General features: G+C 71.1%; 50 protein-coding genes and 1 other RNA gene (2 of these 51 only partly in view). 23 read left to right on the forward strand and 28 right to left on the reverse strand.

Going from position 1 to position 56,130, the window contains the following annotated elements; translation table 11 throughout:
• A protein-coding gene (ggt, locus tag ABFX50_RS00515) for a gamma-glutamyltransferase (RefSeq protein ID WP_346142298.1) crosses the window boundary here: on the reverse strand, window positions 1-1,190 show its 5' portion. 559 nt of this gene lie to the left of the window's left edge; the window shows 1,190 of its 1,749 coding nt (coding positions 1-1,190); its start codon is at window positions 1,188-1,190; its stop codon lies beyond the left edge, outside the window.
• A 96-nt stretch (window positions 1,191-1,286) separates the two neighbouring features.
• On the opposite strand from ggt, the gene ABFX50_RS00520 reads away from it, so the two are divergent.
• The 5 genes from ABFX50_RS00520 (at window position 1,287) to ABFX50_RS00540 (ending at window position 5,689) form a co-directional block, all read left to right on the forward strand.
• Window positions 1,287-2,387: a sensor histidine kinase gene (locus ABFX50_RS00520; RefSeq protein WP_346142299.1), complete on the forward strand. Its 1,101-nt coding sequence runs from the start codon at window positions 1,287-1,289 to the stop codon at window positions 2,385-2,387.
• Window positions 2,384-3,031, forward strand: a complete 648-nt coding sequence (locus ABFX50_RS00525; RefSeq protein ID WP_346142301.1) for a response regulator — start codon at window positions 2,384-2,386, stop codon at window positions 3,029-3,031. The genes ABFX50_RS00520 and ABFX50_RS00525 overlap by 4 nt, the downstream gene beginning before the upstream one ends.
• 114 nt (window positions 3,032-3,145) lie before the next feature.
• Window positions 3,146-3,346, forward strand: coding sequence for a hypothetical protein (locus ABFX50_RS00530; protein ID WP_346142303.1), 201 nt, complete (start codon window positions 3,146-3,148; stop codon window positions 3,344-3,346).
• A 2-nt stretch (window positions 3,347-3,348) separates the two neighbouring features.
• Window positions 3,349-4,227, forward strand: coding sequence for a sulfite exporter TauE/SafE family protein (locus ABFX50_RS00535; RefSeq protein WP_346142305.1), 879 nt, complete (start codon window positions 3,349-3,351; stop codon window positions 4,225-4,227).
• A gap of 67 nt (window positions 4,228-4,294) precedes the next feature.
• The gene (locus ABFX50_RS00540; protein ID WP_346142306.1) at window positions 4,295-5,689 is read left to right on the forward strand and encodes a tetratricopeptide repeat protein; all 1,395 of its coding nucleotides are present in this window, start codon (window positions 4,295-4,297) and stop codon (window positions 5,687-5,689) included.
• A gap of 84 nt (window positions 5,690-5,773) precedes the next feature.
• Here the strand turns inward: ABFX50_RS00540 and ald are convergent, their stop codons facing one another.
• On the reverse strand, window positions 5,774-6,889 hold the full coding sequence (gene ald, locus ABFX50_RS00545; RefSeq protein WP_346142308.1) for an alanine dehydrogenase: 1,116 nt from the start codon (window positions 6,887-6,889) through the stop codon (window positions 5,774-5,776).
• A gap of 21 nt (window positions 6,890-6,910) precedes the next feature.
• Entirely contained in the window at window positions 6,911-8,293 is a 1,383-nt protein-coding gene (locus tag ABFX50_RS00550) for an aspartate aminotransferase family protein (RefSeq protein ID WP_346125953.1), read from the reverse strand.
• A gap of 220 nt (window positions 8,294-8,513) precedes the next feature.
• Here ABFX50_RS00550 and ABFX50_RS00555 point away from each other — a divergent pair, with 220 nt between their 5' ends.
• Both ABFX50_RS00555 and ABFX50_RS00560 read left to right on the forward strand, forming a co-directional pair.
• Window positions 8,514-9,869 (forward strand): M20/M25/M40 family metallo-hydrolase, encoded by a 1,356-nt coding sequence (locus ABFX50_RS00555; RefSeq protein WP_346142311.1) that lies wholly within the window; start codon window positions 8,514-8,516, stop codon window positions 9,867-9,869.
• A gap of 224 nt (window positions 9,870-10,093) precedes the next feature.
• Window positions 10,094-10,537: a GNAT family N-acetyltransferase gene (locus tag ABFX50_RS00560; RefSeq protein ID WP_346142313.1), complete on the forward strand. Its 444-nt coding sequence runs from the start codon at window positions 10,094-10,096 to the stop codon at window positions 10,535-10,537.
• On the opposite strand, the gene ABFX50_RS00565 is transcribed toward ABFX50_RS00560, so the two are convergent.
• Window positions 10,512-10,988 (reverse strand): PPOX class F420-dependent oxidoreductase, encoded by a 477-nt coding sequence (locus ABFX50_RS00565; RefSeq protein WP_346143017.1) that lies wholly within the window; start codon window positions 10,986-10,988, stop codon window positions 10,512-10,514. The genes ABFX50_RS00560 and ABFX50_RS00565 overlap by 26 nt on opposite strands.
• 118 nt (window positions 10,989-11,106) lie before the next feature.
• On the opposite strand from ABFX50_RS00565, the gene ABFX50_RS00570 reads away from it, so the two are divergent.
• The 3 genes from ABFX50_RS00570 to ABFX50_RS00580 are packed head-to-tail and all read left to right on the forward strand — an operon-like array spanning window position 11,107 to window position 14,619.
• On the forward strand, window positions 11,107-11,664 hold the full coding sequence (locus ABFX50_RS00570) for an ATP-binding cassette domain-containing protein (protein WP_346142315.1): 558 nt from the start codon (window positions 11,107-11,109) through the stop codon (window positions 11,662-11,664).
• Between the two features lies 1 nt (window position 11,665).
• Entirely contained in the window at window positions 11,666-14,056 is a 2,391-nt protein-coding gene (locus ABFX50_RS00575) for a YhgE/Pip family protein (RefSeq protein WP_346142317.1), read from the forward strand.
• The gene (locus ABFX50_RS00580; protein WP_346142319.1) at window positions 14,053-14,619 is read left to right on the forward strand and encodes a TetR/AcrR family transcriptional regulator; all 567 of its coding nucleotides are present in this window, start codon (window positions 14,053-14,055) and stop codon (window positions 14,617-14,619) included. The genes ABFX50_RS00575 and ABFX50_RS00580 overlap by 4 nt, the downstream gene beginning before the upstream one ends.
• A gap of 6 nt (window positions 14,620-14,625) precedes the next feature.
• Here ABFX50_RS00580 and ABFX50_RS00585 read toward each other — a convergent pair whose 3' ends face one another.
• Window positions 14,626-15,135, reverse strand: coding sequence for a cysteine dioxygenase family protein (locus ABFX50_RS00585; protein WP_246452013.1), 510 nt, complete (start codon window positions 15,133-15,135; stop codon window positions 14,626-14,628).
• 63 nt (window positions 15,136-15,198) lie between these two features.
• On the opposite strand from ABFX50_RS00585, the gene ABFX50_RS00590 reads away from it, so the two are divergent.
• Together ABFX50_RS00590 and ABFX50_RS00595 are read left to right on the forward strand one after the other, a co-directional pair.
• Window positions 15,199-16,062, forward strand: coding sequence for a LysR family transcriptional regulator (locus tag ABFX50_RS00590; protein WP_346142321.1), 864 nt, complete (start codon window positions 15,199-15,201; stop codon window positions 16,060-16,062).
• 43 nt (window positions 16,063-16,105) lie between these two features.
• Window positions 16,106-16,744: a LysE family translocator gene (locus tag ABFX50_RS00595; protein ID WP_346142325.1), complete on the forward strand. Its 639-nt coding sequence runs from the start codon at window positions 16,106-16,108 to the stop codon at window positions 16,742-16,744.
• Here the strand turns inward: ABFX50_RS00595 and ABFX50_RS00600 are convergent.
• Genes ABFX50_RS00600 through ABFX50_RS00620 form a run of 5 tightly spaced genes read right to left on the reverse strand, consistent with a single transcriptional unit; the run spans window position 16,741 to window position 22,921 of the window.
• Window positions 16,741-18,330: an acyl-CoA synthetase gene (locus ABFX50_RS00600; protein WP_346142327.1), complete on the reverse strand. Its 1,590-nt coding sequence runs from the start codon at window positions 18,328-18,330 to the stop codon at window positions 16,741-16,743. The two genes, ABFX50_RS00595 and ABFX50_RS00600, sit on opposite strands and share 4 nt — an antisense overlap.
• Before the next feature lie 11 nt (window positions 18,331-18,341).
• Window positions 18,342-19,490 carry a thiolase domain-containing protein gene (locus ABFX50_RS00605; RefSeq protein ID WP_346143019.1) on the reverse strand — a complete coding sequence of 383 codons (1,149 nt, stop codon included), beginning with the start codon at window positions 19,488-19,490 and terminating at the stop codon, window positions 18,342-18,344.
• Window positions 19,490-20,506 (reverse strand): lipid-transfer protein, encoded by a 1,017-nt coding sequence (locus ABFX50_RS00610; protein WP_346142329.1) that lies wholly within the window; start codon window positions 20,504-20,506, stop codon window positions 19,490-19,492. Before ABFX50_RS00610 ends, ABFX50_RS00605 begins: the two co-directional genes overlap by 1 nt.
• Complete coding sequence (locus tag ABFX50_RS00615) at window positions 20,506-21,402, reverse strand: Zn-ribbon domain-containing OB-fold protein (protein ID WP_346142331.1); 897 nt, start codon at window positions 21,400-21,402, stop codon at window positions 20,506-20,508. The genes ABFX50_RS00610 and ABFX50_RS00615 overlap by 1 nt, the downstream gene beginning before the upstream one ends.
• Window positions 21,392-22,921 carry an acyl-CoA synthetase gene (locus ABFX50_RS00620; protein WP_346142332.1) on the reverse strand — a complete coding sequence of 510 codons (1,530 nt, stop codon included), beginning with the start codon at window positions 22,919-22,921 and terminating at the stop codon, window positions 21,392-21,394. The genes ABFX50_RS00615 and ABFX50_RS00620 overlap by 11 nt, the downstream gene beginning before the upstream one ends.
• Window positions 22,922-23,215: 294 nt before the next feature.
• Between ABFX50_RS00620 and ABFX50_RS00625 the strand changes: the two genes are divergently transcribed.
• The 5 genes from ABFX50_RS00625 to ABFX50_RS00645 all read left to right on the forward strand — a co-directional run bounded on the left by ABFX50_RS00625 (window position 23,216) and on the right by ABFX50_RS00645 (window position 27,630).
• Window positions 23,216-25,105 carry a COG1361 family protein gene (locus tag ABFX50_RS00625; protein WP_346142333.1) on the forward strand — a complete coding sequence of 630 codons (1,890 nt, stop codon included), beginning with the start codon at window positions 23,216-23,218 and terminating at the stop codon, window positions 25,103-25,105.
• Between the two features lie 61 nt (window positions 25,106-25,166).
• The gene (locus ABFX50_RS00630; RefSeq protein ID WP_346142335.1) at window positions 25,167-25,820 is read left to right on the forward strand and encodes a class F sortase; all 654 of its coding nucleotides are present in this window, start codon (window positions 25,167-25,169) and stop codon (window positions 25,818-25,820) included.
• A 281-nt stretch (window positions 25,821-26,101) separates the two neighbouring features.
• Window positions 26,102-26,911, forward strand: a complete 810-nt coding sequence (locus ABFX50_RS00635) for a crotonase/enoyl-CoA hydratase family protein (RefSeq protein ID WP_346142337.1) — start codon at window positions 26,102-26,104, stop codon at window positions 26,909-26,911.
• Window positions 26,912-26,954: 43 nt separating this feature from the next.
• The gene (locus ABFX50_RS00640; protein WP_346142339.1) at window positions 26,955-27,233 is read left to right on the forward strand and encodes a type II toxin-antitoxin system Phd/YefM family antitoxin; all 279 of its coding nucleotides are present in this window, start codon (window positions 26,955-26,957) and stop codon (window positions 27,231-27,233) included.
• Window positions 27,226-27,630 (forward strand): type II toxin-antitoxin system VapC family toxin, encoded by a 405-nt coding sequence (locus tag ABFX50_RS00645; RefSeq protein WP_346142340.1) that lies wholly within the window; start codon window positions 27,226-27,228, stop codon window positions 27,628-27,630. Before ABFX50_RS00640 ends, ABFX50_RS00645 begins: the two co-directional genes overlap by 8 nt.
• 3 nt (window positions 27,631-27,633) lie before the next feature.
• On the opposite strand, the gene ABFX50_RS00650 is transcribed toward ABFX50_RS00645, so the two are convergent.
• On the reverse strand, window positions 27,634-28,740 hold the full coding sequence (locus ABFX50_RS00650; protein ID WP_346142342.1) for an NAD(P)H-dependent flavin oxidoreductase: 1,107 nt from the start codon (window positions 28,738-28,740) through the stop codon (window positions 27,634-27,636).
• 88 nt (window positions 28,741-28,828) lie between these two features.
• Here ABFX50_RS00650 and ABFX50_RS00655 point away from each other — a divergent pair, with 88 nt between their 5' ends.
• Complete coding sequence (locus tag ABFX50_RS00655; RefSeq protein WP_346142344.1) at window positions 28,829-29,398, forward strand: hypothetical protein; 570 nt, start codon at window positions 28,829-28,831, stop codon at window positions 29,396-29,398.
• Between the two features lie 7 nt (window positions 29,399-29,405).
• Here ABFX50_RS00655 and ABFX50_RS00660 read toward each other — a convergent pair whose 3' ends face one another.
• On the reverse strand, window positions 29,406-31,559 hold the full coding sequence (locus ABFX50_RS00660) for an acyl-CoA dehydrogenase family protein (RefSeq protein WP_346142346.1): 2,154 nt from the start codon (window positions 31,557-31,559) through the stop codon (window positions 29,406-29,408).
• 46 nt (window positions 31,560-31,605) lie between these two features.
• Entirely contained in the window at window positions 31,606-32,508 is a 903-nt protein-coding gene (locus ABFX50_RS00665; protein WP_346142348.1) for a hypothetical protein, read from the reverse strand.
• Window positions 32,509-32,572: 64 nt separating this feature from the next.
• Between ABFX50_RS00665 and ABFX50_RS00670 the strand changes: the two genes are divergently transcribed.
• Window positions 32,573-33,988 carry an AMP-binding protein gene (locus ABFX50_RS00670; RefSeq protein WP_346142349.1) on the forward strand — a complete coding sequence of 472 codons (1,416 nt, stop codon included), beginning with the start codon at window positions 32,573-32,575 and terminating at the stop codon, window positions 33,986-33,988.
• An 18-nt stretch (window positions 33,989-34,006) separates the two neighbouring features.
• Complete coding sequence (locus ABFX50_RS00675) at window positions 34,007-35,074, forward strand: S1C family serine protease (protein ID WP_346142350.1); 1,068 nt, start codon at window positions 34,007-34,009, stop codon at window positions 35,072-35,074.
• 149 nt (window positions 35,075-35,223) lie between these two features.
• Here ABFX50_RS00675 and ABFX50_RS00680 read toward each other — a convergent pair whose 3' ends face one another.
• The 9 genes from ABFX50_RS00680 to ABFX50_RS00720 form a co-directional block, all read right to left on the reverse strand.
• Entirely contained in the window at window positions 35,224-35,835 is a 612-nt protein-coding gene (locus tag ABFX50_RS00680; RefSeq protein WP_346142351.1) for a hypothetical protein, read from the reverse strand.
• 2 nt (window positions 35,836-35,837) lie between these two features.
• The gene (locus ABFX50_RS00685) at window positions 35,838-36,383 is read right to left on the reverse strand and encodes an OmpA family protein (protein WP_346142352.1); all 546 of its coding nucleotides are present in this window, start codon (window positions 36,381-36,383) and stop codon (window positions 35,838-35,840) included.
• Window positions 36,367-36,975, reverse strand: a complete 609-nt coding sequence (locus ABFX50_RS00690) for a hypothetical protein (RefSeq protein WP_346142353.1) — start codon at window positions 36,973-36,975, stop codon at window positions 36,367-36,369. The genes ABFX50_RS00685 and ABFX50_RS00690 overlap by 17 nt, the downstream gene beginning before the upstream one ends.
• Window positions 36,976-37,055: 80 nt before the next feature.
• Complete coding sequence (locus ABFX50_RS00695) at window positions 37,056-39,857, reverse strand: AfsR/SARP family transcriptional regulator (protein WP_346142354.1); 2,802 nt, start codon at window positions 39,855-39,857, stop codon at window positions 37,056-37,058.
• Window positions 39,854-41,422, reverse strand: coding sequence for a serine/threonine-protein kinase (locus ABFX50_RS00700; RefSeq protein WP_346142355.1), 1,569 nt, complete (start codon window positions 41,420-41,422; stop codon window positions 39,854-39,856). The genes ABFX50_RS00695 and ABFX50_RS00700 overlap by 4 nt, the downstream gene beginning before the upstream one ends.
• Window positions 41,419-44,487 carry an ATP-binding protein gene (locus tag ABFX50_RS00705; protein WP_346142357.1) on the reverse strand — a complete coding sequence of 1,023 codons (3,069 nt, stop codon included), beginning with the start codon at window positions 44,485-44,487 and terminating at the stop codon, window positions 41,419-41,421. Before ABFX50_RS00705 ends, ABFX50_RS00700 begins: the two co-directional genes overlap by 4 nt.
• Window positions 44,487-45,701 carry an FAD-binding protein gene (locus tag ABFX50_RS00710; protein WP_346142358.1) on the reverse strand — a complete coding sequence of 405 codons (1,215 nt, stop codon included), beginning with the start codon at window positions 45,699-45,701 and terminating at the stop codon, window positions 44,487-44,489. The genes ABFX50_RS00705 and ABFX50_RS00710 overlap by 1 nt, the downstream gene beginning before the upstream one ends.
• Before the next feature lie 20 nt (window positions 45,702-45,721).
• Window positions 45,722-46,414, reverse strand: coding sequence for a response regulator (locus ABFX50_RS00715; protein ID WP_379504649.1), 693 nt, complete (start codon window positions 46,412-46,414; stop codon window positions 45,722-45,724).
• 5 nt (window positions 46,415-46,419) lie between these two features.
• Window positions 46,420-47,436: a sensor histidine kinase gene (locus ABFX50_RS00720; protein WP_346143021.1), complete on the reverse strand. Its 1,017-nt coding sequence runs from the start codon at window positions 47,434-47,436 to the stop codon at window positions 46,420-46,422.
• Window positions 47,437-47,634: 198 nt separating this feature from the next.
• On the opposite strand from ABFX50_RS00720, the gene ABFX50_RS00725 reads away from it, so the two are divergent.
• Window positions 47,635-48,711: a hypothetical protein gene (locus ABFX50_RS00725; RefSeq protein ID WP_346142360.1), complete on the forward strand. Its 1,077-nt coding sequence runs from the start codon at window positions 47,635-47,637 to the stop codon at window positions 48,709-48,711.
• Window positions 48,712-48,855: 144 nt separating this feature from the next.
• On the opposite strand, the gene ssrA is transcribed toward ABFX50_RS00725, so the two are convergent.
• The 5 genes from ssrA to ftsE all read right to left on the reverse strand — a co-directional run bounded on the left by ssrA (window position 48,856) and on the right by ftsE (window position 53,526).
• Window positions 48,856-49,241, reverse strand: a transfer-messenger RNA (tmRNA) gene (gene ssrA, locus ABFX50_RS00730).
• 303 nt (window positions 49,242-49,544) lie between these two features.
• A complete protein-coding gene (locus ABFX50_RS00735) occupies window positions 49,545-51,419 on the reverse strand; it encodes a penicillin-binding transpeptidase domain-containing protein (RefSeq protein ID WP_346142362.1) in 1,875 nt (624 codons plus the stop codon).
• Window positions 51,416-51,883, reverse strand: coding sequence for an SsrA-binding protein SmpB (gene smpB, locus ABFX50_RS00740; RefSeq protein ID WP_183649834.1), 468 nt, complete (start codon window positions 51,881-51,883; stop codon window positions 51,416-51,418). The genes ABFX50_RS00735 and smpB overlap by 4 nt, the downstream gene beginning before the upstream one ends.
• A 22-nt stretch (window positions 51,884-51,905) precedes the next feature.
• Window positions 51,906-52,817 carry a permease-like cell division protein FtsX gene (ftsX, locus tag ABFX50_RS00745; RefSeq protein ID WP_346142364.1) on the reverse strand — a complete coding sequence of 304 codons (912 nt, stop codon included), beginning with the start codon at window positions 52,815-52,817 and terminating at the stop codon, window positions 51,906-51,908.
• Window positions 52,818-52,836: 19 nt separating this feature from the next.
• Window positions 52,837-53,526 carry a cell division ATP-binding protein FtsE gene (gene ftsE, locus ABFX50_RS00750; protein WP_183649839.1) on the reverse strand — a complete coding sequence of 230 codons (690 nt, stop codon included), beginning with the start codon at window positions 53,524-53,526 and terminating at the stop codon, window positions 52,837-52,839.
• Window positions 53,527-53,740: 214 nt separating this feature from the next.
• On the opposite strand from ftsE, the gene ABFX50_RS00755 reads away from it, so the two are divergent.
• Window positions 53,741-53,917 carry a hypothetical protein gene (locus tag ABFX50_RS00755; RefSeq protein WP_346125990.1) on the forward strand — a complete coding sequence of 59 codons (177 nt, stop codon included), beginning with the start codon at window positions 53,741-53,743 and terminating at the stop codon, window positions 53,915-53,917.
• Window positions 53,918-54,189: 272 nt separating this feature from the next.
• Here ABFX50_RS00755 and prfB read toward each other — a convergent pair whose 3' ends face one another.
• Window positions 54,190-55,302: a peptide chain release factor 2 gene (gene prfB, locus ABFX50_RS00760; RefSeq protein WP_183649844.1), complete on the reverse strand. Its 1,113-nt coding sequence runs from the start codon at window positions 55,300-55,302 to the stop codon at window positions 54,190-54,192.
• Window positions 55,303-55,348: 46 nt separating this feature from the next.
• Here prfB and ABFX50_RS00765 point away from each other — a divergent pair, with 46 nt between their 5' ends.
• Window positions 55,349-56,130: the 5' portion of a DUF8094 domain-containing protein gene (locus ABFX50_RS00765; protein WP_346142367.1), read on the forward strand. Its footprint extends 229 nt past the window's final position; only the first 782 of its 1,011 coding nucleotides appear in the window; the start codon lies at window positions 55,349-55,351; its stop codon lies off the right edge, out of view.

Consider the following 56,130-nt stretch of genomic DNA (forward strand, 5'->3'; position numbering starts at 1 on the left):
TCAGGGCCCTCCTCCGCGGGCGAAGGCGCGCTCTCCGACAGGGGCGGCCCGCAGTCGGTGTAGCTGCCGTCCGGCTCGCCGGGCGGGGCGGGGTGCGCCATCGCGCGCTCCCCCACCAGGCAGGCGCGCTCCTTGGCGAAGCCGTCGCTGAGCAGTTCGGCCATCGGCACGTTCGGGATGTCCCCGACGTACTTGCCCCTGTCGGCGAAGGCCAGGCGCGAGGCCTCCAGGTACTCGTGCATGCCGACGCTCGGCAGGGCCTCGAGGATGTTGAGCGCCTCGCCGACCGTGGAGCCTCCGGAGGAGGGGATCGGCATGCCGTACACCTGCATGCCCTTGTAGTCGACGCGCGTCGGCTCGCGCAGCAGCGCCCTGTAGGCGGTCAGGTCGGAGACCTCCATCAGGCCAGGACGCACGTTGCGCGTCGCGCCCGGCGTGATCGGCGGGTTCTTGACCGTCCTGACGATCTCCTGGCCGAGCCGCCCGCCGTACAGCCACTCGCCACCGCGCCTGCCCAGCTCGCGGTAGGTGTCGGCGAGCTCGGGATTCCTGAACACCGAGCCCACGGGCGGCGGCGCGCCGTTGGGCAGGTAGAGCTTGGCGGTGGAGGCGATGTCCTTGAACCTGGCGGCGTTGGCGGCGGTCTGGTCGTGGAAGGTCTGGTCGACCACGAAACCCTTGTGCGCGACCTCGATCGCCGGTTTCAGCGCCTCACGCAGGCTCGTCGTGCCGAACCTGCGCAGCGCGAGCTCCCACTGCGCGACCGCCCCCGGCACGCCCGCCGACAGGCCGCTCGTCACGGCCTCCTCGAACGGGACGCCCTCGAGCGAGGTCGGCGTCATCGCGGCGGGCGCGGTCTCGCGGCCGTCGATCGAGTGGACCTTCCCGCGCCTGGCGTCGTAGTAGACCATGAAGCCACCACCGGCCAGGCCCGCGGAGTACGGCTCGGTGACGCCCAGCACCGCGCCCGCCGCCACCGCGGCGTCCATGGCGTTGCCGCCCTTCTGGAGCACGGCGAGCGCGGCCTTGCTGGCGTCGAGGTCGACGGTGGCCACGGCGCCGCCGTACCCCTCGGCGACGGGCTGCTTCTGCGGCGTGGGCGGTGGCTTGTGCTCGGCGGCGACGGGTGCGAGGGGTGCGACCACGAGCAGCGGCGTGGCGGCGACGATGGCGAGGATGTGTCGGCGCATGAAAGCAACAATGGACCAGGTACGCCCGAGGTGGTAGGGCCCCCTGCGACATCGGTGGGATGTCGGGGCCGGGACGGCTCGTCTAGCGTGGACCCCGTGCGCAAGACCGCTTATCTCGCCCTCGTGGTCGCGGTGTTCCAGGTGATCGCCTCCCACGGGGCGCACGCCGGGCAGCTCGAACGGCTGCGTGTCGATTCTCTCGGCACCGTGCTGCTGCTCGTCGGCCCGGTGGCGATCCTGGCCACGCGGCGTTTCCCGATCACCTCGCTGGCCGCCACGCTGGTGGCGACCTGCGTCTTCATGGCCCTGGGCTACCCCTACGGGCCGGTCTTCCTGAGCCCGGTCATCCTGCTGTTCAAGACCCTCGCCGAGGGCCGCAGGAAGGTGGCGTGGATCGCCTCGGCGATCACGGCGGCGTACTTCCTCGTCTACTCCACGTGGCTGGTGGACCGACCGGCCGCCGGCGCGTGGCACGTCCTCGCCATCGTCGCCGTCATGCTGCTGATCCTGGCGGCGGGAGAGGTGGCGCGTTTCCGGCGCGAGGGGCGCGCCGAGCACGCCAGGGTGGCCGAGGAGGAGTCGCGACGGCAGGCCAGCGAGGAGCGCCTGACGATGGCGCAGGAGCTGCACGACGTGCTGGCGCACAACATCTCGCTGATCCACGTGCAGGCCTCCACGGCGCTGCACCTCTTGGACGACGACCCCTCGCAGGCCAGGCCCGCGCTCACCACGATCAAGGCGGCCTCCAAGGAGGTGCTCGGCGAGCTGCGCTCGGTGCTGAACGTCCTGCGCGACGGCGCGCCCCGCTCCCCGACCGCCGGCCTCGACCGCGTCGGCGAACTGATCGAGCGGTCGGGCATGGACGTGTCGCTCAGGCAGGTCGGCTCCAGGCCGCTGCCCTCCCAGGTGGAGCGGGCGGCCTACCGCATCGTGCAGGAGTCGCTCACCAACGCCGCCCGCCACGCCCCTGGTGCCAAGGTGAACGTGCGGCTGGAGTACCTGCCGGCCGAGCTGGTCATCACGGTCGACGACACAGGGCCCACCACGCCCGCCGTCCTGTCCGAGGAGGGCAGCGGCAACGGCATCCCGGGCATGAGGGAGCGGGCCTCCGCGCTGGGCGGCACACTGGTCGCCGGCCCCACGGGGACGGGGTTCCAGGTCGAGGCGAGGCTGCCACTACCGGAGGAGACGGAATGATCAAGGTGCTGCTGGCCGACGACCAGGCGCTGGTGCGCGCGGGCTTCAAGGCGCTGCTCGACGCGCAGCCCGACATGAGCGTGGTCGCCGAGGCCGCCGACGGGGCGCAGGCCGTACGGCTGGCCGCCTCGGCCGCGCCCGACGTCGTGCTGATGGACATCCGCATGCCGGGCACCGACGGCCTGACCGCGACCAGGCAGATGCCCGCGGGGCCGCGCATCATCATCCTGACCACCTTCGAGCTGGACGAGTACGTCTTCGAGGCGTTGCGCGGCGGCGCCAGCGGATTCCTGGTCAAGGACACCGAGCCTGCCGAGCTCATCCAGGCGGTGCGGGTGGTGGCCGCCGGCGAGGCGCTGCTGTCGCCCTCGGTGACCAGGCGGCTGATCGCGGAGTACGCCACGAGGGCCAAGGAGCCGATGTCCGCCGACGGCCTCGGACTGCTGACCGAGCGGGAGCGCGAGGTGCTGGCGCTGGTCGGGACCGGCATGACCAACGACGAGATCGCGGCCAAGCTGTTCATGTCCCCCGCCACCGCGAAGACGCACGTCAGCAGGGCGATGATGAAGCTGCACGCCCGCGACCGTGCCCAGCTCGTGGTCATCGCCTACGAGTCGGGACTGGTCAGGCCCGGCTGGCTCTGAGCATCTCGCCGGGGGCGAGGTCAACCTGCCGGCCGGTGAAAGAACTGTTACTGGCCGCTCTCGGAGCGTGAGATTACCGTGCAGGTAAAGACTACTTCGAGAGTGGGGAATCGAATGCAGCCGATCGCCCGATTCTGCGGCAACTGCAGTTGCGGCTGCCCCGAGCTGTTCGTCGACCCGTCCGCGCCCGAAGAACGTCAGGTGGTCATCACCGACGACTTCGGCCAGCGGGTCGAGATGAGCCTCGACCAGTTCGGCTCGATCGTCGAGGCCGCCAAGAACGGCTCGCTGGACAATTTGGCGCTCGTTCACTGAGCGTGGAGCCGGTCGCCCTGTTCGTCAGCGGGACCGCCGCCGGCCTGGTGGCGGGAACCGCTTCGTGTACGGCCGTGCAGGGCGGCCTGCTGTTCGGCCTGCAGGGAACGCCACGGGTGGTGGCGCGGTTCCTCGCCGGCCGCCTGGCCTCCTACGTCACGGCAGGGGCGGTGCTCGGCGCACTGGGCTCGATGGTCAGGCTCCCCCCGCCGGTCAGAGCGGGCATGCTGGTCGCGGCGGGGTTCATGGTGATCTTCTTCGCCCTGCGGATGCTCCGCCACCGGCGCTGCGAGCCGCGACCACCCGCGCGACGCCTGAAGGCTCCCCTCCTGGGCGCGGCCACCGTCCTGCTGCCCTGCGGAGTGACGCTGAGCATGGAGATGCTGGCCGTCACGTCGGCGTCGGCGGTCGGCGGAGCGGCCGTGATGGGCGGATTCGTGGTGGGCACCGCCCCGGCGTTCGCCCTCCTGGGGTTCGTCCTCCGGCGGGTTTCTCAGAGCAGGCTGGCCGCTTTCGCCGGGGTCGTGGCGGTGGCGGCGGGTCTGTGGACGATCACGTCGGGCCTCAGCCTGGGCGGCTGGCTGCCGCAGGAGGCGAGCCGTGCGGCGGCCATGGCCAAGACCGGTCCAGGAGGCGTGCAGCTGCTGACGATCTGGGCGACCGAGCGCGGCTACCGGCCCGGCGTCTCGCAGGCCAGGGCGGGGGTCCCTGTCGAAGTCGACTTCCGTGCGGGAGAGGGAGCGGCCTGCGCCACCCACCTCACCATCGACGGCAGAGACGTCGATCTCCCGGCCACTGTCCGCCTCCCCGCGCAGCCTCCCGGTCAGCTGAGGTATGTCTGCGCCATGGGGATGTTCACCGGTTTCATCACCTTCCGCTGAACCGGCCGTCCCGATTACTGCCGCGATTACGTTCCGCGATCGTCTGATCACATGTCACCCTGTCGCAATGACGTGGTGGCAGAACGAGCAGGAAGTGGCGGCGCCGGCCGTTCCCGCGCCCCGCTCAGGAGACGAGCCGGAGCTTCTCGTCGCCGCCCAGCACGGCGACGCCCAGGCCGCGCACCGGCTGGGCAAGCTCTACGCCCAGCGTGGCGACCGTTCGGCCGCCAGGCACTGGTGGGAGCGGGCCGCGTCGGGCGGCAACATCGACAGCGCCTACAACCTGGGCGTCTGGCACGAGAAGCACGGCACGCTGGAGGAGGCCGTCCGCTGGTACGAACTGGCGGCGGGCACCGGCGACGCGGAGGCCGCGGTCAACCTGGCGACCCTGCTCCTGGAGCAGCGCGGAGACATCGAGGCGGCCCGCCGGTGGTTCGAAAGCGCCGCCCACGGGGGGTCCAGGTCGGCCGCCAGGCGGCTGGCGCTGATCTGCGAGGACGCGGGCGAGCTGCCCTTCGCGCGCGAGTGGCACCGCAGGGCCGCCGCCGACGGCGACGTCGCCTCCGCCCACGATCTGGGCTTCCTGTCCTACCAGGTGGGCGAGGAGGAGGAGACGGTCCGCTGCTGGGAGTACGCCGCTCGCGGAGGCCATGCCGAGGCCGCCTACCACCTGGGCCTGTTCCTGCAGGCCACCAGGGATCCCGAGGGGGCCGAGGCCTACTACAGGCTCGCCGCCAAGAGCGAGCATCCGGGCGCGGCTTCACAGCTCGGCGGCATCGCGCTCTCCCGCAGAGACCTCCGTACGGCCCTCGCCTGGTTTGAACGGGCCGCCGTCGCGGGGCGCCTCGACGACCAGCGCATGGCGGGCTTCGTCTGCGTCGAGCTGTCCGACTCGCAGGGGGCGAGCCACTGGTTCGGCAGGGCCGCGGCCAGTGGCGACGCCGAGTCCGCTTTCAACTTCGGGCTGCTGCTCATCGCCGAGCTGGGCGACCTCCAGGGCGGCCAGCACTGGTTCAGGCAGGCGGCGCTGGCCGGCCACCGTCGGGCGGCGATGGAGCTGGGAGGGTTGCTGTCGGCCACGGGCCAGCCCCACGAGGCGGAGAAGTGGCTGGCCGATCCGCCGCCGCCCACCTGGGACCGGCTGGCCGAGCCCGAACTGTCGGCCAGGGCGGAGCTGGCCGCCGCCGCGACGGGGCGCAGGGGCGGGGTGACGCTGAAGGTGCGCGACCTCACCGAGATCCTCGGCACGTGGGACCTGCTCACCAGGCCGTTGCGCGACCACGCCGACGTGGTGGTGTGGCTGGTGGAGCGCAGCGGACTGCACGCTTCGGCGGTGGAACACCTGGCCTCGGTGCGAACGACGATCCTGCGGCCCGGTACCTCGCCGTGGCCGACCCCCTCGGAGGTCGAGCACGTGCTGGCGACGGCGCGCGATCTCCGCCTGCGCCTCGCGGCGCGTTGAGCGCGGCACGGCGGCCCGCCGGCGAGCCGCACGACAGCTGAGAGCGCCCGCCGGTGATCACCGGCGGGCGCTCTCAGCGGATCGTCAGGCGGCCAGGACCGCGGACACCGGCACGTACGGCAGGTCGAGCGCCTGCGCCACCGGCTCGTTGGTGACCTGACCGGCGTGGGTGTTGAGGCCGAGGGCGAGCGCGGCGTCCGCCTTCAGCGCCTCCTTCCACCCCAGGTTCGCCAGCTTGACCGCGTACGGCAGCGTCGCGTTGGTCAGCGCGTAGGTCGAGGTGTTGGCCACCGACCCCGGCATGTTCGCCACGCAGTAGAAGATCGAGTTGTGCACCTGGTAGGTGGGCTCGGCGTGCGTGGTCGGACGGGAGTCCTCGAAGCAGCCGCCCTGGTCGATGGCGATGTCGACGAGCACGGAGCCCGGCTTCATGCGCGAGACCAGGTCGTTGGAGATCAGCGTCGGGGCCTTGGCGCCCGGGATCAGCACCGCGCCGATGACCAGGTCGGCCTTCAGGACCTCCTGCTCGAGGGCGTAGGAGGTCGAGACGAGGGTCTTGAGGCGGCCCTGGTAGATCGCGTCGATGAAGCGCAGGCGGTCGATGTTGGTGTCGAGGACGGTGACGTCCGCGCCCATGCCGACGGCGATCTGCGCCGCGTTCAGGCCGGAGACGCCGCCGCCGATGACGACGACCTTCGCGGGGGCGACGCCGGGGACGCCGCCGGGCAGCACGCCGCGCCCGCCGTTGAAGCGCATGAGGTTGTAGGCGCCGACCTGCGGAGCCAGGCGGCCCGCGACCTCCGACATGGGGGCCAGCAGCGGCAGCGTGTTGCCGACCTGGACGGTCTCGTAGGCGATGCCGGTGGTGCCCGCCGAGAGGAGCGCGTTCGCGCACTCCTTGCCCGCGGCCAGGTGCAGGTAGGTGAAGAGCACCAGGTCCTCGCGCATGCGGTGGTACTCCTCGGCGATGGGCTCCTTGACCTTGAGCACCATCTCCGACTCGCCCCACACCGCGTCGGCGGAGTCGAGGATCTTGGCGCCCGCGGCCAGGTACTCCTCGTCAGGGATGTGGGACCCGAGACCGGCGCCCCGCTGGACGTGGACGTCATGGCCGCTTCGAACCAGCTCGTGCACGCCGGCCGGGGTGGCGGCGACGCGGTACTCGTGGTTCTTCACCTCGGCGGGAACGCCGATCTTCATGGGGGTGATCCTTTCGTGGGATTAAAGGAGGTTCAGACCTTCGACCAGGACGTTCCGGATGATCGACTCGATCTCGTCGAACTCCTTCTGCCCTGCGATGAGCGGCGGCGCCAGCTGGATGACCGGGTCGCCACGGTCGTCTGCGCGGCAGTACAGACCGTTGGAGTAGAGCGCGTTGGACAGGTAGCCGCGGATGAGCCGCTCGGACTCCTCGGCGCTGAAGGTCTCCTTCGTCGCCTTGTCCTTGACCAGCTCGATGCCCCAGAAGTAGCCGGAGCCGCGGACGTCGCCGACGATCGGCAGGTCCTTCAGCTTCTCCAGCGTGCTCTTGAAGGCGTCCTCGTTGCGGGTGACGTGGCCGAGCAGGTCCTCGCGCTCGAAGATGTCGAGGTTGGCCAGCGCCACGGCGGCGGAGACGGGGTGGCCGCCGAAGGTGTAGCCGTGGGCGAACATCTCCTCGCCGTTCTTGAACGGCTCGAACAGCCTGTCGTGCGCGATCATCGCGCCGAGCGGCGAGTAGCCGGAGGTCAGCCCCTTGGCCGAGGTGATGATGTCGGGGGTGTAGTCGAACTTCTGCCCGCCGAACATCGTGCCGAGCCTGCCGTACGCGCAGATGACCTCGTCGGAGACGAGGAGCACGTCGTATTCGTCACAGATCTCGCGCAGCCGCTGGAAGTATCCGGGCGGCGGCGGGAAACAGCCACCGGCGTTCTGCACCGGCTCGACGAAGACGGCCGCGACCGTGTCGGGGCCCTCCATCTCGATGGCGCGGGCGACGCGGTCGGCGGCCCACAGGCCGTACTGCTCGGGCGTCATGCCCTTGACGCCGGTGATCTCGTCGGCCCGGTAGTGGTTGGTGTTGGGCACGCGGATGGAGCCGGGAACGAGCGGCTCGAACATCTGCTTGAAGGCCGGGATGCCGGTGATCGACAGGGCGCCCTGCGGAGTGCCGTGGTAGGCGATCTGGCGGCTGATGACCTTGTGCTTGAGCGGCTTGCCCGTGACCTTGTAGTACTGCTTGGCCAGCTTCCACGCGGTCTCGACCGCCTCGCCTCCACCGGTGGTGAAGAACACGCGGTTCAGGTCGCCGGGAGCCTCCTTGGCAAGCCGGTAGGCGAGCTCGGCGGCCTTCGGGTGGGCGTACGACCACAGCGGGAAGAAGGCCAGCTCCTGCGCCTGCTTGGCGGCCGCCTCGGCCAGCTCCTGACGCCCGTGGCCCACCTGCACCACGAACAGCCCCGCGAGGCCGTCGAGGTAGCGCTTGCCGTGGATGTCGTAGATGTAAGCACCCTCACCTCTGACGATGGTGGGGATCTCGTTGTCCTTGTAGGAGCTGTGCCTCGTGAAGTGCAACCACAGGTTGTCCTGAGCGGCCTTCAGCACATCGTTTTCGGGCTGCGTCATCGCTATCTTCCCTCGTGTCTGAACTCCTCACAGTGTGCATGTTCACATGCGGTGTTGCCAAGCGAAAGCGTGGCAGCACTATGCAAGAAATCCGGGATCCGCAGATCGCCTATGTAATATCGACGAAATCCGCAGGCCGCGCCAGCCTCGCTTCCACCCTGCGGAACCTTCTGTGATGCAATGAGGCGTTACTGTCCAGAACGACACCGGGGGAAGACCCGTGACTCCTGACCAGCTAGAGAGCGCCGTTGCTGCGGGGATGCCCCAGGCGATCGAGGACCTGAAGCGGCTGGCCTCCATTCCCTCCGTGGCCTTCCCCGGCCATCCTGAGGAACCCGTGCTGCGCGCCGCGGCCGTGACGGAGGAGCTCCTGCGCAGCGCGGGCCTGCCGCGCGTGCAGCAGATCCCGGTGGAGGGGAGCTTCCCCGCCGTCTTCGCCGACGCCCCCGCCCCGCCCGGCGCCCCCACCGTGCTCCTGTACGCGCACTACGACGTGCAGCCCGCGGGCGACCCCGCGGCCTGGCGCACCCCGCCCTTCGACCCCACCCTGATCGACGGCAACCTGTACGGCAGGGGCACCGCGGACGACAAGTCGGGCATCATCTCCCACGTCGCCGCGCTCCGCGCCTTCCAGGGCCGTTTCCCCGTGGGCGTCAAGGTGCTCATCGAGGGCCAGGAGGAGTACGCGGGCGAGCGCCTCGAGGCCTTCGTCGAGCGCAACCCCGAACTGATCCGCGCCGACGCGATCATCGTGGCCGACACCGGCAACCCCAAGCTGGGCGACCCCGCCGTCACCACCTCGCTGCGCGGCATGGCCGCCTTCACGATCGAGGTCCGCACCCTGCGCGAGTCCGTGCACAGCGGCTCCTTCGGCGGCGCGGCCCCCGACGCCCTCGCCGCCCTCATGCGCATGCTCACCTCGCTGCACGACGACAACGGCGACATCAGGGTGCCCGGGCTGCCGCGCGGCAGCTTCCTCGGCACCGGCCCCTCCGAGCAGGAGTTCAGGAACACGGCGGGCGTCCTCGACGGCGTCTCGCTGGTCGGCTCGGGCTCCCTCGCCGACCGCCTCTGGTCCTCCTACGCGATCACCGTGACGGGCCTCGACGTCCCCACCGTCTCGGGCGCCATCAACGCCGTCCAGGCGGTGGCCAGGGCCAGGGTGACCGTCAGGATCCCGCCGGCCGGCGACCCCAAGACGACGCTGGACGCCATCCTCGACTTCCTCCGCCAGGTCGCGCCCTGGGGCGTCCAGGTCTCCTTCGGCGACTTCGTCGTGGGCTCGGGCTTCCAGGCCGACTCGGGCGGCCGCGGCCGTTCGGCGCTCAACAGGGCGATGGAGCGCGCCTTCGGCCGCGCGCCTCGCGACGTGGGCGCGGGCGGCTCGATCCCGCTGGTCAACACGCTGCTCAAGCAGTTCCCCCTGGCGGAGATCCTGCTGTTCGGCGCCGAGGACGAGGACGCGGCGATCCACGCTCCGAACGAGCGGGTGAACCTGGAGGAGCTGCGTCGCACGGCCACCACGGAGGCCCTCTTCCTGGCGGAGTACGGCGCCCCCTCGGCCCTGGGGATCTGACCTCGGCGACCGGCAGGACCCCACCCCGGTGCCCGCGCCAACGGCATGGGCACCACCGTGGTGCGCTTCACGGAGAGCCGGACTCCCCTGCGGGGGGAGCCCGGCTTCGCCGTCCACCGGAGGGTGGCCTGGCTGGTCAGGCGGTGTGACAGGACAAGTGGTCGGGTGGTTTCCGCGAGGAGTGGCCGTGGTGGAGGAGTCCACTTCTCCCTAGGTTGGCGGGCATGATCTCCATTGGCAGCCTGCTCCCCTCCGACCGGTCCGCGTGGGAGGAGCTCTTCCGCGCCTACATCGACTTCTACCAGCGCACCGAGCCCGACGAGATGTACGCGGCGGCCTGGCGGGAGTTCGAGAAGGACGTCAGGATGCACGCCCTCGGAGCCAGGCTGGACGGCAGGCTGGTCGGGATCACCCATTTCCTCTTCCACCCCAGCACCTCGGCCCCCGACAGCGACGTCTGCTATCTACAGGACCTCTTCACCGCCGAAGAGGCGCGCGGCCGTGGCGCGGCCCGCGCGCTGATCGAGGCCGTGACCGAGGAGGCCGGGCGCAGGGGGTGCGGGCGCGTCTACTGGAACACCCACGAGTCCAACGCCACGGCCCGGCGCCTCTACGACAAGGTGGCCGAGAACAAGGGCTTCGTCAGGTACCAGATCGATCTGCCGTAGCGGGAGGGAAGCCGCCCGTGGCGATGGGACCCCAGGCGTCGATGTGGATGCGGATCAGTGACTTGCCCTGGCGGCGCATCGCCTCGCGGTACTCCTCCCAGTCGGGGTGCTCACCCGCGACGCACCGGTAGTACTCCACCAGCGGCTCCAGCGCCTCGGGCATGTCCAGGACCTCGGCCCTGCCGTCGACCTGGACGTAGGGCCCGTTCCACTCCTCGGACATCACGCAGATCGACACCCGTTCGTCGCGCCGCGCGTTGCGGGACTTGGCGCGCGAGGGATAGGTGGCGACGACGATCCTGCCCTCGTCGTCCAGTCCGCACGTGACGGGTGACAGCTGCGGGCGGCCTGTCGCGCGGGTGGTGCTCAGCAGGCCGCGGTGCCGGGGACGGAGGAACTCGAGCAGTTCGGGCAGGGGCACCCGCAGGGCGGTGGCGATCGTCGGCGACATGGCTCCAGCCTTCCAGAAGCGGCCCTCCGTGGTGAGCGTCACCCTGCCCCTGTCGCACGTCGGAACGTCCCATGCGCTACTTTTTGTACTGACTGGTCAGTGCTAAAGAGGAGTCGTGGTGATCGTCGCGAAGGATCTCTCCGTGGAGGGCGTGTTCGACGGGGTCACGCTCGAGGCCGCGGACAACACGCTCACCGTGGTCGCGGGCGCGACCGGCAGCGGCCGTACCAGCCTGCTGCTCACTCTCTCCGGCCGGATGAAGCCGACGAGGGGCGCCCTGGAGGTCGCGGGCCACAGCAGGCCGAGGGCGATCCGCAAGGTCGCCGCGCTGGCGCTGGTGGACGGGGTGACCGACCTCGACAGAGCGCTGACCGTCAAGGAGCACCTGCACGAGCGGCGCCGCAGGGGGCGGCACGCCGAGGCCCTCGAGGGGGCGGGCCTCGACGTGGACCAGCGCACGCTCGTGCGGGAGCTCGACAGGGAGCAGCAGGTACGGCTCGGCGTCGCCCTGGCGCTGCTCGACTCCCCCGCCGTGATCGTCGCCGACAACATCGACGCGGGCCTGCCGACCGAGCGCCGGCTGGCGTTGTGGGAGTTGCTCGAGGGGCTGCCCACGGCCGTCGTCGCCTCCTGCGTGACCCCTCCCACCCGTTACGACCACCTCGTGGAGCTCTGACATGAAGGAGTTGCGCCGGTTCTCACGGTCGCGGCTGACCAGGGCGGCCATCGCGGCCGTGGTGATGCTGCCCCTGCTGTACGCGGGCCTGTACCTCTGGTCGTTCTGGGACCCGCAGGGGCACCTCGACAGGGTGCCCGTCGCGCTGGTCATGCAGGACCGTCCCGCCACTGCGGACGGCAAGCCGCTGCACGCGGGGCAGGACCTGGCCGAGGAGCTGAGGGAGCGCGAGGTCTTCGACTGGCACGCGGCCACCCCCGAGCAGGCCGTCGACGGCGTGCGCGACGGCAGCTACTACCTGTCGCTGACCATTCCCTCCGACTTCAGCTCGCGGCTGGCCTCACCCTCGAAGGACGGCACGCCCTCCCCCGCCGAACTCGGCGTGGAGGTGGACACCGGCCGCTCCTACATCATGAGCTCGATCTCCGACGCGGTCTTCAACGAGGTCAGGGCGGCCGCCGCGCAGACAGCCGTACGCGACTACCTCGACCAGGTCTTCGTCTCGATCGGCGACATGCACGACAAGACGACCGAGGCCGCCGACGGCGCGGACGAGCTGCACGAGGGCGCCGACAAGATCGCCAAGGGCCTCGGCAGGACCGAGGACGCCACCCAGCAGCTGTCGGCCGGCCTCGGGCAGACCAGGAACGGCGCCCAGCAGCTCACGGCCGGCCTGGGCAGCGCGAACACCGCGACGGGCAAGCTCGCCGAGGGCTCGGCCAAGGTCACCAAGGGGCTGGTCACCGCGCAGGACGGTCTCACGAAGCTCGGCACGGGCCTCACCAAGCTGGGCGAGGGCTCGGCGAAGGTCGCGACGGGCGCCAGGCAGGTCTCCGAGCAGGTGCACGCCAACTCGGGCAAGGTGAACGCCGCGGCCGACACCGCCATCCCCGTCCTGGAGGAGTGGGGCCCGAAGGTCGGCGAGGCCGCCGACCACCTGGCGGACGGCCTGGACGCGATCGCCGACGGGCTCGGCGCCGAGCCCGGCTCAGGATCGGACGCGGGGGCCGCCGCGAGGATCGGCGCGAAGCTGGACAGGGTGAGCGGAGCGGCCTCCGAGGCGGCCGACAGCGCGCAGGCCGTCCAGAACCATCTGGACGCCGACCCTGACGCCGACCCCGAGCTGCGCAGGCTGGCGCGCGCGGCGGCCTCCTCCGCCCAGTCGGCGGCCACCTCCGCGCGCTCGGCCGCCGACGAGGCCGGCTCGCTGGGCGGCAACGGGTCGGGCACGAGCTCGCAGACCAGGCAGACCATCGCCGAGCTGCAGCGCGAGGCCAGGCAGCTGGCCGCGAACGCGCGCAAGGTGGCCGAGGCCGCGCCCAAGGCGGGGCCGCAGGTGGCGGCGCTGCGCGAGCAGTACAACGCGCTGGACGCGGGCCTGGCCAAGCTGGCCGACGGCGCGGCTCAGGTCGACGCGGGCGTCGCCAAGTCCGGGACGGCCGTCGGCAAGCTGGAGACCGGGGTCGGCAAGCTGGCCGACGGCTCCCAGCAGGTGACCGACGGGCTCGGCGAGCTGGGCGGCGGCCTGGTGAAGCTCACCGACGGCGCGAGCCGGCTGCGCACCGGCGTGGGCAGGCTGAACGACGGCGCCGACCAGCTGCACACCGGTGTCGGCAAGCTGCACGACGGCTCGGGCAGGATCAGCGACGGGTCGAAGGAGCTGGCCGACGGGCTGGCCGACGGCGCCGAGCAGATCCCCGACTACAGCAAGTCCGAGCGCGACGGGCGCACCGACATGATGAGCGACCCGGTACGGCTGGCCACGTCCGTGGACAACGAGGTGCCCAACTACGGCACCGGCTTCGCCCCGTTCTTCGTGCCGCTGGCGCTCTGGGTGGGCGCGATGATCGTCTACATGGTCCTGCGGCCGCTCAACCCGCGCCTCCTGGCCGGTACGGCGGGCGCCCTGCGCGTCGCCTTCTCCGGCTGGTTCCCCGCGATGGCGCTGGGCGCCGCGCAGGTGGGCGTGCTGCTGGCCGTGCTGAAGTTCGCGCTGGGGCTGGAGGCCGCCCACTGGGCGGGGGTGGCCGGGCTGCTGCTGCTGACGGCGGCGGCGTTCATGGCGATCGTGCAGGCGGTCAACGCGCTGCTCGGCGCGCCGGGCAGGGTGGCGGCGCTGGCCCTGCTGATGCTCCAGCTCACCTCGGCCGCCGGCACCTACCCGATCGAGACCTCGCCTGGCTTCTTCCAGACGATCTCGCCGTGGCTGCCGATGAGCTGGGTGGTCTCCGCGCTGCGCAGGCTGATCAGTGGCGGCGACCTCACGGTCGTGTGGCAGGCTTGCGGCGTGCTCACCCTGTTCCTGCTTCTCGGCCTCGCGCTCACCGTGCTCGCGGTGAACAAGGGGCGCACCTGGTCGGTCAGGCGCCTGCACCCGGAGCTGTCGCTGTGAGCAGGGCGGAGACCCGATCCAAGGTCTTCGCCGCGGCGATCGACCTGATCGCCGAGCAGGGCTACACGGCCACCACCGTCGACGCGATCGCCGAGCGCGCGGGGGTGGCCAAGGGCACGGTCTTCTACAACTTCGGCAGCAAGGAGGCGCTGTTCACCGCGCTGCTCGAGCACAGCATCGAGCGGCTGGCGCAGGCGCTGCGCGAGGCGGCCGTGGGTGACAACGCGCTGGCCGCCCTCGACGCCACGGTCCTCGGCCAGCTGACCTTCTTCGAGGAGTACGGCGCCTTCGCCAGGGTGCTGCTGGCCGAGATGTGGCGCACGGCGTGGCAGGAGGCGGTGGCCAAGCTCAGGGCCGAGGCGCTGGGCGTCTACGCGGCCGTGCTGCGCAGGGCCGTGGAGGAGGGCCTCGCGCGCGAGGACCTCGACACCGACACCGCGGCGACGGCGATCTTCGGCATGGTGCTGACGGTCACCATCGAACGGCGTGCGCTCCACCCCGACCGGCCGCTGGAGCACACGCACCGCACGCTGGTGGAGCTGCTGCACGGCCGCCTGCGCTGAGCCGGCTCACGCGGGCGAAGGCGCCAGGACGGGCAGGTCGTAGACGCGGCGGACGCTCGTCCCCACCGCGCTGAGGTCGGCGCCGTAGACGTGGAAGGAGATGCCGACCTCGTCGCTGGTGTTGCGGACCTTGTGGATGTCGCCTGGAGGCGCGAACCCCGAGACGTCGCCGGGAGGGTTGTCGGCTCGGCCGATCTCGACCAGGTGGTCGCCCATGTCGCGGTAGAGGGTCTCGTGCTCGTTCCCGCTGAGCACGCCGAAGGCGCACCACGCCACATGGTCGTGGATGACCGTCTCGTGGCCTGGCCGCCACACCACGGTCACGATCGAGAAGTCCTTCTCCGCGTGACGCACGGTGGAGACGTAGCCGTCGGGGCGGCCTCGACGCTCCTCGGGGGTCAGCAGGTCGGGGCCTGGCATGTCCGCTCGCAGGAGGTCGGCGACGGCGAACGCGGTGTGTCTCGGGTCGAGCCGTTCGGCGACGACGGCCCTGATTCCTCGGATCAGCTTGTCCATGACTCCACGCTGCTCCATCGGCATCGATAGGTCCAACAGAAGTTTTTGGGCATATTTATCAACATGCTTGATGTCTCGCGGCTCCGGGTGCTGCTCGCCGTCTCCCGTACCGGCTCGCTCACCGCGGCGGCCAAGGCGCTGCACTACTCGCAGCCGTCGATCAGCCATCACCTGGCCAGGCTGGAAGCCGAGACGGGCGCCAAGCTGATCGAACGCGCGGGGCGCGGCATCCGCCTCACCGAGGCGGGCAAGTTGCTCGCCGACAGGGCCGAGGAGATCGTCGGCCGCGTCGACGCCGCGGCCGAGGAGCTGGCCGCCCACGTCGGCCTGCGCTCCGGCCGGGTACGGCTGGCCGCCTTCCCCTCGGCGCTGAGCACCTTCGTCCCCTCCGCCGCGGTCAGCCTGTCCGCCGGCCACCCCGGCCTGCGGCTCACCCTCACCGAGACCGAGCCGCCCGAGGCGCTCAGGCTGCTGAGGGCGGGCAGGGTGGACGTCGCGGTGATCTTCAGGTATGACGACACGGCCCCCGAGGAGCCGGGTACCGGTATGACGCACCTGCTGGACGACCCGAGCTACCTGGTCTCGCTCGACGGCTCCTCCTCGCTGGCCGCGCACGCGGGCTCGCCGTGGATCGGGGGCTGCGACCGGTGCAGGAGCCATCTGCTCGAACTGTGCGCCGAGGCGGGGTTCGAGCCGTCGATCTCCTTCACCAGCGACGACATCGTGGCCGTGCAGGCGCTGGTGGCGGCGGGGATGGGGGTGACCGTCCTGCCGGGGCTCGCGCTGCGCGCCCACCTGCACCCTGAGGTCACGGTCACCGAGATCCCGGCCTCCACCAGGCACGTCTACGCGGCCACCTACGGCGCTCCACCCCTGCCTCCGGCCACCGCCGCGCTGCTGCGCGCCCTCGTGGAGTCCGCCAGGTGATATCACGTTGTACTGAGGGGAGACGGCTTCCTACGATGAGGCCATGCCGGACTTCACGACGCTTGCCGTCTTCTGCGCGGCCACCATGGCCCTCCTCCTGGTACCGGGGCCCGCCGTGGTCTTCATCGTCACCAGGAGCGTCGCGCAAGGCCGGGCCACGGGGCTCGTGTCGGTGCTCGGCATCCACACCGGATCCATCGTCCACGTGGCCGCCGCCGCCCTCGGGGTGAGCGCGCTGCTGGCCGCCAGCGCGACGGCCTTCACCGTCGTCAAGTGGCTCGGCGTGGCCTACCTCGTCTGGCTCGGCGTCCGCAAGCTCATGGCGAAGCCTGGCGAGGCCGAGACGGCCGAGCTCGCGACGCACTCGCGCTCGCGGGTGTTCTGGGAGGGGTTCGTGGTCAACGTGCTCAACCCCAAGACCGCGATCTTCTTCCTCGCCTTCCTTCCGCAGTTCGTGCAGCCGTCGGCCGGCCCCGTCGCGCCGCAGATCATCGTGCTCGGCCTGATCTGGATGGCGCTCGGCATCGCCAGCGACGGCGCGTACGCCCTGCTCGCCTCGGCCCTGTCGGGACGGCTGCGCCGCTCCCTGCGCGCCCGCCGCCGCCTCGACATCGGCAGCGGCGTCGTCTACCTCGGCCTCGGCGCCGCCGCCGCGTTCACCGGCGAGCCGGCCAAGGCCTAACCCGCGCTCTGGGCCTCGGCCTGCTCCCTGGCCCAGCGGTAGTCCGCCTTGCCGGCGGGTGAGCGCACCATCTCCTCGACGAAGGCGTAGGTCCTGGGCACCTTGTATCCCGACAGGCTGCTCCTGCAGTGGGTGTCCAGCTCCTCCGGGGTGACCCGCACGCCCTTGCGGGGCTCGACGACCGCCGCCACCCTGGTGCCCCACCGGTCGTCGGGCACGCCGGTCACCACCGCGTCGAACACGGAGGGATGGCCCTTGAGCACCGCCTCGACCTCCTCGGGGAAGACCTTCTCCCCTCCGGTGTTGATGCACTGCGACCCCCTGCCGAACACGCTGATCGTCCCGTCCTCCTCCACGGTCGCCAGGTCGCCGGTGAGCAGCCAGCGCGTTCCCCGCGCGTCGGTGACGAACGTGCGCGCGGTCTTCTCGGGGTCGTTGTAGTAGCCGAACGCGATCCTGCCCGCCTTGGCCACCGTGCCGAGCACGCCCGGCTTCACCGGCTCCAGCCGCTCGTCCAGGACGGCCAGCCTGGCCGTGGAGTTGGCGTTCGGCTGGTAGCGCAGCCCCTTCTCCGGCGAGGAGCCCGCCACCCCCGAGGCGGTGAAGCCCGACTCCGTCGACCCGAAGTTGTCCAGGATCATCGTGTTGGGCAGCAGCTCCTGCAGGCGGTCCCTGACCGAGCCGGTGAGGATGGCGCCCGTCGAGCTGATCACGAACAGCGATCCGAGGTCGTAGTCGCCCGCGGCGATCTCGTCGGCCAGCGGACGGGCCATGGCGTCGCCAGTGATGTTCATCGAGACGACCTTCTCCCGCTCGACGGCCCGTAACACCTCGGCGGCGTCGAAGCGGCGGACGTAGACCATCGTGGCCCCCATCCACCAGGCGATGAACGTGGCCATCTGCGTCGCACCGTGCATCAGCGGCGCGACGGCCATCATGATCATCGGGTTGGCCTTGACCGCCTCCTCGATGACCTGCTCGGGGCTCTCGCGCGGCTCTCCGTAGGGGTTGCCGCCGCCGAAGCCCATGAACAGGTCCTCGGAGTGCCACATCACGCCCTTCGGCATGCCGGTGGTGCCGCCTGTGTAGATGATGTAGACGTCCTGCCCCGACCTCCGCTCGAAGCCCCGCGTGCCTGGCTGGTTCTCCAGCGCCTTCTCGTACGGCACCGCGGACCCGATCGCAGGGACGCCTCCCACGGCGACGAGGTGGCGCAGCTCGGGCGCCTGGGGCGCGACGGCCGCGACCCTGTCGTCGAACTCCACGTCGTAGACGAGCGCGACGATGCGGGAGTCGGTGTAGAGGTAGAGCAGCTCGGCCTCGACGTAGCGGTAGTTGACGTTGACCGGCACCGCCCTGAGCTTGAGCGTGGCCAGGATCGCGGCGATGTACTCGATGCCGTTGTAGAGCTGCATGCCGACGTGGTCGCCCGGCCCCACGCCCTGGTCCTGGAGGTGGTGGGCCAGGCGGTTGGCGTGGGCGTCGAGCTCGGCGTAGGTGAGCCGCCGCTCCCCGCAGATCACCGCGACGCGGTCCCCGATGGCGTCGGCGAGTCCCTCGAACAGGTCGGCGTGGTTGAACTCCATCGGGGCCCTCCTCAGGGTTTGTCGGTGCCGACGATCCACATCGCGAAGAACTGGGCGCCGCCGCCGTACGCGTGTCCGAGCGCGCGGCGCGCACCGTCGACCTGGTGCTCCCCCGCCATCCCGCGCACCTGGAGCGCCGCCTCGGCGAAGCGGATGAGCCCCGACGCGCCGATGGGATTGGAGGACAGCACGCCGCCCGAGGCGTTCCACGGGATGTCCCCTTCGAGGGCGGTGGCGCCCGACTCGGTCAGCTTCCAGCCCTCGCCCTCGGCGGCGAATCCGAGGTTCTCCAGCCACATCGGCTCGTACCAGGAGAAGGGCACGTAGACCTCGGCGACGTCGAGATCCCTTCGCGGGTCGGCGATGCCGGCCTGGCGGTAGACGTCTGCCGCGCAGTCCTTGCCGCCCTGCGGGTTCACGGTGTCGCGGCCCGCCCTGAAGATGGGCTCGGAGCGCATCGCCGTACCGTGGACCCACGCCGGCCTGCCGGTGACCGCCTGCTCCGAGGAGAGCACCACCGCGCACGCGCCGTCGGAGGACGGGCAGGTCTCCAGGTAGCGGATGGGCTCCCACAGCATCGGCGTGGACTCGACCATCTCGCGGCTGATCCCGGGGATCCGCAGGTGGGCGTAGGGGTTCTTGAGGGCGTTCTGCCTGTCCTTGACGGCGACGAGCGTGCCGATGTGGTCGGGCGCGCCCGTCCTGCGCATGTACTCCCTGATGTGCGGGGCGAAGTAGCCGCCCGCGCCCACCACCAGCGAGGCGTTGAACGGCAGGTGGGTCGACAGGGCCCAGGTGGCGTTCGACTCCGACTGCTTCTCGAACGCAACGACGAGGACCCGCTCGTGCACCCCCGCCTGGATGAGCGAGGCGCCCACCAGCGCGGTGGACCCGCCGACGCTGCCGGCGGTGTGGACGCGCATCATCGGCTTGCCCGCGGCGCCGAGGGCGTCGGCCAGGTAGGACTCCGGCATCATCACGCCCTCGAACAGGTCGGGGGCCTTGCCGATGACGACCGCGTCGATGTCCTTGAACGTCAGCCCCGCGTCCTCCAGCGCCCTGAGCGCGGCCTCGCGCACGAGCCCCGCGATGGAGACGTCCATGCGCTTGGTGGTGTAGTGCGTCTGCCCGACGCCGATCACCGCGCACCGGTTGCCCATCATGCCTCCAGTACGGTGACGAGGTTGTGCTGCAGGCACGGACCACTGGCGGCGTGCCCCACGGTACGGCGGGCGGCTCCGTCGAGGATGCGCTGAGCGGCCTCGCCGATCCTGATGAGCCCGGTGGCCATGACGGGGTTGGCGGCCAGCGCCCCGCCGCTCGGGTTGATCACCACGTCGTCGGGGAGCTCCAGCGCCTGGCGCAGGATGAGCTCCTCGTGGCTGAAGGAGGCGTGCAGCTCGGCCACGTCGACGCGAGCCTTGCCGACCCCCGCCGCACGTGCGGCCTCGGCGGCGGAGGCCGACACGGCCAGCTCCCGCATACCCAGGTAATGGGGCTCTATGCGATGCGCGATGCCGCTGATGTAGGCGGGGTTGGTGGTGAGGCGCCTGGCCAGGTCGCCCGCCGCCAGCACCACCGCGGCCGCTCCGTCGGTGATCGGCGCGATGTCCCACTCCTTCAGCGGCTCCACCACGGACGCGCCCTGCTCCAGCGGCAGGTCGAAGGTGTAGGGGTTGTTCCTGCCGTCCTGGCGGCTGCGCATGGCCACGGCGTCGAGCGCCTCCCTCGGCGCGCCGAGCGCGCCGGCCTGGAGCGCGGCGAAGGAGAGCTGGTCCAGGCCCAGCGGCTCCAGGTAGTAGGGGTCGAGCTGCAGCGTCATGATCGCGCGCAGGTCGCCGAGCGACGACTTGCCGAACCCGTAGACCAGGGCGGTGTCGACGTCGCCGTGCTGCAGACGCACCCACGCCTCGTAGAGCGCCCACGCCGCGTCCATCTCCACGTGCGACTCGGAGATCGGCGGCCAGGCGCCCAGCGCGTCGAGGGCGGAGACGAACGAGAACGGCGCGCCTGCCAGGTAGTCGCACGAGCCCGAGCAGGTGAAGCCGAAGGTGGAAAGGCCCGACTGCTCCTTGACCGCCCTGATGACGGGCGCGATCAGCTCGGGCTCGGACAGACCTGTGTCGTGCGCGGTGTGCTCGGTCTGGGCGAAGGCGACGATGGCTACCTCGCGCATCACAGCTCCACGTCCGGCTCGCCCGTGGGGGTGAACCATCTGATGTTCGTCATCGAGAGCGTTCTCTCCTCGGCAGGGACCCACTCGGCGCGCACCCGCATGCCCTGCCGTACCTGGTGCGCGGGCACCCCGCCCACCAGGGCGATCAGCGGGATGTCGGCTCCGTCGAGCAGGATGTAGGCGGAGACGAAGGGCACCTCGGGGGCGCGGGGATCGGGCAGGTTGTTGATCGCGAAGGTGGTGACGGTGCCGGTGTCGGGCAGCGTGACCTCCCCTGCGATCGGGTTGCCGCACTCGGGACACGTCAGGCGGTAGGGGACGTAGACCTTCTCGCAGGTGGCGCAGCGGCAGCCGATGAGGACCCCGTCGCGCACGCCCTCGAGGAAGCGGGTCAGCGAGGGGCTGGCCGTCAGCCTGTACCGGGTGCTGACCGGCGAGACGATCTTCGTCACCTCGGGGGCGAAGTGCGAGATGTCGGTGATGTGGCCGCGGCGCTCGGCCCTCCACACGGGGCGGACCCTGGTGCCCGGCGGCAGGGCCTTGGGGCTGCCCGCGTCGACGGCGTGGACCAGGGCGGTGTCGGCGCCGTCGAGCCTGATCAGCGCCCAGGCGAAGGGGCGGTCGAGGGGGTGGCTCTCGCGTGGCTCGTGGACCCAGGCCGACGCGGTGACCGTACCCGCCGGCCCCACCTCGACCCACTCGTCGGTCACGGGCTCGCCCGTCGCCGGGTCGTACTCCAGCGGCGGCACCAGCGTCCTTCCCTCGGCGGTGCGCACGCCCATGAGCCGCCCGTCGCGCAGCTCGGTCAGGAAGCGGCCGATGACAGGCCCTGTCGTCCTGGTGTAGCCGCCGGGGAACTCCAGCACATGCTCTGCGGTCAGCGGGTCAGATGGCACGGTCGCGGCCCTCCCAGTACGGCGCGCGCAGCTTGCGTTTGAGCAGCTTGCCGTTCGGCTCCCGCGGCATCTCCTCGATGAAGTCGATCGACTTCGGCCATTTCATCCTGGCCAGCCGTCCCTCCAGCGAGGTAAGGATCTCCGCGGCCAGCTCGGGGCCGGGGGTCGCGCCCTGGGCGGGCTCGACCACAGCCTTGATCTGCTCGCCCCACTCCTCGTCGGGGATGCCGAACACGGCCACGTCCGCCACCTTGGGGTGGATCATGATCTCGTTCTCGATCTCGGCGGGATAGATGTTCGTCCCGCCGGAGATGATCAGGTCGGCCTTGCGGTCGCACAGGAAGAGGAAGCCGTCCTCGTCGAGGTAGCCGATGTCGCCGACGGTGAAGTGGTCCTTGAGACGGCTCGCCGCGGTCTTGGCGGGATCTCCCTTGTACTCGAAGGCGACGCCCATCATCTTCATGTAGATCGTGCCCGGGGTGCCGGTCGGCACGGGTTCGCCGTCGTCGTCCACGATCAGCAGCTCGCTGATCGGCCAGGCGGTGCCCACGGTGCCGGGGTGCTTCTTCCAGCCGTCGGGCGTGGCGATGGTGCCGCCGCCCTCGGTGGCCGCGTAGTACTCGTAGATGCAGTCGCCCCACCACTCGAACATCGCCCATTTCACCGGTACGGGACAGGGCGCGGCGGCGTGGATCATCCACCGGAGCGACGACAGGTCGTACTTCGAGCGGGTCTCCTCCGGCAGGGACAGCAGGCGCTTGAAATGCGTCGGCACGAGGTGCGAGTTGGTGATGCGATAACGCTCACACAGGCGCAGCGTCTCCTCGGCGTCCCACTTGTCCATGTAGACGAGCGTGTGACCCATGTGCAGCGCGGTGCCGCCGAACTGGGTCACCGCGGTGTGGTAGTTAGGCGAGGTGACCAGGTGGGCGTTGGGCCTGCCGGGCGTGATGCCGAACAGGGAGAGCAGGAAGGTCATCAGCTCGGCGCCGTCGTCGGGGTCGAGGCCCGACAGCTTGCGCCTGACGCCCTTCGGCTTGCCGGTGGTGCCGGAGGTGTAGTGCATGGTGGCGCCCGCCGTACGGTCCTGCGGGGCGGTGGAGGGGCGGCCCTCGGTCAGCTCCTCCACCGGGCGGAAGCCCTGGAGGTCGCCGAAGGAGAAGGACCCGCCTTCGACCAGCGGCTCGGCGTCGGAGAAGCGGGAGTGCGCGAAGAAGGCCTTCGCCTCGCTGTCGGCGACGATGTAGGCGATCTCGGGCGCGGCCAGGTGCCAGTTGATCGGCGTGTAGTACCAGCCCGCCTGCAGGGCCGCCAGGTAGAGGACCAGGCCGTCCACGCCGTTGGGCACCAGGCCGCAGATGCCGTCGCCCGGCCGCAGGCCGAGCTCGCGCAGACCGTGGACGAGCTGGTTGGCCCTGGCGAGCAGATCGCCCGCGCGGTGTTCGGTGCCGTCGGGGTCGACCGCGGCGATCCACTCGGGATCGGCCTGCGCCAGCCTCCAGAAACCGAGCGTGCCCATGGGGACTCCTCGCAGCAGGCAAACGAGAACCTGTTCTCGTTTGTAGCGGCAGACTAACCCGGCCAGGTCGCCCTAGCAAGCGCTTGATTTAAGTCACATATGTCACAGAACTGCACTATTGTTACCACTTTGAGGCATTTGATCTTTTTGGTATAGAATTGGCAAAGTCTGGACTTTATGTCTATTTTGTGGTTCTTTGACCATTTGGGTACGAGATGATGTTCGACGCGAGACGGCGTGTTTCCCGAGCCGGGCATCTCCTGGACCCCGCGCCGTCTCGGTGATTGGGAGATCATGCGCTTCAACACGTCCCTCGCGGTGGCAGGCGCCCTCAGCCTCGCCGTACTCACCGCAGGCCCCGTGCTCGCGGAGCCCGTCGCGGAGAGCGGCGCGGCCCCGACCGCGGTGGCCACCACCCCGGCCCCCGCCGCCACCAAGGCTCCCGAGCCCACCAAGGCTCCGGCGGCCAAGGCCCCTGAGACCAAGGTGCCCGAGACCAAGGCGCCCGAGACCAAGGCGCCCGAGGCCAAGCAGACGCAGGCTCCGGCGGCGAAGAAGAGCGCCCAGCCGGTCAAGAAGGTCACGAAGGTCGCCAAGGAGCAGGCGGCCGAGCCCGCGATCACCGGCGTGACCCTCTCGTCCGCGACGGTGACCGCCGGCCAGGCCTACGAGGTCACCGTCACCACCAGCGCGGTGGCCGACGGCAAGCGCGTCCACGTCCAGGGCTTCGGTGACCCCAAGGTCGCCCTGACCAAGGACGGCAAGGCCGTCGTCCCGCTCGTCGCCCCCAGCGACGCCACGCCCGGAGCGAAGACGCTGAAGATCAGCGTCGAGGGCGTCGCCACGCACTCCAGCGCGACCGTCACCGTGGTCGAGGCCGCCAAGCCCGCGATCGTCGACGCCGTCGTCAGCCCCGGCCTCGTCGCCCCCGGCGAGAACTACACCGTCGCGGTCTCCACCAAGGACGTCGCCGACGGCAAGCGCGTCCACGTCCAGGGCCTCGGCGGCCCCAAGGTCGCCTACGTCAAGGACGGCAGGGCGACGGTCGCCCTCACCGCCCCCGCCGACGCCGCCCCCGGCGTCTCGACGCTGACCATCAGCGTCGAGGGCGTCGAGACGCGGCTCAAGCGGACCATCGAGGTCGGGCAGGCGATCCCCTCCTCGGCCTCCGTCACCGTGACCCCCGGCACGGTCCACCCGGGCGACAAGGTCGGTGTGCGGGTCCGCAGCAGCGAGCCGCGCGCCACCGACGCCCGCGTCACCTCGCCGGCCTTCTCCGGCAAGCACGCCTTCACCCTCGCCAAGGGCCAGGGCGAGATCACCGCCGCCACCTGGAACGACCTCAAGCCGGGCCAGTACCCGGTCACGGTCGAGATCATCCTGGGCGAGCGCGTCATCGCCACGGCGCAGACCACGCTCACCGTCACGGCCAAGCCCGTCACCCCCACGCCGATCGTGAGCGTGGACCTGCAGCTCACCCCCGGCAAGGTGCGCGTCGGCGGCTCCTACCTCGCCGGCGTCCACACCGACAACGTCAAGCCGGGCACCGCGGTCGTCATCACCACCCCCGACGGCAAGAAGCACACCGTCGAGGTGGACGACTTCGGTGACGCCGTCACCCGCCTCCACGTGCCCAAGGACGCCAAGCCCGGCGCCTACGAGGTCGTCGCCACGCTGCCGGGCGGACAGTCCAGCACCGCGTCGCTGACCGTCACCCAGGACGTCGTGCCCGGCGCCGACCTCTACCTGAAGCTCAGCCCCGGCACGGTGTACGCCGGCGGCGACTTCACCGCGTTCGTCGCCAGCGACAGCGCCAAGCCCGGCACCGAGGTCGTCATCGCCGACCCCGGCGGCAAGGCCGTCACCACCAAGATCAACGCGCACGGCGTCGCGGCCGTCCGCTTCCACGTGTCCTCGGGCACCAAGGCGGGCGCGTACGTCTTCAGCGCCGACATGGAGCGCGCCAAGAAGGTGTACGCCACGCTGACCGTCAAGAAGCGCGTGGTCGCCCAGACCGACGGCCTCACGCCGCGCGGTGGCGCCGAGACCGGCGGCGGCATCGTCGCCGCCCAGGTCGGCGCGGGGACCGGCGGCGGCTTCGGCGGCGTCGCCCTCGGCGGGCTGCTGATGGCCGCGGGCGTGGGGGCCGCCTTCCTCGGCCGTCGCAGGCGCGACCAGGTCTGATCCACCTTCTGAAGGGGCACGGCCCGCGGGCCGTGCCCCTCGTCGGACGTTAGGGGGCAACGTGAGCACCAGAAACACCCTGGCCATGGGCGCGGCGGCGATCCTGCTGTTCAGCGGCGGCCTGGCCGTCGCGGGGTCGCTGCGCGGCGAGCCCGCGCCCGCGCACGCGCGGACGGCCGACACGCAGGCCGGCACCGGCATCACGGGGGGCGAGTTCGCGTCCGAGCGGCCCATCTTCTCCCAGGCGGCCGTCGCGCTGCCGAAGTCGGAGCCGGTCGCCCTGTCGATCCCGAAGATCGGCCTCAAGGAGGCCCCGATCGAGCCCGTCGGGCTCAACGCCGACCAGACCGTCGAGGTGCCGCCGCTGAGCGAGCCGGGCCTCGTCGGCTGGTACGAGCACCGTCCCACGCCTGGAGAGAAGGGCCCCTCGGTGCTGCTGGGCCACGTCGACGGGTACGGCAAGCCCGCGGTCTTCCACAAGGCGCACACGCTGAGGCCCGGCGACACGCTCTCGGTCAGGCGGAAGGACGGCTCGGTCGCCACGTTCACGGTCGACGCGCTGGAGCAGGCCGACAAGGACGCCTTCCCGACGGAGAAGGTCTACGGCCCGACGGACTCGGCCGAACTGCGCCTGGTGACCTGCGGCGGCGCCTTCGACGCCGCGACGGGCCACTATGAGGACAACATCATCGTCTACGCCCACCTGACCAGCTGACCACCCCGCATCACCGAGCCCCGCCCAGATCACGGCGTCCCGAGATCCCGGCACCGCGCCATCCGAGAATCCGGCGCTCGCCCGATCTCAGGAGCCGCGCCCTCCCAGGCTGCTGCGCGCACACGATCGCCTCCCCGCCAGCGTGGCCCGGAGCGGCGCGGGGCCGCCCTGCGGAATCCGGCGGGACACCGCCCGCGGTGTCAGGTGAGGCACTTCCCCCCTGGCCCCTCCGCCTGAGAAGATCTCGCTAACAAGCGCTTGGTTCTTCACGCGGAGGCCCCATGGAAGTCCTGCCGATCAGCACCCCCCACTGCCGCGTCGAGCGTGACGGCCACGTCGTGATCGTCACCATGGACCGGCAGGAGGCCAGGAACGCCCTCTCCTCCGACATGCTCGTCGGCCTGGCCTCCGCATGGGCCTACGTCTCCGAGCAGCCCGAGGTCCGCGTGGCCATCCTGACCGGCGCGGGAGGCACCTTCTGCGCGGGCGCCGATCTGAAGGCCATGGGCACGCCCTCCACCGACCCCGAGGTCCAGGCCAGGGCGGCCGCCATCGCCAACTTCCACTGGAAGGGCCTGCTGCGCGAGGACCTGCCCACCAAGCCGATCATCTGCGCCGTCGAGGGCTACGCGGTGGCAGGCGGCACCGAGTTGCTCGTCGGCACCGACCTGCGCGTGGTGGGCGAGTCGGCCACCCTCGGGCTGTTCGAGGCCAAGCGGGCGCTGTTCCCCATGGGCGGCAGCGCGATCAGGCTGCCCCGGCAGATCCCCTACTGCCACGCCATGGATCTGCTCCTCACGGGGCGGTCGGTCACCGCTGCGGAGGCGCTGGCCATGGGGCTGGTGAACAGGGTCGTCCCCGACGGGCAGGCGCTGGCGGTGGCGCGCGAGCTCGCCGACGACGTCGCGGCCTCGGGGCCGCTGGCCGTACAGGCGATCCTGCGCACCTACCGCGACACCCTCGGCCTGGCCGAGCCGGAGGCGCTCAAGGTCTCCGACGAGTACGGCTGGCCGGTGATCGGCTCCGAGGACGCCAAGGAGGGGGCGAGGGCCTTCAAGGAGAAGCGCCCCGCCCATTACAGAAGCCACTGACGCCGTAGCCCGTTGAGACACGGCGGGCTACACTTAAGTCACGATGAAAATCATCACGCAGCGCGAGTTCCGCAACAACTCAGCAGCCGTCATGGACGCCGTCGAAGCCGGAGAGACTTACCACATCACCCGGAACGGCATCGAGGTGGCCGAGCTACGCCCGCTTCCTCGCCGTCGGCGCCCACGCGCCGATGAGTTGGTCGCGAAACATCGCCGACTGCCCCACGTCGACTCCTCCGAACTACGCAAGGACGTCGACGAGTTCTTCGGCACCCAGGATCGCGTTGGAGACGCAGACCCCTGGGAGCGTCGTCGTGACTGAACGTCACGCCGCGGGAGTGATCGACACGTGCGTCTACATCGACCTGGATTCAATTCCTCCGGCACATCTTCCCGACTATCCGGACATCACCACCATCACGCTGGCCGAACTTCACCAAGGCGTCGCGATGGCGAAGAACGCCGTCGTCCGCGCAGCACGCGCGGAAAAGCTCGGGGCTGCCGTGGTCGATTTCGATCCCCTTCCCTTCGACAGCGAGGCAGCTGCCCGCTACGGCAGTCTGGTCACCCTGACCCTCGCCGCCGACCGCGATCCGAAGCCGCGTCGCATGGATCTGCTGATCGCCGCAATCGCCTCGAGCCGCGGTCTTCCTCTCTTCACCCGCAACGCCGACGACTTCAAGGGGCTGGAAAGCCTGCTCACGATCGTGCCCGTCTGAGTTTTACGACTCCGTGATGCCGCCCAGGCGGCCGACGGCCTCGATGTACTCCTCGACCATCTCGAACACCACGTCACGAGCGCTCTTGACCTGGTTCATCGTCCCGATGATCTGACCTGCGGGGAAGGTCGCCAGCTCGGCGGCGTCCGAGCGCCCGATGCGCCGCAGCGCGTCGGAGACCAGCATGAACTGAAGAGGCATCGGCAGCGTGCCTGGCGAGTTCGCGCCCTCCCAGGCGTCGGTCCACTCGTTCCTGAGCAGGCGGGCAGGCTTGCCCGTCCAGCTGCGCGAGCGGACGGTGTCGCGGGAGGTCGCCGCCAGGATGCGCGACTTGGCCAGCTCAGGGGTGTCGGCCTCCTCGACCGTCAGCCAGATCGAGCCCGTCCACACCCCTTCGGCGCCCAGGGCCATGCCCGCCGCCATCTGCCTGCCGCCGCCGATGCCGCCCGCCGCCAGAACCGGCACGTCGACGGCGTCCACGACCTGCGGGATCAGCACCATCGTGGAGATCTCGCCGGTGTGCCCTCCCGCCTCGGTGCCCTGGGCGACGACCACGTCCACGCCGACCTCGACCTGCTTGACGGCATGGCGGGGAGTGGAGGCCAGCGCGGCCACCTTGACCCCCTTGGCGTGCGCCAGCTCGACGACGTCGGCGGGCGGCGGGCCCAGGGCGTTGGCCAGCAGCGCGATGGGGTGCCGCAGCGCCACCTCGACCTGCGGCCTGGCGGTGGCGTCCGTCCAGCCGAGCAGGACCTTGCCGGGGTCGGCGTCCTCGGACAGCGGGGGCACGCCGTGCCCCGCGAGCAGGTCCTCGACGAACTGCCTGTGGCCCTCGGGGATCATCCCCTGCAGGCGCGAGACCAGCTCCTCCGGCGCGAAGTCGGCCCCCTCGTAGGAGGCGGGCATGACCACGTCGACGCCGTACGGCTTGCCGTCCACGTGGTCGTCGATCCACTTGAGCTCCATCTCGAGCTCTTCAGGGGTGAAGTAGAGGGCGCCCAGCACGCCCATCCCTCCGGCGCGGCTGACGGCCGCGACGACGTCCCTGCAGTGGCTGAAGGCGAAGATCGGTAACTCGATGCCGAACATGTCGGTCACTCGTGTCCGCATGGCCATGACGATACGATCGCACCCGGCAAAACTGCAACGTGTTCTACTCTAGAACCTTTTGTCGGTCGGGCGCTCTAGGGTCGCGCGCATGGAAGCCACAGACGAGGTCTTCGTCAGCTACCACCAGATGCTGGTGGCCGAGCCGGGCGCCTATCCTCCAGAGGGGCTTACGGGGGGACTGGCGGCTTCCGCCCCTGGGGCGGCGGTGATCCGCACCGGGATCCACACGGGCAACGTCGATGTCACCGTGCGCCTCACGACCGCCGCGCCAGACGCTCAGGACGGCTGGGAGGAGGAAGCGGAGGTCGATCTGATCACCTCGACCGGAGAAATGTGGCTGGCCGGCCTTATGAACGGCCCTGCGGACCTTCCGAACCTCACACCCCACGGCCCAGGTCGATATCGCATGAGAGTGCACGCCCGCGGCAGAGGGATCAACTACGACGGCGTCGCGACGAAGCCGTGCGAGTTCTATCTTCTCGTGGTGTGGCCCGTGGAGCTCGTTCCCGAAGTGGTCGCGAGCCGTCTACCCGAGCCGCTGCCACGTTCCCAGTCGGACGAGATCCGCGACTGGGCGAGGCGATATGGCCACGTGTACAGCGAACGCGGCCGACCAGCCAGCGGACCGGGCTTCCCCGGGGGAGGCCCGGTCCGATGAGAACGCGTTACTTGCCGGGTTCGGGGTCCCTGGGCAGGCCGAGCATGCGCTCGCCGATGATGTTGAGCTGCACCTCCGTCGTCCCGCCGTAGATGGTCATCGCCCTGGTCGCCAGCACCGCCCTGTTCCAGTAGCCGGCGTCGCCCAGCTTCATGTCGGCCGCCACCACGGCGGAGGCGCCGAGCAGGTCCACCGCCGTCTCCGACACGTGCTGGGCGTGCGAGGTCGACAGCAGCTTGCGCACCGAGGCGTCCGCCCCCGGCTCGGCCCCCGCCAGCTGCTTGAGCGTCACCCGCAGCGACAGCGCGTTGATCGAGTGGCCCTCGCAGACGACCGCGGCCACGGCCTGCTCCTCGGCGGGGGTGAGCGGCCTGCCCAGCCTCGACACCAGCCCGAGCAGGTCGGGCACGGAGGCGCCGGTGCCGCCTGAGCCGGACGACAACGACACGCGCTCGTTCGACAGCGTGTTGCGGGCGACCTTCCAGCCGTCGCCCACCTGCCCGACGACCAGCGAGTCAGGCACGAAGACGTCGTCGAGGAAGACCTCGTTGAACAGGTTCTCGCCGGTCATCTCGGTCAGCGGCCTGACCGTCACCCCTGGCGACTTCATGTCGACGAGGAAGTAGGTGATGCCCTCATGCTTGGAGCCTGCCGAGGAGTTGCGCGCGATGCAGATGCCCCACTCGGCGACGTGCGCGACGGAGGTCCAGATCTTCTGGCCCGACAGGGTCCAGCCGCCCTCGACCCGCGTGGCCTTCATCTGCAGCGAGGCCAGGTCGGAGCCCGCGCCCGGCTCGGAGAACAGCTGGCACCAGATCGTCTCGCCGCTGAGCGTCTTGGGCAGGAAGCGTTCCTGCTGCTCGCGAGTGCCGTAGGCGACGACGGAGGGCACCACCCAGGCGCCGATGATCATGTTGGGCAGCTTCACGCCCGCGGCCTTGAGCTCCTGCTGGATGAGCACCTGCTCCAGCGGGCCCGCGTCGCGACCCCACGGCCTGGGCAGGTGTGACATCACGAAGCCGCGGTCGGCGAGGGCCCGCTTCTGCTCGACCCCCGACAGCTGGGCGATCTCGGCGATCTCGGCGGCGATCGAGGAGCGCAGCTCGGCGGCCGAGTCGGGCAGGTCGATCTCCATCGGCCGCTGCACGCCCGCGAGAGCGTGGGCCGCGACCCGCGCCGCCCACGAGGACGACGAGCCGAGCAGCGCCCTGAGGGTGAGCGCGCGGCGGTAGTAGAGGTGCGCGTCGTGCTCGTAGGTGTAGCCGATGCCGCCGAAGGTCTGGATGGCGTCCTTGGCGCACTGCACGGCGGCGTCGGGCGCCATCACACCGGCGATCGCCGCGGCGTAGGCCAGCTCGTCGCCCGAGGCCCTGGTGGCGTCCCACACCGTGGCCCGCGCCTGCTCCAGCGCCACGAGCATGCGCGACAGCTTGTGCTTGATGCCCTGGAACTGACCGATCGGCCGCCCGAACTGCACGCGCACCTTGGCGTAGTCGGAGGCGGCCCGCACGCACCAGGCCGCCACGCCCGCCGCCTCGGCGCCCAGGATGATCGCCGCGATGCTCGGCACGTCGACCTCGCCGAGGATTCTGTCCTCGGGTACGGCCACCGCCTCGAGCGTCACCCTGGCCACGGCCCTGGTGAGGTCGAGCGATTTGATCTCCTCGATCCGGACCTGCGAGGCGTCGACGGCCACCCAGGTGTCGCCGAAGGGCAGGACGAGCACGTCGGCCATCGCGCCCCCGAGCACCTGCTCGGCCGTACCGGAGAGGACGAACGAGTCGCCCGTCAGCTCGGCCGACAGGGCGACGGCGGCGGTCAGCGAGCCGTCGGCGAGCCCTGGGAGCAGCTCGGCGCGCGCCTTGTCGGAGCCGGAGGCGGCGATGACCGCACTGGCCAGCACCGTGGGGACGAACGGGCCCGGAGCCATGCGCTCGGCCAGCGCCTCGATCGCGACGGCCGCCTCCAGCAGGCCGTACCCCGAGCCGCCGAACTCCTCTGGCAGGTGCAGACCCAGCAGGCCCTGCTCGGCCAGCCCCAGCCAGAACGGCGGACGCCCGCTCTCGAAGGTGCGCACGACCTCGGCGGAGACGTTGCGCTCCGCCCATCCCGCCACCGACTCGCGGAGCGCCTCGTGCTCCTCGCTCAATCCGATCGCCATCACATGCCTCCTATGGTTTCCCAGAACCATATTCTAGAGGATGCTTCTATGACGAACGTAGCCCCTTCACCAGAGAGTTCAGGTCGCGCCAGTGGCCCTTGCCGCTCTCGGGGATGGTGGCCAGCAGCATCGCGGGCTTCGACTTGCCCGCGTCGACCACCGCGGCCAGCGCCTGCGAGGACTGCCGCCTGCCGCCGAAGGTGTAGTCGACCTTGAACCCGACGATCCAGCCCTTGCCCACGGCGAGCTTCTGCGAGCCCGTCCAGGTGACCGTGGCGCCCTCGGGGTGCTGGCTGCGCAGCGACCATCTGGCCGCCCTGACGGCCAGGTCGCGGTAGTCGGCGAGCGAGGACGGCTTGTCGGCCGCGACCGGCAGGGGCGCGGAGGCGACCATGGTGTGCGGGAGCGCGACCTTGCCGGCCCGCTGGGCGATCGCGAAGGGCGGGAACGACTTGGCGGTCCACGGCTTGCCGAGCCGGGGATAGGTGATGCCGGTGCGCCTGTCCACGATCTTGCCGACCACCTTGGAGGCCTTGCCCGGCATCGCGGGGAAGGCCAGGCTCTCGGGCGCGGGCGTGAGTACCACCTCGTCGGCGGCCGAGCTGGGCGCGGGCGCGGCTGGCGCGGAGAGATCGGCCCGCTGCGGCTCGGCGGCGTCCGGCTGGTCGCCGGAGAACACCGCGAAGATCAGAACGACCGCCAGCACGGTGACGACCACGGCGGCGATGAGATAGACGAGCTTGATCGGCACGTCTCCCACGCTCGCGGTCAGCCTGCCGACCAGGCCCCTTCGCGGCGGTGCGGGCGGCGGGCGGAACGGTCCCGCCGTCGGCGGCATGGGCACCCGCATCGTCTGGTCTGCGGAGGAGGAGACCTCGACCCGCTGGAAGGGGGTGGTCGGCGCGTCGTAGGAGGGTTGGTACGGCTCCTGTCCCTGGTTGTGCGCCATGGCCTCGAGGCTACGTGATTCGTGCTCTTCCTTGGACAGAATGTCATTCTGTATGGTCGCCCGCATGAGGGGCTTCTACGAGATCGCCGCAGCCGAACCGGACCGTCCCGCCGTGCTCGGGGAGGTCGGCCTCACCTACGGCGAGCTGCTCGCCCGCGCCAACAGGCTCTCGCACGCGTTGGTCGAGCGTGGGGTGGGACAGGGCGACGCGGTGGTCACTGTGTTGCCCAACGGCCCGGAGGCGCTGGCCATGATGCTCGCGACCTACCAGATCGGCGCCTACCACGTCCCGGTCAACTGGCACTTCACCGAGGAGGAGATCGCCTACATCGTGGCCGACTGCGGCGCGAAGGTCGTCCTCGACTCCCCCATGCCGGTGGACGGCCTGCCCTCCGGCCCGCCGCCGCACCGGCGCGCCGGCTCGATGATGCTCTACACCTCGGGCACCACAGGAAGGCCGAAGGGTGTACGGCGGCGCCTGCTCGACCTGCCGCCCGAGGAGCTCTACCCCATCCTGATGCGCAAGAGCTGGAGGCACTTCGGGCTGCCGTTCGGCGGGGTGCACCTGGTGTGCTCGCAGCTCTACCACTCCGCCCCCTACGGCCAGGCGATGATGGCGCTCAACCTCGGTCACGCGATCATCGCCCCTGAGAGGTTCGACGCCGTCGGCACGCTGGAGCTGATCGAGCGCCACCGGGTGACGAACGCCTTCATGGTGCCGACGATGTTCCACCGGCTGCTGGCCGTACCCGATCGGGAGCGCTACGACCTGTCGTCGCTCACCCACCTCTTCCACGGCGCCGCGCCGTGCCCTCCCGCCACCAAGCAGGCGATGATCGACTGGCTGGGGCCCGTGCTGTGGGAGTACTACGGCTCGACGGAGGCGGCCGTGGCCACCATGGTCTCCTCGCAGGAGTGGCTGGCCAAACCGGGCACGGTGGGTCGGGCGCTGGACGGCATGTCCTTCACGATCATCGCCGACGACGGCACGGAGGCTCCTCCAGGCGAGCCGGGACTGGTCTACATCGGCGGCATCAACCGCTTCGAGTACCACGGCGACCCAGCCAAGACGGCATCGGCGATGCGCGGGCGCGACTACACCCCCGGCGACATCGGCTACCTCGACGAGGACGGCTACCTGTTCCTTCTCGACCGCAGGACCGACCTGATCATCTCGGGCGGGGTCAACATCTATCCCGCCGAGATCGAGGCCGTCCTGCTGGAGCATCCCGCCGTCGCCGACGTGGCGGTGATCGGCGTGCCCGACGAGGAGTGGGGGCACAGGATCGTGGCGCTGGTGCAGCCCTCCGAGGGCTTCAGCCCCGGCGACGGGCTGACCGCCGACCTGCTGCGGCACTGCGCGCCCCGGCTGGCCAAGCTGAAGCACCCGAGGGTCGTGGAATACCGCGCACAGCTGCCGCGCACGCCCACAGGCAAGCTGAGCAGGCGGGATGTCAGGGATCGGTATCTTTCCGGCTGACGTGGGAAGAAACCGCGCATGAGGATGATCGTCGCGAGCGCCGCGGCCGCAGTTCTGCTCATCTCCGGCTGCTCGGGCTCCATCTCCAGGGCGACCCCGCCGGCTTCGACCCCGGCGCCCTCCCCGGCCTCCTCCTCACCGGCGTCCGCGTCGTCCCCGCACGCGCTGGAGGCGGAGTACGAGAAGGTCATCCAGGAGGTGCTGCCGTCGATCGTCCAGATCAACACCAAGGTCGGGCTCGGCTCGGGCATCGTCTACGACTCGGCAGGACACATCGTGACCAACGCCCACGTGGTGGGCGAGGCGACCGAGATGGAGGTCACGCTCGCCACCGGCGGCACCGCGCGCCCCGCCAGGCTGGTCGCCTCCTTCCCCGCGGGCGACCTCGCGGTGATCAAGGTCAGCGACCTCAACGGCCTCGCGCCCGCCAGATTCGGCGACTCCGCCAAGCTCAGGGTCGGTCAGATCGTGCTGGCGATGGGCAACCCGCTCGGGCTGTCGGGCAGTGTCACCAACGGCATCGTCTCGGCGCTGGGCCGTACGGTGAGCGAGCCCCAGGGCGGCGGCTCGCCCGGCGCGACCATCGCCAACGCCATCCAGACCTCCGCCGCCATCAACCCCGGCAACAGCGGGGGCGCGCTGGTCGACCTGTCGGGGCAGGTGATCGGCATCCCGACCCTCGCCGCCACCGACCCGCAACTCGGCGGAGGGGCGGCGCCCGGCATCGGCTTCGCCATCCCGAGCAACACCGCCACCGACATCGCCGCGCAGATCATCAAGGACGGGAAGGTGACCAACTCCCGCAGGGCGGCGCTCGGCATCGTTGGCCGCACGGTGATCGGGCCCGAGGGCTCTCCCGTCGGCGTCGGCGTCGTCGGCGTCAGCAGGGATGGTGGAGCGGCCCAGGCCGGCATCGCGGCGGGCGACGTGATCGTCTCGGTGAACGGCACGGACACCCCGACCATGTCGGCGCTGTCGGAGATCCTGGCCGCCCAGAAGCCAGGCGGCCAGGCCAAGGTCGAGGTGGTCAAGCCGGACGGCTCCACCGGCACGGTCACGGTCACGCTGGGCGAACTCGACAGCTAGACCTCAGAAGCACGTCGGCGAAGACGCCCTGATCGTCAGGAGACGGCCACGCCGGTGAAGACCACCCGGTCCTTCAGGAGACGGCCACGCAGGTGAAGACGGCCCGGGCCGTCAGAGGATTGGCACGTCGGTGAAGATGACCCGATTCGTCAGGAGACGGGGACGTCGGTGAAGACGCCCAGCGTGCGCAGGTCGACGTTGACCTTCGTCACGTCGGCGGGCGGCGCGGCGAAGGTGGCGTGGAGGGGCAGTTGCTCCCCCGGCTCGGTGAACACGTCGTAGTCCGAGCACATGCACCGGGCCCTGGGGGGCTCGCCGGTGTAGGCGACGCGGTAGCGCTTTCCGTTGGCCGCGTCGACCAGGCTGACCCCGCCGACCGTCAGGCCCATCCCCATGGGCGTGTCGCCGAGGGTGGAGGACATCTCCCACCTGTTCTCGCCCTTGTTGGTGACGGTCCAGGTGAGCGTGGCCACCCTGCCCTGCCGCTTGAGCCCGGTGATCTGCACGAGCAGGTCGGCCCCTCCGGCCTTCACCTCACGGCCGGCGATCACCTGGGTCTGCTCGGGCGGCGCGCTCTGGGCGGTCTGCGGCGCGGGAGCCGTGCCGCTCTCCTGAGGCGTCCCGCCGCTCTGCTGGGCGGTGCTCTGCTGGGCGGTGGCCTGCTGCTTCTCCTCGCCGCCCGCCGCGAGCTGGCCGGGCAGCATGCCGCAGCCGGTCAGGCCGGCGACCAGGGTCAGTGTCAGCGCGATCTGCTTGCGCATGCTCATTCCTTGACGTTGAAGATGATCTCGACACGGCGGTTCTTGGTCCTGTTGTGGTCGCTGGGCCTGCCGTCCACGAGGTTGGGCAGCTTGGGCTTCGTCTCGCCGAAACCGGCGGCCTCGAAGGTGACCGCGCCGGCGTCCAACCGGCCCAGCGCCTCCTGGACGGCGCGCGCCCGCCTGAGCGAGAGCGCCTGGTTGTAGGCGTCGGCGCCCTGGTCGTCGGTGTGACCCTGGATCTTGACCACGCCGCCGGCAGACTCCGCCTTGATCTTGGCGGCCACCTGGCCGAGCCGCTGCCTGGCCTTCGCCGTGAGCACCCACCTGTCAACGGCGAACAGCACGTCGCTGGTCAGCGCGACAGTGACCTCCTCGCCCGTCCTGGACTCGCTCTGCGCGCCGTCCATGGACTCCACCTCGGCGATGATGTCCTCGACGGGGAGCACCAGGTCCTCCACCGTGTAGGTGGCGTCCTGCGGCGTTCCGGGGTCGGCCAGCGTGGAGATTGACATCACCGCCGCCAGCGCCAGCTCAGGAAATGGGGACATCGGGGAACACTCCGAGGTTGGGGATCTCGACGGTGACCGTGGAGACGTCGGCTGGAGGCGCGCCGTAGACGGCGTACATCTCCAGCGCGCTGCCGCCCTTGATCCGCTGGTTCACCCTGCTGCACACGCATGTGGCGTCGTCGCCCGTGCCGTTGCGAGCGACGCGGTACCGCTTGCCGTTGACCGGGTCGATCAGCGAGACGCCCGCGACCGTCCAGTCGAGGTTTCCCGTGCCGAGGTTGGAGCCGACGTAGTAGTGGTCGCTGGAGGGGTCGAGGTTGTGGACCGTCCAGGTCAGCGTCGCGATCCTGCCCTGGCGCTTGAGCCCGGTGATGTCGACGCGCAGGTTGCTGCCGTCGTGCTTCATCTCCCGGCTGGCGATGGCCTGGAGCTTCTCGGCGGGCGGCGCCGGGGCGGAGGGGGAAACCGTGGCGGCGGGCGGCGGGCCGGCGGGCGTGTTCTCCACGGCCCGCTCGGTGTTCCGTACCGGCTGCTTCTCCTCGCCGCCTCCCGAGGTCAGCTGGGAGGGCAGGGTTCCGCAACCGGTCAACGTCATGGCCAGCAACGCCGCCATGGCCAGCTTTCTTCGCATCCTGCCTTACCTCTTGCGGTCGGGGGTTTCAGTGAGCCTCACCCTAGGAGGGCGATGTTCAGGATCCGTATAGCCCGCTGTCACCGCAGGCCACGACGGCGACGCGCCTCCCGCGCGAGCTCCTGCGCCTCGACCAGGCCGCGCCTGTCACCGAGGGCGTCAAACTCTCCCATAATGCATGCAAGGGCATCAACAGCCCCATCAATCTCATCCAGATCCAAAGCCGCGGCGGCAATCGCCAGCCTCGCCTTCGCCATGCCCCTCCTGTCGCCGTGCGCCTCGAAGGCCGCCAGCGCCTCCGTCGCCGCCGCCCTGGCCGCCTCGGGCCTTCCCTCCGCCCTGGCCGTCCCCGCCAGCAGCAGCGAGGCAGAGGCGGCGGGAAGCCGATCGCCCAGCCTCCTGCTCAGGCCGGCCGCCCGCTCGGCCAGCTCCCTCGCCTCCTTCGTCCTGCGCACCGCCAGGCACAGGGCGGCCAGGTCGAGCAGGGTGGCCGCCTCTCCGCGCGGGTCACCGAGCTGCCGGTAGAGCTCGAGCGCGCGACGAGACAGCTCCTCGTCCGCGCGAAGCTCTCCCAGCGCGCGCAGCGCGTCGGCGCTTCCCCTCGGGTCGCCGCCTCCCCCCTGGCCCGAGCCGAAGGCGGCCAGGCACTCGGTGAAGCAGCGCTCGGCGTCGCCCAGGCGATCCTGCGCCCTGTAGACCAGCCCCAGTCTGAGCGTCGTGCGCGCCACCTCGTCACGCTCGGTCAGCGGCAGCGCGGCGCGCAATGCCCCGGCCGCCTCCTCCAGCCTGCCTTCGGCGCGGTGCAGGTCGGCCAGCGAGCGCAGCAGCAGCGCCTCGCCGTGCCGGTGCCCCGCCCTGCGCGCCGACTCCAGGCCGAGCGCGGCCGTCGTGCGCCAGTCGTCGTGGTAGGCGCCCAGCTCGAACAGCGGGGTCAGGTAGAAGGCCAGCCGCCACGCGGCCTCGTCCAGCCGGGCCCCGTGCAGGTCAGCGACGGCGGCGACCATGAAGGAGCGCTCGGCGGCCAGCCAGCGGGCCGACTCGGCGAGACGGGCGGTGGCGAGATCGCGCTCGACCGTGTGCGAGAGCGTGAGGCCCGAGCCGGGCTCGGCGGGCAGCATCAGCTCTCTCGCCCTGCGCGCCCTGTCGAGGATCTCCCCCGCCACCCCCGCGAGGACGGCGGAAGCGGGGCCCTCCTCCTCGGCGAGCCGCTCGGCGGCGTAGAGGCGGGTCAGGTCGTGCCAGCCGTACCTGTCGAGGCCACGCTCCTGGAGCAGCCCTGCCTCGGCCAGCGACTCCATCACCCTGCCGCCGTCGCGGCCCACGAGGGCGGCGGCGATCCACGGCGCGAAGTCAGGGCAGGACAGCGCGCCGAGGCGGCGCAGCAGCAGGCGTTCGTCCTCGGACAGCGCCCGGTAGCCGAGCGCCAGGCTGGAGCGGACGGCCAGGTCTCCCGCGCTGAGCTCGTCGAGCCTGCCGCGCTCGTCGCCCAGCCGGTCAGCCAGGTGCTCGAGCGTCCAGCCCCGCCGCCTGGCCAGGCGCGAGCCTGCGATACGCAGCGCCAGCGGCAGCGCCCCGCACAGCCGTACGATGCGGTGGGCCTGGTCGGGCTCGGCGGCGACTCTGTCGGCGCCGACGATCCTGGCCAGCATCGCCACCGCCTCCCCCGCCTCGAGCACGTCCAGCGGGTAGGCGCGGGCCGCCTCCAGCCCGAACAGCGGCGACCTGCTGGTCACCAGCGTCAGGCAGCCCGCTCCCGTGGGCAGCAGCGGGCGCACCTGGGCCTCGCTCGTGGCGTCGTCGAGCACGACGAGCAGCCGCCTGCCCGCCACGAGGCTGCGGTAGAGGCGCACGCGTTCATCCAGCGACGAGGGGACCGCGCCGTCGGGACAGCCGAGCGAGCGCAGCAGGTCCTCCAGCACCGCTCCCGGCGCCCTGTCGCGCAGCGAGGCGTGCAGCCTGCCGTCGGGCAGGTCGAGCCGGGCCGCCGCGTGGACGGCGAGCGCGCTCTTGCCCGCGCCCGCGGGGCCGTACAGCACCAGGTGGACGGGGGCCGCGCCGGGAGCGGGCAGCGCCGCCTGGATCCAGTCGAGCACCGCCTGCCTGCCGGTGAAGTCGGCGATGTCGGGCGGCGTCTCGTTGGGGACGCTTCTGCCGAGCTCCTGCGCGAGCACCCGCTCGTGGGCCTCGCGCAGCTCCGCCCCCGGTTCGAGGCCGAGCTCCGCCACCAGCGTGCCGCGCGCCTCCTGGTAGGCCGTCAGCGCGTCCGACCTGCGGCCTGCCTGGGTCAGCGCGTGCATCAGCTGCGCCCACGCCCGCTCCCTCAGCGGGTAGGCCGCCACCAGCGCGCGCAGCTCGCCGATCAGCTCGGCGCCCCTGCCCAGCTCCAGGTCCAGCTCGACCCGCTCCTCCAGCGCGGCCAGCCGCAACTCCTCCAGCGGTACGGCATGCGCCCGCCGCAGCTCGCCCTCGATCCCGTCGAGCGCCCGCCCCCTCCAGAGCCCGAGCGCCCGCGCCAGCGCGTCGGCGGCCTCGACGACCCGCCCCGCGGCCCTGGCCCTGCGCGCGTTCGCGACCATGCGCTCGAACCTGAGCGCGTCCACCTCCTCGGGGTCGACCGCCAGCAGGTAGCCACCCGGCACGGTCCTGATGCCCTCGACGATCTTGCGGAGCGCGCTGACGTACACCCTGAGCACCGCCTCCGCCGAAGCGGGCGGCTCGACGCCCCACACCGCCGCCACCAGACGGTCGTGCGTGACCGGGTGTCCCGCGCTCATCAGCAGCGCGACCAGCAGCGCGCGGTGCTTGGCAGGCCCAGGAGTGACCTCCGCGCCGGCGCCGTCCAGCACCAGCAGCGGGCCCAGCACGCCGAACCGCGCGCTCATCGGCCGGCGGCCTGCACGGCGAAGGAGCTGAACCTGACACCGACCGGCTTCTCGGTGTCGGGGGCGGCGAAGACGCCGCTGGAGCCGGGTCCGAGCGGACCGCTGGTGTCGGTGACCATGCCGACGTACCTGTCGTCCACCCACAGGCGAAGGAGGGTCTTCGGGCCGTCGCTCCTGCACTCGGCGACGATGCGGCGATCCTCCGCCCCCTCCTTGGCGGGCCTGTCCAGCAGGACGGTGCCGGTGCCCGATCCGCGTTTGGCGATGGTCGCCCTGCCGTCGCTCGTGACCGCGAACTCGTAGCGCCGGCCGCCGCTCGCGCCTCTGCACCACACGCCGAACTCGCCGGTGCCGGCGACCATCCTGCCTCTGGCGACGACCACCGCCCCGCTTTCGGGCTCGGAGGTCACAGGGGCCGACCGCCACAGCCGCCAGCCGGGGTTCGTGGTGAGCTCGTAGGTGTCCCCCGTCAGCTTCGCCACTCCTCCCTCGGTGCGGCCCGTCTCCCACGAGTCGCCGCCGAAGTCGGCCCTGTACGGCCAGTCGGTCTGCGCCGGACGCAACGCGAGGAAGCCCGCCACGGCCGCCGCGGCGACCAGCGTCAGCGCTCCAGCCACCCACGGCCACCACCGCCTGGCCCCGCGCCCGGCCCGCACCGGTGTCGCGGGGCCGCGCGGGTGAGGAGGTCGGGGCGGTGCGGGGTGGTCTCCCGACCCGGCGGAGGCCGGGGGAACGGGCCCCGACCAGGTGCGCTCGACGACCATGGTCGCCGTCTCGGGGGTCGGCTGCCCGCCGACGAGCTCGGCGAGCAGCTGCTGCGGGGTGGGCCTGCGGGCGGGGTCCTTGGCCATCGCCCACTCGACGATGCCCCTCATCGACTGGTCAAGGCCGTCGAGCTGGGGGCCGTCGTTGACGATCCGGTACAGCACCTCGGCGGGCGCGCCGCCGCCGAACGGCAGCCGTCCCGTGCCTGCGAAGGCGATGACGCCGCCCCAGGCGAAGACGTCGGCCGAAGGCCCGAGCGGCTCGCCTCTCACCTGCTCGGGCGCCATGAAGGCGGGGGTGCCGAGGATCGCCTGGCTGGCCAGGCTGTCGACCCCCATGAGCTGCGCGATGCCGAAGTCGATCACGCGAGGGCCGAGCGGCGACAGCAGCACGTTGGAGGGCTTGAGGTCACGGTGGATCACGCCCGCGCCGTGGATGGCCGTCAGCGCGGTGGCGATCCCCACCGCCAGGGACTCCAGGTTGCCGCCGGTGAAGGGCCCCTGCTCCCTGACGGCGTGCGCCAGGTCAGAACCCTTGACGTACTCGGTGACCAGGTAGGCCACCTCGCCCGAGATCCCCGCGTCGAGCACGGGTGCGGTGCAGAACCTGGCCACCCGCCTGGCCGCGTCCACCTCGCGGGAGAAACGCCGCTGGAAGGCGGGATCGCGGGCCAGCGAAGGGTGGATCACCTTGACCGCCGCCAGGCCGCCCGTGGGCGTGGAGGCGAGATGCACCTCGCCCATCCCACCGCGCCCGAGCAACCGCAGCAGCGTGTATCCGCCGATCACCGGAGCGGTCACAGCAGCCCTGCCAGCTCTTCCCTGGACATCGCCGCGCCTCTGGCGTACGCCTCGGCGAAGCGCCGCTCGCCCAGCGCCGCCCTTGCCAGCTCGGCGACCCGCCTCACGTCGCGGTCGCCGGGCAGCGTCATGCCGCGCAGCCCCTTGCCCACGCCGAGCAGCAGCGCGACCTCGTCGTGCGCGCCGCGCAGCGAGGCGGCTCCCGCCAGGCCCTCGGCCGCGCTCGCCAGCACCGGCAGGCTCTGCACGTGCAGCGCGGCGGCGAACGCCGTCTCCTGTCTGGCGACGGCCTCCTCCACGTCGCCCTCGGCCGCGGCGATCCAACCGAGCGCGATCCCGATCTGCACGGCGTTGAGCGACTCGCCGAAGGACCCGCTCGACTCCCTCGCCAGCACCTCCTCGTAGCGGCGGCGCGCCTCGTCCAGGTCGCCGCGCAGCCTCGCGGCCTCCGCCAGGCCGCAGCTGGCCCTGGTGGTGCCCTCCAGCGCCCCGACCCTGCGGGCCAGCTCCGCGGCCCGCTCGAAGTCGGCCCTCGCCCTGTCGAGGTCGCCGAGCAGCAGCTCGCCCTCACCGCGGTGGCACAGCAGGTCGGCGATGTCCTCCTGCGCGCCGAGCTCGCCCACCAGGCGCAGGGCCTCCTCGATCAGCTCGCTGAAGCGCTCCCTCTCGCCGCGCCACGCGGCCACCCTGACCAGCTCCGACAGCGCCATCGCCATGCCGAGCCGCTCGCCGAGCGAGCGGAAGTAGTCGAGCGCGAGCGAGAACTCCCGTTCGGTGCCCGCCACGTCGCTCTCCATCAGGTAGCAGAGGAAACCCTTGCCGACATGGTTCAGACCGCTGATCCAGGGGTCGGGGCTGGCCTTGACGCGCTCCATCATCAGCTCGAGCAGCCCGTCGTCGATGGAGGGCCCGGCGAAGCTGCCCCAGAAGAAGGTGAGCTGCGGGTGGCCGGAGATCAGGTCCAGCTCGCGCATCAGCCTTTTGGCGTTCTCCAGGTGCGCTCCGCTCCCGGCCGCGCCGGCCACGCAGATGACGTACTCCGCCTCCAGACCCTCGGGGACTTCCGTCCCGAGCGCGGCGAGAAGCGCGCGGGCGGGCAGCATCCCGAGGCCGCGCCGTCCCCGCAGCCACCAGTACGTGGACAGATCGGCGAAGATGCGCAGCGCCATGGCGCGGTCGTCGCCGATGGCCCAGGTCAGCGCGGCGAGCAGGTTGTCGTGCTCAGGGTCGAGCCTGGCCGCCCATTCCAGCTGCTCGGCGCGCATCAGGTGGGGAGCGGCCTCGCGCAGCAGGGCGAGATGGTGGTTCGCGTGGGCGCGCCGGTAGGTGCCCACCTCCCCCGCCTCCTCCAGCCGCTCGGCGCAGAAGGCGCGGATCGTCTGCAGCATCCGGTAGCGGTCTCCGGCGATCTCGACCAGTGACTTGTCGGCCAGGCTGGTGAGCAGCTCGAGCGCGTCAGGCGTGTCGCAGACCCGCTCGACCGCCTCGATGCCCGCCCCGCCCGCGAACACCGTCAGCCTCCTGGCCAGCCGCTGCTCCTCCTCATCCAGCAGGCTCCAGCTCCACTCGACCACCGCGCGCAGCGTGCGGTGCCTGGGCTGGGCAGTACGGCTGCCGCGCGACAGCAGCCCGAGCCCGTCCTCCAGCCTGGCGGCGACCTCCGCCACGGGCAGCGAGCGGAGCCTGGCGGCTGCCAGCTCGATCGCCAGCGGCAGCCCGTCGAGCGCCTGGCAGATCCGCCGCACGTCGGCGAGGTTGTCCTCGTCGAGCGCGAACCCCGGGCGGACCGCGGCGGCCCTGTCCTCGAACAGCCGCTCCGCGAGCGCGTCGGGCAGCGCGGTCACGGGCCAGATGCTCTCGCCGGTGATGCCGAGGGCCTCCCTGCCGGTGGCCAGCACGCGCAGGTCGGGACAGGCGCTGAGCAGCCGGTGCGCGAGCTCGGCCGCCGCCGCCACGACGTGCTCGCAGTTGTCGAGGACGAGCAGCATCCGCCGTCCCGCCAGCGCGGCGACGAGCCGGTCGGCCGGATCCGGCACGTCCTGCCCGACCCGCAGTCCGAGCTTGGTGAGCACGGCCTGGGCGACGTCGCCGCCTTCGGCCACGCCGTCCAGCTCGACCAGGCCGACCTCGTCCTTCACGGCGGCCGCCGCCTCCAGCGCGAGCCGCGTCTTGCCCGCTCCCCCCGGGCCCGTCAGTGTGACGAGCCTGGCCCGCTCCAGGAGGCGGGCGACCTCTGCCAGGTCGTCCTGCCTGCCGACGAAGCTGGTGAGCTGGGCGGGCAGCGCGCTCCTGACGCCTGCCGTCCTGCCCTGGGGCTCGGTGCGGCCGGGGGCCGCGGGGGCGTAGAGCTCGCCGCGCAGCGCCGCGAGGTGGATCTCCCTCAGCTCGGGCGACGGATCGACGCCCAGCTCGTCGGCCAGCGTGCGGCGGGCGTCCTCGAAGGCGGTCAGCGCCTCCGCCTGGCGCCCGCTGGCGTACAGCGCCCTGATGAGCTGGCCGCGCAGCCGCTCCCTGACGGGGTGCGCCTCCACCAGCCGCTGCAGCTCGGTCACCAGCTCGCGGTGCCTGCCCAGCTCGAGATCCGCCTCGACGCGGTCCTCGGTGACGTCGACCCTCAGCTCCTCCAGCCGCGCCGCCTGCGCGGGGGCGAAGGGCACCTCGCGGACGTCGGCCAGCGCGGGTCCGCGCCAGAGCGCCAGCGCCTGCCCGAGCAGCTCCGAGCGGACGGCAGCCGACTCGGCCGCCCTTCCCTCGCGGACCAGCCGCTCGAAGCGGTGGGCGTCGACCTCCTCACCGTCGACGACGAGCCGGTATCCGGCGGGGTGGAACTCGACGGGGACGTCGAGGCTCCTGCGCAGCCTGGAGATCTGCGACTGCAGCGCGTTGCCCTCGCCCGTCACGGGGCGCTCGCCGTAGAGGCCCTCGATGAGCCGCTCGGTGGGCACGATCCTGCCCGCGTCCAGGGCGAGGAGCGCGAGCAGGCCGCGCAGGCGGGCTCCGCCGACGGAGACCGTGGCGCCGTCCTCCCTCCGCGCCTCGACCGGGCCCAGGATCCCGAACCGCATCACATGATCCTGCACAGGAAGTCGTTGGAGAACTTGCCCTGCGGGTCGAAGGCGCTGACGAGCTCGCGGAAATCGTCCATCCGCTCGTAGGAGGCGACGGCGGTGAACAGCTTGCCCCAGTGCGGCCTGGCCTCGTACGGCTCCAGCGCCCGCGTCACCGCCTCGATCACCGGCAGCACGCCCGGCACGTCCTTGATCCACGTGAAGTGGAAGGCGACCACGTCCTGGCTGTAGGCCGGGCTCAGCCACAGGTCGTCGGCGGCGACGGTCCTGATCTCCGAGACCTGCAGGACGGGTGCGATGGTGTCGCGGATGCCGTCGAGCGCGCGCAGCGCGGCGACCGCGTGCCCGCGCGGCAGCAGGAACTCCGACTGCAGCTCCTCGCCCGCGCTCGGGGTGAACCCCGGGCGGAAGTGCGGCAGCCGCTCGTGCCACGGCCCCGCGACGCCGAGCTGTTCGGTGCACGGCTCGGCGGACACGCCGGGGATGGGGTGGCGAGGCCCGTCGGCTGGGCGCGCCCCGAACAGCTCGGGCGCCCCGCCCGAGACCCGCTTCACCCACACCTGGTCGATCACGGGCCGCCGCCACCGGGTGAACAGGCTCACGCTGTAGCCGCTGCCGAACACCTCGTCGAAGTGGTCGTCCAGCACCTCGAGCGGCAGCTCCTCGAAGACGTGCTGGCGCACCTCGAAGGTGGGCACCACCTCCAGCGTCAGGCTCACCACGACGCCCAGCGCCCCGAGCCCGACCACCGCGCCGGACAGCCGGGGATCGTCCCCTGCCAGGCTCACCAGGTCGCCCTCGGCGGTGACGAGCTCCATGGCGCGGACCGCCGTGGCGAGGTTGCCGTTGCCGTCACCCGATCCGTGCGTGGCCGTGGCCACCGAGCCCGCGACCGTGATGTGCGGGAGGGAGGCCAGGTTCCGCAGCGCGAACCCCGCCCTGTGCAGGCGCGGCGCCAGCTCCGCGTACCGTACGGCACCGCCCACCCGCACCGTGGACCCGTCGAGGTCGACCGTGCGCGGCAGCGCGTCGAGGCTGACCAGCGCGCCCTTGGTGTCGGCCACGTCGCTGAAGGAATGGCCACTGCCGAGCGCCCGCACTAAAGGCGAGCGCGCCACGATGACGCGCAGCTCCTCGACCGAGGCCGGGCGGTGCACATCAGAGGCGTGGAAGGCGAGATTACCCGCCCAGTTGGTCACGATCGCGGCCATAGGCCGTTGATGCTACCGAATCAGGGTGTATGAGCCCTGCCGGTGTGCCATGCCCAGGCCGCGATGCCGACCCTGTTCTTCACACCCAGCTTGCGCTGGATGCTGGCGATGTGGTTCTTGACCGTGCCAGGGGACAGGAAGAGCCTTTCGGCGATCTCGGCGTTGGTCTTGGCCTGGGCGACGAGGCGGACGACGTCGTCCTCGCGCTCGGTGAGCTCCGCCTCGCCCTGCAGGTCACGCCCGGAGCTCTCACGCAGGGGGCCTTCCGGGAGGGAGCCCTCCCGCAGGGGGCTTTCTCGGAGGGGGCTGTCCCGCAGCAGGCCGATCGTGAGCTGCGGGCTGATCAGCACGTCCCCGCTCATCGCCGCCCTGACGGCCTCGACGAGCAGCGTCGGCCCCGACCTCTTGAGCACGAACCCCGAGGCGCCGTGCCGCAGCGCCGCCCGCACATAGTCGTCCTGCCCGAACGTCGTGACGACCACCACGTGGATGCCGGTCTCCGCCAGCGCCCGCGTCACCTCGATGCCGTCGGCCTTCGGCATCCTGATGTCGGCGAGCACCACGTCGGGGCGCACCCGGAGCGCCGTCTCGATGGCGGCGAGCCCGTCGGCCGCCTCCGCGATGACGGTCATGTCGGGCTGGGCGTCCAGGATGAGACGGAAAGCGCCGCGGATGCCCTCCTGGTCGTCGGCGATGAGGATGCGGGTGGACACGCCGTTCATGGTGCCAGAGGCAGTCGCGCCACCAGCGTCCACCCTCCCCGCGCCGCGGCCGCCCGCAGGCGCCCGCCCATCGCCTCCACTTGGGTGGTCAGCGACGGCAGCCCGAACCCGCCGCGCCCCTCCTCCGGCGCGACGCCGCCGCCGTCGTCGTCCACGCTCACCACGAGCATCCCGCCCTCGGCCCTGACCGCGACCTCCACCAGCGTCGCCTCGGGGGCGTGACGGCGCACGTTGGTCAGCGCCTCCACCACGACCCTGTACGCCATGGCGGCCGTCTCCTCGGGCACGTCGAGCCGGTCGTCCACCCGCAGCCCGACCCGCGCCCGACCCGCCGAGGAGAACCTGGCCGCCAACTCGGCCAGCCCCTCCAGCCCTGGGCCCGCGTGGAGGTCGAGCACGGTGCGGTCCAGCGTCGCCATCGCGCGCAGCCCCGCCTGCTCCACCCGCTGGAGCGCCGCCAGCGCCTGGGCGGGATCGCCGACGCCGACCACCTGGCCCGCCTGGGCCTGCGCCACCATCTCGCTGACGTCGTGGGCGACGAAGTCGTGCAGGTCCCTGGCCAGCCGCAGCCGCTGCGCGGCGCGCTCGTCCCGCACCGCGCGCGCCCGCCGGGTGTCGAAAGAGCGCAGGTAGGCCCCGACCGCGACGGCGGCCATCACGCCGAGGGCCCAGAAGGCGCACATGCCGATGGCCTCCAATGGCGAGGCGGGCATCACGTACCGCAGCAGCCACGTCGAGGCCGCCACCCCGCCCAGCGCGCCCGCGGGCACGGCCTGCCGTACGGGAGACCACCTGGCCATCAGGCCGAGCAGCGCGATCAAGGACAGGCTCTCCACCAGCCCGTACAGGTCCTCGCCCGCGCGCGGCCCGCTGCTCACGAACGAGAGCGTGACCACGAGGGAGACCACGGAGGCCAGGACCACCGCCGCGGGCAGGTGGGCACGGCCGCGGCGCCGCCCGACGACCACCCACGCCAGCGCCGTCACGGCCGCCGCCGCTCCCACGATGCCCATGTTCACCACAGCCACGATACGGACCTGACTCACCGAGCCACGACCCGAACCCGGCTCACCGCGACCGCTCCAGGATCCTGGACGCACCGCGGCCGCGGCTCGGGCATGCCGAATGGCATGGGCGTAGGCCGCCGGAGCCGCCACAACCTGCCGAAAGGCACCTGGCCCGGGACCGCCGCCCGGCCCGAGGCTGGAGACATGACGACGATCATCTCGAAGGCCGGTTACGCGGCGGCAGCCTGGTCGGCCGCCTACGCGGCGGCCGGTGCGGCGTGGGCGCTCGGCGCTCCCGGCTTCCCCTGGGGCGCGAGCGACCCCGACCCCGACGGCGCGCTCTCCATCCTCGCCGGCCTCACCCCTGACCCCGGCGGCTGGTGGGTGGCCGCCTTCGGCCTGCTCGGCGCGATCACCGCGCTGGCGCTCGTGCGCGGCGGGCCTGCCGTCCAGCGGGTCGCGGTGTTCGCCGCGTGGCCGCTGGCGCTCCTCCTCGCCGTGGTGATCCCCGACTCCCGCCTCATGATGGGCGTCGCCTACACGCCGCTGATGACGGTGGCCGGCCTCTTCGACGGGCCGTGGGGACAGATCGGGCTGGGCGACGCGTGGCCGTGGCCGGTGCTCAACCAGCTGCTGTGCATGCTCGGCGGGGTACTGCTGGCAGGGGCCGCGCTGACCGCGCAGCGCGCCCGCCGCGAGGCGTGCGGCTCCTGCGGACGAGCCGACGAGGACACCGGCTGGACCACCCCCGCCTCGGCCGCCCGCTGGGGGCGCGTGGCCGTCATGGTCGCCGTCGTCACGCCGCTCATCTACTGCGCCACCCGGTGGGCGTGGCCGCTCGGCATCCCGCTGGGGGTGAGCAGGGAGTTCCTCGAGCAGGGTGAGAGGGAGGCCCCCGGCATCTGGCTGGCCGGAGCCTACCTGGCGACCTTCGGCGCCCTCGGCGGCGTGCTCACGCTCGGGCTGGTGCAGCGCTGGGGCGAGATCTTCCCTCGCTGGATCCCCGGCCTGCGCGGCAGGCGGGTCCCTCCGCTGCTTGCCGTCATCCCCGCGACCCTCGTCGCGATCATCATCGCGGTCGCGGGCCTGACCTACGTACGGCGGGCGCTGGCGGGGCTGTTCGACCTCGCGGAGTGGGGCGCCTGGCTGCCCGAGTGCTTCTGGCCCCTCTGGGGCGCGGCACTGGGCGCCGCCGCCCTCGCCTACCACCTGCGCAGACGAGGCCGCTGTCCCCGCTGCCTGCGCGGTGAGGACCGCCCTCTCGCCGCCTCAACAATCTGAACGAGCTCCCGCCGCCTGCGCGGCGCCGACCAGCCCACCTTTCCGCCCGGCGCGGCGCGAGCCGGTTCGTCGCCAGCCGGCGACGAACCGGCTCATGGCATGCGAAAGGCCGGTGTCACGGGTGTGACACCGGCCTTCGCCGATCGGTGGAGGTGGCGGGAATCGAACCCGCGTCCTTCAACCCCAAGGCAGGGCTTCTCCGGGCGCAGCCTGCTTAACGTTTTCTCAGCCCCGGCACTCACGCAGGCGTGTTGCCGACAGGCTCAGCCACTGTTTGGTTTCCCGCTCTCCCCCGTGGCCGGGTCGAGCGGTGGAGCCTTCTAACGATGCCAGGTCCCGGGCCGAAGGCATGCTCGGGCTGACAGAGGTTTCGCTACTTAGGCAGCGAGAGCCAGGGAACCCTGGCTGACCTCAGTGCGCTTAGAGTTGGCACTTATTGGTTTGCGGTCACAGGATTAACGAGGTTATGTCCGCAGTCCTCGGCCCGCTTCACCTGCATTGAAAGATCGAAGTCGAAACCGATCACCCCCTGTGCAGTTGTCAACACGACCGCGAACGGTCGAGCAACACGAACATACCGGTGAACGCGTGGAACGCCAACCGCATTCCCTGCGGGGCGAGAGCCGTACACGGCGAACCCCCGGAGACGCGGCAAGACGGCGCACGTCTCCGGGGGCGACCGGCAGGGTCATGCCGGTCCGGACGGCAGGACTTCCCCCGAGATGAAGTCCTGAACTCGTCACGGCGACCAGGTCCGCAACCCCCCGAGCGGGCCCGGTCACTTAGGAAGACGCAGATCAGCCCACCGATGGTTGCTCAGAGTGAGAAACTTTTCACGCAGGGTCACGAATCGCCGCGAAGAAGCGGCCCGCGTACGCGGCGGGGTCGGCGTTCTCGGCCAGGACGGCCACCGCGACATCCCCCTGCCAGCCGACGAACCACGCCTGGTTCTTGCTCTTGCCCGTCACCGGAGCCACTATCCCGGAGACCGGCTCACCGGCCGCAGCGGCCGCGCGCGCGCTGCCCGAACGGACACCCGAGCGCATCATCGACTGCAGCGCCGGCAGCACCTTGGCGTCGATCGCCACGGGAGCGGGCGGTGTGGCGGGCAGCACCTCGGCGGCGGGATCGGGCGTCGTCGGCTTGGTGACCAGCAGCGGCGGATGCCAGGTGCCCGAGGCCACGGCCCCGGCCACCAGCGCCATCGACAGCGGGCTCACCTCGACGTTCTGGCCCGCGATGGCCTTGGCCTTGTCGGCGTCGCTGTCGAGGTCGCCCACGCTCCCGCTGAAGGACTTCAGCGGGAGCTTCCACGGCTTGCCGATGCCGAAGTCGGCCGCGCTCTTGGCCAGGTCGTCGCCGCTGACCCTGCGCGCCAGCGAGGCCAGGGCGGTCACACAGCTCCTGGCGAAGCTGCTCTGGAAGCTCTGACTGACGCTCGCCGTCAGGCCCGCCTGCTCGAACCTGGCCCCGCCGACCGAACGCTCGGGAGGACAGGCCAGCGGCTGGCTCGGCTTGACGCCCTTCTTCAGCAGCGCCTCGGCCGCGATGATCGAGAAGGCGTTGCCCGCGGGGTACTTGCCCGCCAGCGCGTTCTTCTCCTCGTTGAGGTCGTCGGAGGCGCTCACGGCCAGCACCTCGCCCGTGCGGGCCTTGACCGCGACCAGCGTGGCCGAGCGGGTGCCCGCCAGCGCGCTCTCGGCCGCCGCCTGGATCGAGCTGTCGATCGTGGTCTCGACCGGCGCGTTGGGACGGCCCGGCCACTTCTTCAGCTCGGCGACCTGCTCGCCCGTCTTGAGGTCGAGGGTGATCACGGAGGTCTGGGTGGAGCCCGTCAGGTAGTCCTGGTAGGCCTTCTGCAGGCCGGACAGGCCGACGGAGTCGCCCGCGCGCTGCGGGCCGCCCAGCTTCTGCTCGTGCTCGGCGGTCAGCGCGCTCACCCTGCCCACGATCTGCTCGGGCGGAGCGGGTGCGACCGGCTGCTCCTGCTTCTGGACGGTGACACCGGGAATGTCGTCGAGCTTGGACTGGATCGAGGCGTACTTGCGCCAGCCGAAGGTGACCAGCGGCACGAACGTGCTGGGCGGCGCCGACTTGATGCGGCTCAGCAGCCGGTCCTGGGCGAACCCGGTGAGCGCGGCGAGTTGCTCGCCCGCCTTCTGCGCGTTGTCGCCGAGGGTGGCGGGGGTCACGCCCGCGACGTAGAGGGTGGTATCGGCCTGCAGCGGCTCGCCCGTGCGATCGAGCACCTGCTTGCGCAGTTCGGGCTTGGGGTCCACGGCGAAGCGCTGACCCTCCTTCAGCTGCGGGTGGATGACGCTGGGCGACCAGCGCACCTTCCACACCCCGTTGACCAGGTGGAGCGGCAGCTTGCTGGTGTACTCCCACAGCGAGTTGTTCTCGCCCAGGTCGACCTCGGCCGCGAAGTCGGCGGTCGACTCCTCGCCGCTCTGCGTGAGGCTCGTGATGCGGAAGCGGAAGGAGGCCGCGTCGAGATGGACGCGGGTGTCCTCCAGCGCCTTGCGGACCACGGCGGGATCACCGTCGGTACGGCCTGCAGCCAGCTCGTAGTCGCCGGACTGCCAGCCGACGAGGAAGTCGCGCACGGCCTCGTGCGCGGAGGGCTCCTCGAAACAGCCGGTCAGCGTCGTGCCCGCGACCACCACCGAGGCGGCCGCGGCCAGAACCCTGCGTGCACGAGCGCTCATCGCGCGCGATGGCGGATCGCCCGTGCCATCTCCCGCTTGTCCTGCTGCTCCTTCAGCGTCTGCCGCTTGTCCCAGTCCTTCTTACCGCGCGCGATGCCGATCTCGATCTTGGCTCTGCCGTCCTTGAAGTAGAGCGACAGCGGCACGATCGTCAGCCCGCCCTCCTTGACCTTGGCGGCGAGCTTGTCGATCTCCTTGCGGTTGAGCAGGAGCTTGCGCTTGCGGCGGGCGGCGTGGTTCGTCCACGTCCCCTGGGAGTACTCGGGGATGAAGACGTTGAGCAGCCACGCCTCGCCGTCGTCGATGGAGGCGTAGCCGTCGACCAGCGAGGCCTTGCCCGCGCGCAGCGACTTGACCTCGGTGCCCTGCAGCACCAGACCCGCCTCGAAGGTCTCGTCGACGTTGTAGTCGTGGCGGGCACGCTTGTTCTGGGCGATGAGCTTCCGCCCGGTCTCACGTGGCATGCTTCGACCTTACCTGGGTTCGTCAGACCCGCAGGTAACGGCGGAGCGTCACGAACGACGCGAGCACACAGATCACCACACCGATCACCATGGTGAGAGTGATCACCTCGGCCACGGAGTCCCATCCGAGCTGGCTGTTGACGGCGAACGCCGAGGTGGTGCCCTCGAACAGGAAGACCTTCGCCACGATCAGCATGATCGCGGCGACCACGCCGCCGATCAGGCCGGCGATCATGCCCTCCATCACGAACGGCAGCTGGATGTAGAGGTTGGAGGCGCCGACCAGGCGCATGATGCCCGTCTCCCTGCGCCGGTTGAACGCCGAGAGCCTGACCGTGTTGCCGATCAGCAGGATCGCCGCGAGGACCAGGATCAACGCCACGGCCAGCGCGGCGTAGCGGAGCTTCTCCAGCATCCCGAAGAAGTTCTCCAGCTGGGCCCGCTGGTCGATGACCGTGGAGACGCCCTTCATGCCCTTGGCCGCGTCGATGACCGCCTGGTACTGATCAGGGTCCTTCAGCTTGACCCTGAGCGACTCGGGCAGGTCCTTGGCCTCGACGACCTGCGCGAGGATCGAGTTGGCCGACTGCGTCTTCTTGAAGTTCTCGAAGGCCATCGCCTGGTCCTCGAACAGGACCTGGGCGACCTGGGGAAGGGCGCTCAGCTGCTGCTGGAGCTGACCTCGCTCGGCGGCGCTGACACCCTTGGGCGTGGCCTTGCACGTGGGGAAGGGAGAGTCCTTCTTGCACAGGTAGACCGAGACCTCGACCTTGTCGGACCAGAAGGTCTTCATCAGGCCGACTTGGGCGTTGATCATCAACCCGACGCCCAGCAGGGCCATGGCGACAGCCACGGTGACGATAACCGCGATCGTCATGGTCAGGTTGCGACGGAGGCCGATCCAGACCTCGGAGAGGATGAAGTTCGCCCGCATGTTCTGCCTATAACTCCTGTTAGTACGCCTGGCCGTAGACGCCACGCGACTGGTCGCGGACGATCTTTCCGTCCTCCAGCTCCACGACGCGCTTGCGCATGGAGTCGACGATGGCGGCGTCGTGCGTGGCCATGACGACGGTGGTGCCGGTCCTGTTGATCCTGTCCAGCACCTTCATGATGCCGATGCTCGTCGCGGGGTCGATGTTTCCTGTCGGCTCGTCGGCCAGCAGGATCATGGGCCTGTTGACGAAGGCGCGGGCCATCGCGACGCGCTGCTGCTCGCCGCCGGAAAGCTCGTCGGGCATGCGGTGAGCCTTGCCCTCCAGGCCGACCAGCTCGATGACCTCGGGCACGACCTTGCGGATGAACCGCCTGGGCTTGCCGATGACCTCGAGAGCGAACGCCACGTTCTCGTAGACGTTCTTGTTGGGGAGCAGCCTGAAGTCCTGGAACACGCAGCCGATGCGGCGGCGCAGGTGCGGCACCTTGAAGTTGGACAGCCTCGCGAGATCCTTGCCGGCGACGTGGATCGCGCCGGAGTTGGGCTTCTCCTCCTTGAGGATCAGCCGTAGAAAGGTGGACTTCCCGGATCCCGAGGGACCGACGAGGAACACGAACTCGCCCTTGTCCACGTCTACAGACACGTGGTCGAGAGCGGGCCTGTTCTGGTTCGCATAGACCTTGGTGACATTATCGAAATGGATCACGAGCGCATCACGACGTGCCAGTCTAGGGGTCCGGACGGAAGCGAGGGTGGCACATGCCCACTTCCCACCGCCCGCCAGCGGGGACGTCCATCTTTACTGATGATCGACGTTCCGCTTGGCTGCAGGACAGTCTAGGGGGAAGACTGGCATGGAACGTCCATAACGGAAACAAAACGATTCTGTTACCTGAGAACCGTCTAGAGTGGAGGGTGACATGAGTTGTGAACACCTCGTCTGCGCCCAGTGCGCCCACCCGGTCATCGAGGGTCGCTGCGCGCTGTGCCGCGCCAACCGCGAGCGTATGCACCAGCACGGGATCTCTCCGACGCTGATCCTCGCCGCCCTGATCGCCCTTCTCTTCCTCGCCCTGGCGCTCCAGCACCTCACCTGACGCCCTGCCGTCGCACGCCCCAGGGCCCTGCCGTCCCCGCACCTGACGGCGCTACCGTCCGCGCGCCCGACGGCCCTTCCCGACGACCTTGACGTTCCCCACGCCCGAGGGCCCCTGCCGTCGGCTCGCTACTCGCTGTTCGCGCACGCGGACGCCCGAGGTGAGGCCCTCCGTCGCGGCGGGACGTGGCGGATCCCGGGGAGTCCCTTCGACGGGCGTCAGGCGGTGACGGCGGAGGCGCTCTGCGGGGCGCCGCCGTACCTGGTGATGATCTATTCCGCCGACTCCTGGCGGCGCATCCAGCGGATCTCGCTCTCGATGAAGTCGTCGAGGTCGCCGTCGAGGACCGCCGTCGGGTTGCCCGCCTCGTGCGCCGTGCGCAGGTCCTTCACGATCTGGTACGGGTGCAGGACGTAGTTGCGGATCTGCGTGCCCCACGACGTGGTCGAGGCGCCGCGCAGCTCCGACATCTTGTCGGCCTCCTCCTGCCGCTTGCGCTCGAGCAGCTTGGCCTGCAGGACGTTCATCGCCGAGGCGCGGTTCTGCAGCTGCGAGCGCTCGTTCTGGCAGGAGACCACGATGCCGGTGGGCAGGTGGGTGATGCGCACCGCGGAGTCGGTGGTGTTGACGCCCTGACCGCCGGGACCGCTGGAGCGGTAGACGTCGACGCGCAGGTCGTCCTCGTTGATGTCGATGTGGTCGGTCTGCTCGACCACGGGCACGATGTCGACGCCGGCGAACGAGGTCTGGCGGCGGCCCTGGTTGTCGAAGGGGCTGATGCGGACCAGGCGGTGGGTGCCGTGCTCGCCGCGCAGCGTGCCGTAGGCGTAGGGCGCCTTCACGGCGAACGTGGCGGACTTGATGCCCGCCTCTTCGGCGTAGGAGGTGTCGTAGACCTCCGTGGAGTAGCCCTTGCGCTCGGCCCAGCGCAGGTACATGCGCAGCAGCATCTCGGCCCAGTCGGCCGCGTCGACGCCGCCGGCCTGCGAGTTGATGGTGACGAGCGCCTCGCGGGCGTCGTACTCGCCCGACAGCAGCGTGCGGACCTCCATCGCGCCGATGTCGGCGCGCAGGGTCGCGAGCTCCTTGTCGGCCTCCACCCTGGTGTCGGCGTCGTCCTCCTCGGCCGCCAGCTCGAACAGGACCGTCAGGTCGTCGATGCGGCGCCCGAGCGCCTCGACCCTGTTGAGCTCGCCCTGCAGGTGGGAGAGCTTACTGGTGACCTTCTGCGCCTGGTCGGGGTCGTTCCACAGATCAGGTGCGGCGACCTGCTCCTCCAGCTCCTCGATCTGCTTGCGCATGGAGTCGAGGTCGAGAACGTCCTGAATGCTCCGCAGTGTCCCTGCGAGCGCGCTGATCTCTTCTGCCGGATCTATGTCTGCCACGTCTACCAAGGGTACGCGACCTGCGCGCACCCCATAACATGGCGACGTGCGTGCATACGGGCGGCGGAGGATGCTGGCCCTCGCCGCCGGTCTGCTGGCCGCGGCGACGGCCTGCTCGGGTTCTGGTGAACCCTCCTCCTCGCCTGTCGCGGCGGCCACCGCCGCCGCTCCGACGGTCCCTTCCGTGGCCCCGGGGGTGTCGCTGAGCGAGGCGGCCAACGCCTTCTCCGAGTACGTCGTCACCGACGACATGCTGCGCGTCGCCGGCAGCAGGGGCTTCGCCGGCAGCAGGAGCTTCGCCAGGGACCTCAACCGCGACGGCCGCACCGACCTGGTGACCGCCGAGTTCGCCTCGACCGGCGACCGACCCGCCCGCTACACCTGGGGCACGCCCACGTTCCTGGTGCCGCGCCTGCGTCCCGACGAGCCGCTGTGGTTCTCCGTCGTGGTCCCCCGCGACAACCGCACCGCCGTCCTCACCTTCGCCAAGGGGACCGACTGGCGGCTGAGCGCCCTGGCCCTCCTGCTGCCGGGTCAGCGGCTGCCCGAGGTGAAGCTCGACACCGCGGGCTACGCCGAGGTCGTCGGCTCCGAGGACAAGGGCGTGCAGATCAGCCCGCGCTACATCGCCCCGCTGCACGCCACCATCGCCGAGCGTGGGCCCGCGGGCATCGCCGCCGGGCTCATCGCCGCGGGCCCCTACACCACGGAGACGGCCGCGGAGATCGCCGACAACCGCACGGCGGCGAAGAAGGACGGCTTCACCTACGACTCGATCTTCAGCGCGGCCGACTACCCCGTCTACGCGCTGCGCACGATCGACGGCGG

The organism is Nonomuraea recticatena, from assembly GCF_039533245.1.
GTDB lineage: Bacteria > Actinomycetota > Actinomycetes > Streptosporangiales > Streptosporangiaceae > Nonomuraea > Nonomuraea roseola.

Excerpts from the sequence above, each read along its gene's own strand:
- ABFX50_RS00675 (WP_346142350.1), top strand. The coding sequence starts at position 34,007 with ATGAGGATGATCGTCGCGAGCGCCGCGGCCGCAGTTCTGCTCATCTCC.
- smpB (WP_183649834.1), bottom strand. The coding sequence starts at position 51,883 with ATGCCACGTGAGACCGGGCGGAAGCTCATCGCCCAGAACAAGCGTGCC.
- ABFX50_RS00660 (WP_346142346.1), bottom strand. The coding sequence starts at position 31,559 with ATGGCGATCGGATTGAGCGAGGAGCACGAGGCGCTCCGCGAGTCGGTG.
- ftsX (WP_346142364.1), bottom strand. The coding sequence starts at position 52,817 with ATGCGGGCGAACTTCATCCTCTCCGAGGTCTGGATCGGCCTCCGTCGC.
- ABFX50_RS00725 (WP_346142360.1), top strand. The coding sequence starts at position 47,635 with ATGACGACGATCATCTCGAAGGCCGGTTACGCGGCGGCAGCCTGGTCG.
- ABFX50_RS00550 (WP_346125953.1), bottom strand. The coding sequence starts at position 8,293 with ATGACGCAGCCCGAAAACGATGTGCTGAAGGCCGCTCAGGACAACCTG.
- ABFX50_RS00755 (WP_346125990.1), top strand. The coding sequence starts at position 53,741 with ATGAGTTGTGAACACCTCGTCTGCGCCCAGTGCGCCCACCCGGTCATC.
- ABFX50_RS00625 (WP_346142333.1), top strand. The coding sequence starts at position 23,216 with ATGCGCTTCAACACGTCCCTCGCGGTGGCAGGCGCCCTCAGCCTCGCC.
- ABFX50_RS00705 (WP_346142357.1), bottom strand. The coding sequence starts at position 44,487 with ATGCGGTTCGGGATCCTGGGCCCGGTCGAGGCGCGGAGGGAGGACGGC.
- ABFX50_RS00690 (WP_346142353.1), bottom strand. The coding sequence starts at position 36,975 with ATGCGAAGAAAGCTGGCCATGGCGGCGTTGCTGGCCATGACGTTGACC.
- ABFX50_RS00600 (WP_346142327.1), bottom strand. The coding sequence starts at position 18,330 with ATGGAGTTCAACCACGCCGACCTGTTCGAGGGACTCGCCGACGCCATC.
- ABFX50_RS00605 (WP_346143019.1), bottom strand. The coding sequence starts at position 19,490 with ATGGGCAACCGGTGCGCGGTGATCGGCGTCGGGCAGACGCACTACACC.
- ABFX50_RS00525 (WP_346142301.1), top strand. The coding sequence starts at position 2,384 with ATGATCAAGGTGCTGCTGGCCGACGACCAGGCGCTGGTGCGCGCGGGC.
- ABFX50_RS00655 (WP_346142344.1), top strand. The coding sequence starts at position 28,829 with ATGGAAGCCACAGACGAGGTCTTCGTCAGCTACCACCAGATGCTGGTG.
- ABFX50_RS00620 (WP_346142332.1), bottom strand. The coding sequence starts at position 22,921 with ATGGGCACGCTCGGTTTCTGGAGGCTGGCGCAGGCCGATCCCGAGTGG.
- ABFX50_RS00680 (WP_346142351.1), bottom strand. The coding sequence starts at position 35,835 with ATGCGCAAGCAGATCGCGCTGACACTGACCCTGGTCGCCGGCCTGACC.
- ABFX50_RS00585 (WP_246452013.1), bottom strand. The coding sequence starts at position 15,135 with ATGGACAAGCTGATCCGAGGAATCAGGGCCGTCGTCGCCGAACGGCTC.
- ABFX50_RS00575 (WP_346142317.1), top strand. The coding sequence starts at position 11,666 with ATGAAGGAGTTGCGCCGGTTCTCACGGTCGCGGCTGACCAGGGCGGCC.
- ABFX50_RS00565 (WP_346143017.1), bottom strand. The coding sequence starts at position 10,988 with ATGTCGCCGACGATCGCCACCGCCCTGCGGGTGCCCCTGCCCGAACTG.
- ABFX50_RS00595 (WP_346142325.1), top strand. The coding sequence starts at position 16,106 with ATGCCGGACTTCACGACGCTTGCCGTCTTCTGCGCGGCCACCATGGCC.
- ABFX50_RS00685 (WP_346142352.1), bottom strand. The coding sequence starts at position 36,383 with ATGTCCCCATTTCCTGAGCTGGCGCTGGCGGCGGTGATGTCAATCTCC.
- ABFX50_RS00610 (WP_346142329.1), bottom strand. The coding sequence starts at position 20,506 with ATGCGCGAGGTAGCCATCGTCGCCTTCGCCCAGACCGAGCACACCGCG.
- ABFX50_RS00560 (WP_346142313.1), top strand. The coding sequence starts at position 10,094 with ATGATCTCCATTGGCAGCCTGCTCCCCTCCGACCGGTCCGCGTGGGAG.
- ABFX50_RS00670 (WP_346142349.1), top strand. The coding sequence starts at position 32,573 with ATGAGGGGCTTCTACGAGATCGCCGCAGCCGAACCGGACCGTCCCGCC.
- ABFX50_RS00540 (WP_346142306.1), top strand. The coding sequence starts at position 4,295 with ATGACGTGGTGGCAGAACGAGCAGGAAGTGGCGGCGCCGGCCGTTCCC.
- ABFX50_RS00640 (WP_346142339.1), top strand. The coding sequence starts at position 26,955 with ATGAAAATCATCACGCAGCGCGAGTTCCGCAACAACTCAGCAGCCGTC.
- ABFX50_RS00710 (WP_346142358.1), bottom strand. The coding sequence starts at position 45,701 with ATGGCCGCGATCGTGACCAACTGGGCGGGTAATCTCGCCTTCCACGCC.
- ABFX50_RS00665 (WP_346142348.1), bottom strand. The coding sequence starts at position 32,508 with ATGGCGCACAACCAGGGACAGGAGCCGTACCAACCCTCCTACGACGCG.
- ABFX50_RS00530 (WP_346142303.1), top strand. The coding sequence starts at position 3,146 with ATGCAGCCGATCGCCCGATTCTGCGGCAACTGCAGTTGCGGCTGCCCC.
- ABFX50_RS00650 (WP_346142342.1), bottom strand. The coding sequence starts at position 28,740 with ATGCGGACACGAGTGACCGACATGTTCGGCATCGAGTTACCGATCTTC.
- ald (WP_346142308.1), bottom strand. The coding sequence starts at position 6,889 with ATGAAGATCGGCGTTCCCGCCGAGGTGAAGAACCACGAGTACCGCGTC.
- ABFX50_RS00720 (WP_346143021.1), bottom strand. The coding sequence starts at position 47,436 with ATGGGCATCGTGGGAGCGGCGGCGGCCGTGACGGCGCTGGCGTGGGTG.
- ABFX50_RS00590 (WP_346142321.1), top strand. The coding sequence starts at position 15,199 with ATGCTTGATGTCTCGCGGCTCCGGGTGCTGCTCGCCGTCTCCCGTACC.
- ABFX50_RS00695 (WP_346142354.1), bottom strand. The coding sequence starts at position 39,857 with ATGAGCGCGCGGTTCGGCGTGCTGGGCCCGCTGCTGGTGCTGGACGGC.
- ABFX50_RS00635 (WP_346142337.1), top strand. The coding sequence starts at position 26,102 with ATGGAAGTCCTGCCGATCAGCACCCCCCACTGCCGCGTCGAGCGTGAC.
- ABFX50_RS00735 (WP_346142362.1), bottom strand. The coding sequence starts at position 51,419 with ATGAGCGCTCGTGCACGCAGGGTTCTGGCCGCGGCCGCCTCGGTGGTG.